We start from the raw sequence: 57,047 nt of genomic DNA, 5'->3' as shown, positions 1-57,047 counted from the left end.
GGGCTGCTAATGAAGGGGCTGTCCACACGGGGACGCTGCCAACCTTCCTGTGCGCGAGGGTTGGACAGCAATTGGCCGAAGAGTTTTATCGCGGGCAAAAAAAAGGTTCTTCACGGAATCCCGGGAAACACAGAAACAAGAACGCCGATTTGATTGATGATGTTCGTGCGAGCAAACACATCTAACAAACCGGCGTTCTTATGCGCGATATTAATACTTTCCTTCCTTTTTGGGAGGGCTTTTCTGTCGTCACGATCAAGCCTGATGGTGACGCCCTCCAGATCGATCTGACACCCCACGCCACCCGATTCCCTTCCTGTGGCGGGTGCCAAAAACCCTGTTCAACCACGCATGAGTATTGCGAGCGAGTCATTCGTGATTTGCCCATTCTCGGTCGTGCGGTGCGCCTGAGCGTTTTGCTCCGACGCGTTGGTTGCCGCGACTGTGGTAAACGCATGGAGGCCGTCAGTTGGCTGGATCGCTATGCCCGCATGACGCGGCGTCTGGCAGAGGCGGTCATTCAAGCCTGTGAGCGCCTTCCCACGCTGCACGTGGCGCAGATGTTTGGGCTGCATTGGGACACCGTTCGGTTGCTGGAGCGTCGTGCCTTGCAAGCGGCATTGAGCGATCTGCCGAAGGCGCAACCACGGCGTCTGGTGATGGACGAGTTCGCCCTGTTCAAGGGCCATCGTTACGCCAGTGTGGTGCTGGATGCGGATACACGACGAGTGCTGTGGATCGGCGAAGGCCGCAGCCGGGCGGCGGTCAGGCCGTTTTTCGAAGAGCTGGGGCCAGAGGGATGCGCCCGAATCGAAGCGGTGGCAATGGACATGAACACCGCTTTTGACCTGGAGGTTCGTCAGCACTGTCCCAACGCGCGAGTGGTCTACGACCTCTTCCATGTGGTGGCCAAGTATGGCCGAGAGGTGATTGATCGGGTTCGTGTCGACGAAGCCAATCGACTGCGTCATGACAAGCCGGCCCGACAGGTCATCAAGCAGGCGCGTTGGCTGCTCCTGCGCAACCCGCAGAACCTGAAAACACCGGAGCAACAGGTCCGCTTGGAGGATCTGCTGGCGGCCAACCACGCGTTGATGAAGGTCTATTTGATGAAGACTGAACTCAAAACGCTTTGGACGCCGAGCACCGCTTGGGGTTGGCGATCGGCCTGGAAGCAATGGCTGCGCCATGCGCATGAAAGCGAAATACCGGCACTGATCCAGTTCGCCAAACGGCTAAAGACTTACTGGCGGGACATCGTCAGCCGGGTTCGCTGGCCGATGCACACCGGTCAGTTGGAAGGAATAAATAATCGAATAAAGGTCATCAAGCGAATGGCGTACGGTTACCGGGATAGCGAGTTCTTTTTCATGAAGATCAAGAGCGTCTTTCCCGGTAATCCGTGAAGAACCAAAAAAAAGCCCGCTGGGGAACGGGCTGACAAGACTTGCTTTTAACGGATGAGCTGAGCCTACGTTTGGGCTTGTGAAAGAAACGTGAAACACCCCAACCACTTCCGGTTACATTGAAACAAAATATGACAAGCCTGCAGCCCCCCCTCCTCCCGCCGAACCGCAGGCACAAAAAACCCCGCACATCGGCGGGGTCTGTCGGGTTGGCGATCACTTGCGCAATGGCACGCTAACCTTGGGCATGAACGGTTTGCTGGAAGTCCTGCTCACCGTGGACACGCGGGCCTGGCCCGGTTTGCTCGGTGCCTGGCCAAACCCCGAGACGTAATCTGTCTGCCCGCAGTGCACACAGTTGTTGATCGGGTACTCAGCGCCATCATCTTCAATGTACGGATTGCTCATCCCTGCGTCCCTCCCTCTAGGTCGGCGCCGGCAAACAAGCGTTCGCCTGAAAAGCACAGACCTTCAAGAGATTCCAGACTAGCCGGTCATCCCCGGACTACCCATTCCAAAAGCCATCCGCCGACGAATGGCCCAACTCGGGTTACTTCAGCTTGACCGCGGTACCGGTCACGAAGACCACCAGCATGCTGCCCTTGCCGGAAGGCATGCTGATTTCAAAGTTGATCCCCACCACCGCATCCGCCTGCAGGCTGCGAGCCCGCTCCTTGAGCTCGTCAGTGGCCTGGGCACGGGCTTCGCGCAGGGCTTTCTCCAGGGTCTGGGAACGCCCGCCGAAAAAATCGCGCATGCCGGCAAACATGTCCCGCACGACGTTGATGCCCTGCACGGACTCCGCGCTGACGATGTCCAGGTACGCCGCAATCTGCCGGCCTTCGATGGAATGGGTAGTGGTGGTGATCATGACAACTTCCTTGATGGACTAATGGCGGCCGCAAGACTGGCCTAAGTCATGGAGACGTACATACTGAGTACTGGCGGCACAGATTCTGCCATCGAGCGTGCGGGAGCGTGTATGACGGTCTTTCTACTGCTTTACCTGTGCACCGACGCCTCGCGCAGCGACTGCCAGGTGATTGCCGTTGAACATTGGGTGCAGCCCGATGCCTATCAACAGTGCGTCGCGGCGGCCAGGCAACTGACCAAGGACCTCACCGCGAAAAACCGCCAGAGCAACTACTTCGTCTGTGAAACCCAAGCCAGCCCATAAGCTACAGGCAATCGCGTACCGCCTTGCGCAAGGCTGCCGACTTGGCCCAGGGTGGCCCCTGATACAGCGAAACCTTGCTGCCGTCCTTGTACTTGACGATATCGACGATTTCATCGGCGGTAATGATGCTGGGCGCGTTGATCCGCCAGCCGTTGGAGATCTGGGTCTGGGTGGCCTTGGGCACCTCGCGCTGCCAGGCGGGCAACACGCAAGCCGCGTACTCCTTGGGCGGCTTGGCGGTCTCCTTGCTCAGGTTCGGCTCCCCCGGCACCAGCGAGGCGGGCAGCGAACACCCCGCCAACACCACGCACCCCAGCACTGCCATCCCTATCCGCATGATTGTTCCTTGCACTCAAAGAGGAAAATGTAGCTTCACATTGAGTGCTCAGCCAGCCCACCCGGCATCAGGCCAGAACCACCACCCGGGTTGGATGGCCTGGGCCGAATGGATTCACAGGTTACGGCAGGCCAATACTCCCCTCAGAAAATCCCGCGATAGATGGCCGCTACATCCTGCTCCGTCATGTCCCGTGGATTGCTGTCGATCAAGCGGCGAATGATCGGCGCCATGACCAGGGCATTGGCCAGCACCTTGGGCAGATTGCGCCACCAGGCTGCGCCGCGGGCGCGCGCTCCTGTCCACCGCGCCCCTTCAGATCTCCAGAATGCCCGAGGCCATGAAACCGCCGTCCACTGGAATCACATGGCCGCTGATGTACGACGAATCATCGGATGCCAGGAAGGCCACCGCCCCCGCCATTTCCGCCGGGGTGCCATAGCGGCGCATCGGTACTGCCCGGGCATAGGAGTCGCGCGTCGCGGCCGAGTGCAGCCTCTGGGTCAGCGGGGTATCCACCGGGCCTGGGGCAATGCCGTTGACGGTAATCCCGTATTCGGCGAGCTCGACGGCCATCTGCCGGGTCAGCCCGATGAGCGCGGCCTTGGACGTGCCATAGGCCGTACGACCCAGGCTGGCGCGCAGACCGCTGATGGAGGCGACGTTGATGATCCGCCCCCAGCCATTGGCCTGCATCAGCCGCGCCGCCTGTTGGCCGCAGAGCAGCGAGCCGGTCAGGTTAATATTCAGCACCCGTTGCCAGTCGCTGAGGTCGCACTCCAGAAACGCCTGGGTCTTGGCCACGCCGGCGTTGTTGACCAGCACATCACAGCGGCCGAAGCGCGCTTGCAGCAAGGCAAATGCCGCGCGGATGGACTCGGCGTCGCCGACGTCGATGACCAGTGCCATGGCCTCGATGCCCTGGGCATGTAGCCCGGCGACCATTTCTTCGGCCGCCGCCAGGTTGATGTCGGCCACCACCACGGTATGCCCGTCGTGCCCCAGGCGTTCGGCGATGGCGGCACCGATCCCCATGGCGGCGCCTGTGACCAGGGCCACGCGTCCCAGTGGCGAGGCGCCTGGCAGAAATTGTTTTGCTGTTTGGCTCATGACAAGTGCTCTCTTAAAGGAAACCGATGGAGATCCATGGGAAACAGGCGACGATAATCAACGCCAGGATCAGGGCCGCGAGGTAGCCCCAGACACGCCGGATGACCAGATCGGAGGACACCTTGCTGATCGCGCAGGCGGCGTAGAAACCAACCCCCAGAGGGGGTGCAAACAGGCCGATGCCCATGGCCAGGATCACCACCATGGCGTAGTGCACCGGGTGGATCGCCAGCATCTCGGCCAGCGGGAACATCAGTGGCCCGAACAGCACGATCGCCGGGATGCCTTCGAGCACGCTGCCCAGGATCACGAAAGTGACGATGGTGACGATCATGAAGCCGATGGCACCGCCCGGAATTTCACTGATCAGGTCCACCAGCGAGGCCGAGAAGCCCGACTGTGTCAGCGCCCAGGCCATGGCCGACGCCATGCCGATGATCAGCAGGATGGCGCCGGACAATGCCGCCGCTTCGAGCATCATCGGGTAGACCTTCTTGAACTCGATGTGGCGCATGAACAGGTGCATCACCAGCCCGACCATCACCACGTAAGCCACTCCGATGGTGGAGACTTCGGTCGCGGTGGCCGCGCCTTCGAGCACTGCCACCCGGATCAGCACCGGCAGGGCCAGCGCCGGCACGGCGATCAAGAACGTGCGCGCGATTACCGACAGCGGCGCACGCTGGACATTGGGCATAGCTTCCTTGCGTGAACGCCACCAGCACACCAGCGCGATCACCACCGTGGCCACCACCGCCGGCATCAGCCCACCGATGAACAGCGCGGTAATCGAGACGCTGCACACCGCGCCGATGGTGATCAACACCAGGCTTGGCGGAATGGTCTCGGTCATCGCCCCGGTCGCCGCCAGCAGCGCCGCCAGTTCTTCGGGCTCGGAACCGCGTTTTTTCATTTCAGGAAACAGCGCCGGAGCAACCGCCGCCATGTCGGCAACCTTGGAACCGGAAATCCCCGAGACCAGGAACATCGCCCCCAGCAAGACATACTGCAGGCCGCCGCGCACATGCCCGAGCAACGAGGCCATGAAGTCGATCAGCGTGCGCGCCATGCCAGACAGTCTGCAGCACCACGCCGAGCATCACGAACAGCGGCACCGCCAGCAGCACCATGTGCGACATGCCTTCGTCCATGCGGCCGACCACAATCGACAACGGAGCATGGGTGGCCAGCGCCAGGTACGCCATGGTCGCGGTGCCGAAGGCGAACGCGATGGGAATCCCGCCAAAGACACAGGCCCCCAGCAGCACCAGGAAAAAGATAATCAGGTTGTAGTTGCCCAGGTCCACCAGCAACGGCTGGCTGATCCACAGCACCGAGGCCACGAGCGCCACCACGGCAATCCCGGCCATGAACTGGCGCACCGTGGAAAACCGCGCCATGCGCGACACGGCGGCCAGCAGCATCAACACCGCACCGACCGGCAAGGCCGCGGCACGCAGGCCATCGGGAATGCCCAGCGCCGGGGTGGTGATCGACATCTGCTCATGGGAGTGCTGCATGGCCGGGCCAATGATCATCACCACGAACAGGCACACCACCAGCGCCGACAGCGTCTCGCAGAACCCGCGCCAGGCGTGGGGCAGCTTGTTCACCAGCGCCGACATGCGCATGTGTTCGCCGCGGTCCAGCGCCAGCACCGCACCAAACATGGCCATCCAGATAAACAGCGAAGACGCCAGCTCATCGGACCAGATCAGCGGGCTGTGCAGCAGGTAGCGGTAAACCACCCCCGCCAGCAGCACGCCGGTTTCGATCACCATCAACGCGACGGTGATCAAGCCGACTGCCCGCATGGTCCATGTGTTCAGACAGACAAGCGCCCGGGCCGGCAGGCGCATGGTAGACGTGGGGGCCACTGCTGCTGGCGCGACCATCATGCCAGTTTCCCGGCATATTTCTCGAGGATGGACCAGGCGGCGTCGCCGAACTTATCGTGCCAGTCGCCATAATAATTGGCGCTTTGCAGGCGCTCGCGGAAGGGTTCCGGTGGCGCCGCCACCAACTCCAGGCCTTGCTGCTTGAGCGTATCGCGGATGGTGCCCTGCAACTTGGCCAGGTCATCGCGCTGGGCGAGCACCGCGGTATTGATGTGTTTGCTGACCACGGCCTGCACGTCCGCAGGCAAGCGCTTGAAGGAGGCGCTGTTGCCCAGCATCCAGAAGCCATCCCAGACATGGTTGGTCAGGGAGCAGTATTTCTGCACTTCGTAGAGTTTCGCCGAGGACACCAGGGTCAGCGGGTTTTCCTGGCCCTCGACGATGCGGGTCTGCAGTGCCGAGTACACTTCGGAAAAGTTGATGCTGGTCGGCGCGGCTTCGAAGGCGCGGAAGATCGACATGATGATGGGGCTCGGTGGCACGCGCAGCTTCATGCCCTTGAGGTCGTCGGGCGTGGCGATCGGACGGGTACTGGTGGTGGTCACCCGAAAACCGTTGTCCCAGATTTTGTCGAACGCAAACAGGGTCTCGGTCTTGGCAATCTCGGCCCGCACATGGGCGCCGAGGTCGCCGTCCATCGCACTCCACACTTGCTCATAATCCTTGAAGGCGAACCCGACGGCGCTGATCTGCACCGAAGGCACCATCGTGCCCAGGATCACCGGTGACAGGGCAAACATGTCGACGGCACCCGAGCGCACTTGGGCCAGGGTATCGGTGTCACTGCCAAGCTGGCTGCTGGGGAAGATCTGGATCTGCACCGCGCCATTGGTTTCTTCACGAATCGCCTTGGCCATTTCCCGCGCCCGCACATTCATGGAGTGGCTGATGGGCATGTTGTTGGCAAACTTCAGCTTGAACTCGGCGGCCTGGCTCTTGCCGCTGTACAGACCGAGCCCGGCGGCGGCAACGGCGGCAGAAGCAAGGGTGGCCGTTTTGAGAAAGTTGCGGCGCGAAAAGTCGCTCATTTGGTTCTCCTGACTTTATTGTTTTTATGGATCAATGGCCGTTATGCCGGCGACTGGCTAAGCAAGCTATAGCAATTGGGGTGCCACGAATGGCGCAGCCCTCCTGGCAGCAACCCAGGCTGCTACTCAACCAGCTGTTTTCACAAGGAAAAACAGCGCCTGCAGGAATGCATTTATTTCTTGCAGGGCATCTGGCGCGACGGTGGATGTAACAGGTGTCTCCGGCAAGTGTCGCTGTACCCGGCATGGCAAGTGACACCTGTCCTGCACATCTGCTGCATAGGTATCTGTGGTGCGACGTTGCACCTGTGGGCCTTCCGGGGTGTTGGATTAGGCCGAGTACATATCCATTCTTGCGGTAACGGCCACCTATGGTTCCGCTCTTACAGCGGCTCACTTTTGGAGCCCAAAAGTAAGCAAAAGGCTCTTGCCCCACCACTCGGCACCTCGCCTGGGCTCGGTGTTCCCTCACTCCGGCTTGAATCCGTGGGCCGCCGCCACGCGCCATCCATGGCGCGGGGCGGCTAACCCGGCGTCCTGCCGGGTTACCCACGGATTCAAGCCTGCGTTCGGCCAGCGTGGTTAACGGGGCGCCCAGGATCAAAAGCCAGAGCCAGATCAAAAGATGGCTGACTTCGTCAGCGTCTTAGGAAGTACAAGCTGCACCGCGCATGCCCTAGCGATCAGGTCGGCTCTAAGGCCGCCTCGCTTTGTTTTTGATCCTGGGCGCCCCGTTAGCCACGCTGGCCGGAGTCCGATATTGATTTGGGGGGTAAACCGGCAGGACGCCGGTTTAGCCGCACTGGGCCAGGGATGGCCCATTGCGGCGGCCCCCCAAATCCATGTCGGAGTACGGGCATGCCGAGCCTAAGCGAGGCACCGAGTGGTGGGGCAAGAGCGTTTTGCTTACTTTTGCGCCTCTCAAAAGTGAGCCGCTGTAAAAGCGGAACCATAAGTGGCCGTTACCGCAAAAATGGATATGCACTCGGTCTAATCCAATATCCTGATCGCACCACAATTGAGTAGATACCTATGGATCTGCAGGATCGCCAACCCTGACGCCAACTGAAAAGGGGCCCTGTTCAAGCGACCCCCTCGGAATCAGAACAACGCCAGGGTGTAGTTGACCGACACGCGGTTCTGGTCCTGGGAATACTCGCTGGGCACGCCGCTGCGCATCGTGCCGTTACGCCAGCTGAACCCGACGCCCTTGAAGGTACCGCTCTGCACCACGTAATCCAGCGCCAGGTCGCGCTCCCACTCTTTCTCGTCGGACCCGCTCGCCATACGGATATGGGTGCCCTTGAGGTAGGTGACCGACGCCACCAGCCCTGGCACGCCCAAGGAGGCGAAGTTGTAGCCGTATTGGCCGAACGCCGTGCGCTCGCCGGCCCGGGTGAAGCTGGTGATCAGACGGTCAGTGAACAGGTAGATACTGCTGCCGGCCGCACCTTCGTTGGTATTGCCCTGGTTGGCCTGGACAAAATTGCCGCTGTCAGAGACGTTCTGGTAACCGAGCAGGAAGGAGTTGCCACCCAGGGCGTAGGTGAACATCGCGCTCCAGGTGTCGTTGTCGATTTTGCCGGGGGTGTCTCCCAGGCCACTGACCCGGTAGCCGGCGGCCCGACCCGAGGCGGAGTCGTTGCGGCCATCGGCGTCGGTCTTGAAGTAACGCAGGTCGGTGGTCAACGACTGGCCTTCGCCCAACGGCAGCACATGCACCAGGCCGCCGAAATGCTGCACGTAGTAGTCTTCCAACTGGGCCGCGTAGTACTGCAGGGTCAGTTGTTTGCTCAGTTTGTAGTCGGCGCCGGCAAACAGGAACTCATTGCTTTGCTGGGTGCCACCGGCCACCGCGAGCCCCGAACTGTTGGTCGAACCACGGCCGGTCGCATGTTCCAGGCGACCACCGAGCAGGGTCAGGTTGTCCACTTCCTTGGAGGTGATCATGCCGCCTTCGAAGGTTTGCGGCAGCACCCGACCATCGTTGGCCACCAGGATCGGCAACTTCGGTTGCAGGGTCCCGTAGCGGGCCTCGGTCTGGGAGAAACGCACCTTGCCGGTCAGGCCCAGTCGGCTCCAATCGTCCACGGCGCTGCCATCGCTCTCATCCGGAATCATCGAGCTGCCACGGTGATTGCCTTTGCCGCCGTCCAGGCGTACCCCCTGCAGACCCAGAGCGTCGACGCCAAAGCCGACAGTGCCATCGGTGAAGCCGGACTTGTAATCGAGAAAGAAGCCCTGCGCCCATTCGGCGGTCTTGCTTTGCCCGGCGGGACCGGCGCGATCGCGGTAGTCGTTGTTGAAGTAGTAGTTGCGAAAACCCAGGGTGGCCTTGCCGTCCTTGATGAAGTCAGCGTGGGCCAGGGGTGTCAGGAGCACCCCGCTGGTGGCGAGCAAAGACAGGCGAACGAAAGGATTTATTGTCATTGTTGTTTCTCCTAATGGATGCGGTCGACAATCCGGGGGCGCGGGGCATCAAAGGGCCCGTTGCACCTGGCTTCGACGTTCTTGTTATGGCGATGGCGGGTGAACGTGTCAGTCGGGCAGCCACTCTTGCAGCGTCAGCTCGACCGTGATGAAGGTGAGGTTTTTGCCGCGTTCCAGGCGGCCGGCGAACAGCTTGCCGTCGGCATCGGCCACCACCGCCTGCAGGCGACTTGCCCCGCTGAGGATTTCGCCGCTGACGCTGAGGATTTCCACCCCCGGGCCAGGCACATGGATCTGGATCAAGCCTTCGCGCCCCAGGTAGCTCAGTTGCCCGTCAATCAGGCTGCCCAAGCCACCGCGAACCACCGCTAAATCAATACCGTGCTCTTTGCACAGGGCCTCGGCGCTGTCGATGAGGTCTTCGTTGGGTTTGAGGCGGGCGATCACCAGGCGGCCCAGGCGGCCGTCCTGGACCAGGGAATCTTCGGTTACGGCAACGCTCATGACAGCTCCTTGAGGACGGGATGCAGCAGGTTGAAATGGGTTTCCGCGTCAGGCTGCACCTGGTAGGCCACCTGGTCGAACAGGCACAGGCGAATCGTCAGCGGCTCGCTGCCGACAATCAGTTTGTCGAGCACCAGATGCCCGCCGTGCTGCTCGCCATTGCGGTCCAGAAACCCGGCATGGCAATGCAACAACGGCGCGCCCCGGGCATCGCGGCCCACGGTGATGGCGCCGCTGATAAAGGTGATGTAGCCGTCCAGGACCACCGGCTGGCCGTAGTCATACGGACGTTCGGGCTGGTTGGTGACAATCATCCGGTGATAGCTCAGGTGCGCGGCGCCGCCACACAGGATGCGGCCCACGGCGCTGCCATAGCGTCGACCTTCGAGCGCCTTGAGTAGCCCTGCCGCGACGTTGCTCGCCAGGGGCAGGACGATGCGCAGCTCTTCGCAGCGCGGCACCTCCAGGTCCAGCAGTCGCGGTGCCAGGGACGGTCCCTCGTGAATGAAGGTGCGCACCCCGGCACGCTCAGCAAAATGCGGCGTCATCAGGCCACCTCCTGGCGTTCTTGGAGCAACGCGCGGATCTGTTTCTTGACGATCTTGCCGTAGCCCGACTTGGGCATTTCGTCCCAGCGCACAAAACGCTTGGGCCATTTGTAGCGGGCGATGCGCGGCTCCAGATGGGCCAGCAGTTGTTCATCGCTGACCTCGCCGGTGGTGACGATCACGGCATAGCCGGACTCGCCCCACTTGATGTCGGGCATGCCCAGTACAGCGGCTTCGGTGACGGCCGGATGGCTGAGCAGGGCCTCTTCGATCTCCCGCGGGTACACGTTGGAGCCGCCGGAAATGTACATATCCGAAGCCCGCCCGGTGATGAACAGATAGCCGTGTTCATCCACATGACCGAGGTCGCCGGTGTGGAACCAGCCGAACTTGAAACAGGCTTCGTTGGCCTGGGGATTGTTGTAGTAGCCGCTGAACACCGCCGGTCCGCGCACGCAGATTTCACCGTCGATACCGGTGTCCAGTTCGTTGCCGGCGTCATCGAGAATCGCCACCTGCATGCCGGTGCGCGGGTAACCGCAGCTACCGACCTTGGCAGTGGGTGAGTCTTCGCTGTCGTGGCAATCGGCGGGCAGCACGGTGATGTTGCCCGTCACTTCACCCAGGCCGTAGTACTGCACCAGGACCTTGCCCAGCTTGCCCAGGGCATGGCGCTGGTCGGCGCGATACATCGGCGCGCCCGCGTAGATCAGGTGGCGCAGGCTGCTGTGGTCATAGCGGTCGACGGCCTCGCTTTCGGTGAGCATCTTGACGATGGTCGGCACGGTGAACAGGTTGTCCACGCGGTATTCCTGCACCAGGCGCCAGGCCTCGTCGCAGTCCAGTTTGTCACTGGCCGGCAGGATGCAGGCAGCGCCCCGGGCGACGTTGACCAACGCATGGATGCCGGCACCGTGGGACAGCGGAGCCAGGACCAGCGAACGCGAATGCTGATTCAGGCCCGGCATCAGGTCGGCGATATGGTTGGTGATGACAAACGCCATCTGGCCGTGGGTCAGCACCCCGGCCTTGGGATGACCCGTGGTACCCGAGGTGTAGAAAAACCACAGCGGGTCGTGGTACGTCACTTCGGCCGGACGGAAGCTGGCCTGCAGCGCGCTGCCCTCCTCCAGCAATTGCTCGTAGCCCAGTTCGCCGGCGCGGGGCTGACCGATGGCGATGACCTGTTGCAGGCTCGGCGATGCCGCACGCACGGCGTCGACATAATGCTCCAGGCCTTCGTCATACAGCATCGCAACCGCGCCACTGGAACTGCCCAGGTAGGCCGCTTCCGCCGGGGTGATCCGCACGTTGGTCGGCACCCACACGACGCCCAGGCGGAACGCGACCCAGGCACTTTCGAACAGCGGCAGATTGTTGCGTGAATGCACCAGCAGCTTGTCGCCTTTACCCAGGCCGCGCGCGCGCAAGGCGGCAGCGACGCTGTCGACCCGCCGGGAGATGTCTTTCCAGGAGTGCTCACGACCGTTGCGAATGAAGCCCGGCGCATCCGGGTAGCGACGGGCGACCTGGTTGAGCATTTCCCCCAGGTTCATGACGTTGTCGATGCCCATCATTGCGCGCGCTCCAGAATGCTCACGTAGTTGGTCACTGCCGCACCGCCCATGTTGAAGACCCCGGCGCGATCGGCCTTGGGCAACTGCATGTCGCCGGCCTGGCCGCAGAGCTGCATGGCGGCCATCACGTGCATCGACACGCCGGTGGCGCCGATGGGATGGCCCTTGGATTTGAGACCGCCGGAGGGGTTGATCGGCAGGCGCCCGTCCTTGCGGCTGATGCCTTCGGCGATGACCCGCGCCCCTTGCCCCCGCTCGGCCAGGCCCATGGCTTCGTACTCCAGCAATTCGGCGATGGTGAAGCAGTCGTGGGTCTCGACCAGGGACAGGTCGGCCAGGCTCAGCTCGGCCCGCTGCAGGGCCTGTTGCCAGGCGCGGGCGGCGCCTTCGAAGTAGGTGGGGTCGCGCCTGGACAGCGGCATGTAGTCGTTGACCTGCACCGCGGCCCGGAAGCGCACGGCGTGGCGGCGCTCGCCTAGCAGATCCTCGCGGCTGATCACCAACGCGGCTGCGCCATCGGTGATCAGCGAGCAGTCGGTGCGTTTCAGTGGCCCGGCCACGAACGGGTTTTTGGCCGATGGCTGACGGCAGAACTCATAACCGAAATCCCGACGCATGTGGGCGTACGGGTTCAACACGCCGTTGGCGTGGTTCTTGGCCGCGATCATCGCCAGCGCATCGGACTGGTCGCCGTAACGGTCGAAGTAGCTTTGTGCAATGTTGCCGAACACCCCGGCAAAACCGCCCTCGATGTCGGCTTCTTCCTTGGCGTAGCAGCACTTGAGCAGGATCTTGCCCACCTCGGCGGTGGGCAGGGTATTCATCTTCTCGAAACCCACCACCAGTGCGTGCTGGCTTTGGCCACTGAGGACGGCTTGCAGCGCCGAATGGATCGCAGCGGAGCCGGTGGCACAGGCATTTTCCAGGCGAACCGAAGGCGTGAAGCGCAGTGCCTCGATGTGGTTGGCCAACAGGGACGAGGGAAAGTCCTGATACACAAAGCCAGCATTGAAATGGCCAATGTGGATGGAGTCGATCTGCTGCGGCGCGATGTCGGCATGCGCCAAAGCGCCAACGGCGGCCTCGGCCATCATCAGCTCGGGATCGAGGTGGTCGAACTTACCGAATGGGGAGTGATACCAGCCTGTGATAACGGGCAATCGCATAAGGGGTTCCTTGCATGAATGGTGTTTGCAAGGGCGATAGCAAGAGCGGTGCCAAGGGCTGAAAAGGTCAGCGCAGGCCTTATGGAACGGGGCTTTGCGCGATAGAGGTCAGGCCCAGGCAGCTGTCGCCCGGGGCTGGGCGGGAGACACTCCGGGAGACAGGTGTCGCGTCAGTTGTATCGTCTGGGCAAGCGGATTGGCCCGCCCGTCATCCCGCTTCAGCCTCGCGCGTCACTTGCAGGCACGCGTGCTGTGCGCTGTCGATGAAGGTGGCGATGCAGGGGTTGTGGTTGTCGGCCTTCCACACCGCCACCACCTCGATGACCGGGGCATCGCGCAACGGTTTGAAGGTGGTGGTGGCCAGGCGCATGTTGCACATCGAGCGCGGCACGATCGCAATCCCCAAGCCTTCGCCCACCAGGTTGACGATGGTTTGCTGCATGTTGATTTCCAGCCCGATGTTCGGGGTGACACCGTGCTGCAGGCAGTAGTTGAAGATCATGTCGTGCAAGGCGGGAGCGATCCGTCGGGGCACGATGATGAAGGTTTCTCCGGCCAGCTCCCGGGGGTCGATCAGCGCCTGTTCAAGGAGCCGATGGCCGGGTGGCAGGACCACGGTCATTTCTTCGCGAAACAGGGTCACGGTTTCCAGGCCGGAGCAATCCTGCGGACGGTACATGATCGCCACGTCCTTGTTGCCGCTGCTGATGTCCTGGGCCAGGTCCAGGGGCAAGGTCTCGGTCAGCTTCAGGCTGACCTGGGGAAACTGCGCAGCGTAGCGCCGGGTAATCGCCGGCGTAACGCTGTAGGCCGTCGACATCATGAACCCCACCGACAGCTCGCCCGCCGCCCCCCGCGCGGCGGCCAAGGCATTGCGCTTGGCCTGCTCGAACGCGGCAAACACCGTGCCGGTGTCCAGGTAAAAACGCTGGCCGGCTTCGGTGAGCTCCACCCGGCGCCGGGACCGATCAAACAGCCTGACCCCCAGTTCATCTTCCAATAGGGCGATCTGCCGCGAGAGCGGCGGCTGCGAGATATGCAGGCGTTCAGCGGCACGGCCGAAATGCAGCGTTTCTGCCAAGGTGCGGAAATATTGCAGATGGCGGAGCTCGATCATGATGCTCTCAAAGGTATCAATAGATGATTTATTATGGATTGGAAAATATAAGTGTGCCTCGTTATTGTCATTCAACGCCATATCGACGGCTGCATCACAAGTGCGGTCAGTCGACATAGTCACGAGCTATACAATAATAAAAGGTGACGCTGATGCCTTCTGTACACGAAAACCCTTCGTTTACCCGAGCCCACACAACCTCCGCCTACCCTGAATGCGATATTGCCCACGACTCTGACCCCTACGTCCGCCAGGCTTTTCGCCGTGCACTGCGGCTCATGGAGCGCGGCATCGCGGTGCTGATCCAGGGTGAGACCGGGACTGGCAAAGAGGTCCTGGCCCGTGCGCTGCACGAGCACAGCCAGCGCCACGCCGCGCAACTGGTCGCCCTCAACTGCGCGTCCATCCCCGAAACCCTGATTGAAAGCGAACTGTTCGGCTATGCCCGCGGTGCGTTTTCCGGCGCCCTGCCCGGTGGCAAGAAAGGCAAAGTGGCCCAGGCCGACGGCGGCACCCTGTTTCTCGATGAAATCGGCGACATGCCCTTCGAGCAGCAAACCCGCCTGCTGCGGGTCATCGCTGAACGCGAGATCACCCCACTGGGGGCCGAACGCAGCGTGCCGGTGAACTTCGCCTTGATCTGCGCCACCCACCAATCCCTGACCCACCTGGTGGAAAACGGCCGCTTTCGCGAAGACCTGTTCTATCGCATTGCCACCGGCGTGGTGCAATTGCCGCCCCTGCGTGAACGCACTGACCGGGCCGAACTGGTGTGCAGCATGGTCGCCCACGAATTGCCCGGGTGCGACCCACGCCAGGTGATCAGTGCCGATGTCTGGCCCCTGCTGCTCGGCCATGCGTGGCCCGGCAACCTGCGGCAGATGCGGGCGGTTATCCGCTACGCCTGCGCGGTAAAGGAAGGCGCGCGCATCCAGCGGTGCGACCTGCCCGGCGATTTCCTCGCCCAAGCCGGCGGTCAGCCTGGGTTGCCGGCCCGCAGCCAGGTGCAGAACGTCACGCCGATTCGCCCGAGCAGGCCCACCGCCGCTCCCGTGGGTGAGCGCGAGGACGTACTCGGCGTGCTCATCGACTGCCGCTGGAACATGACCGCGGCAGCCCGCGCGCTGGGCATCTGCCGGCCTTCGCTGTATCGCGTCCTGCGGCGGCTGGACATCGCGCCGCTGAAGAACCAGTTGGCGCTGGGCAGCTTCGCCCCTTCCTGACGGTTTACCCCCTGCTGTTCATCGAAAAGCCGGCCACTTCCCGTGACTCGGGAAGGCCGACCTGCGCCCAGATCAAGGAATAACAACAATGAATGCCTCAGCCAATTTTGCGCCGATCAGTTTTTCTCTCAAGGGCCGTAACGCACTGGTGACCGGCGCCGCGCGCGGCATCGGCTATGCCATCGCCGTGGCCTTGGGCCAATGCGGCGCCCGGGTCGCCATCTGCGACCTCGACCACGACGCCGCAGAACGGGCCGCCGCCCAGCTGGGTGAGTTGGGCATCGATGCCATCGGCCTGGGCGTGGACGTTGCCGACGAGCAACAAGTGCAGGCCATGGTCAGCCAGGTGGGCCTGGCGTTGGGCAGCATCGATATCCTGGTCAACAACGCCGGCATCGTCTCGACCTTGCCCCTGCTTGAAGTGAGCGCCGCGGAATGGAAGCGCGTCATGGCCATTGACCTCAACAGCGTTTTCTACTGCGCCAAAGCCGTACTGCCCGGCATGATGGCCCGACGCTCTGGACGGATCATCAACATCGCCTCCGTCGCCGGCAAACGCGGCGGCGGCCTGCTGGGCAACAGTTGTTATGCCGCCGCCAAAGGCGGCGTGATCGCCCTGACCAAGGGCCTGGCCCGCGAGGCCGGCCCCTTCAACATCACCGCCAACGCCGTCTCCCCCGCCCTGACCGAAACCGACATGACCAGCACCCTGAGCACCGAAGCACGGGCCAAAGTGCTGGCAGACATGCCACTGGGACGCGCCGGAACCCCCCGCGACATCGCCGCTGCCGTGTGCTTCCTGGCATCGGATGCGGCGGGTTTTGTCACTGGGGAAATTATGGATGTGGATGGGGGGTATATGCGGGATTAGGAGAAGGCCTGCTCGCACTGCCATTGGTGCTGCGCGATCGCCTTTTTCCATACGCCAGAAACCACAAACCCCCGACTTTCTCTAGGAAAATCGGGGGTCTGTGTTTGCAGAATGTGGCGGTGAAGGAGAGATTCGAAAGCGCCCGCGCCCTCGATCGCTCGGCAGAGGTACCGGTTTATAAGGGCTCCAGCGATGCCAGCTCCGGGAAAACGTTCCCATGCCATTCCCACGGACCTCTCGCACATCTCAGTACGCGTGCACATCACACGTATAGGAGCCTGAATTCCAAGATCTAGGGGAGGCCAAAAAAAAGAGTAACATCAGTAACATTGCCCAGTTTTCAGACGCAAGCCTTTGAAATACATAGGTTTTGTTTGATTCGCAAAAGGTAATCTTTAAGTAATATTGAAGTAATCTGATTACTCCCTATAAATGCAATCCAAACAATCAATAAAACCCTTTAAAATCAATGACTTGATCAATAATTACGCTTTCAATTACTTCTCTATTACTCCTATTTGTAATCCCCGACCCAGCGGAATACGTGCCCTTCAGAGCATTTCCTTGGATTGGTTACTGAAATTACTCTTTTCAAACGCCCCCCCAATAGTGATGCCTCTCGCCCCTTAAGCTGAAACGACGTGAGCGCTATTTTCGGCTCCCTCCGGGTATCCTTGTATCCTCATGATCAAGGGAGGTGACTATGGGTACTGTTCAATGGCGGCCATATATGAATTTCACAGCGCAATCCACAGCGCTGCGTGCGTTCTACCTCATGATCAGCCGTTTGGAAAAAGGCGAGCTCTCAGAAGGAGAATATCCATCAGTCATCGTTTTCATGGCTTTTTCGTTGGAGGCTTACCTCAACACGTTGGGTGCCAGGCAAGTCACCTTCTGGAGTGAGATCGAACGGCTACCTTGGCGAACCAAAATCGAAATCCTTCACGAGGTCGCAGGAGCGAAACCCTCCTGGGGGGACGGACCATTACAGTTCGCTGCGAGGATCTTTAAATTCCGTGATCAGTTGGCGCACGGAAAACCAGAGCGGGTATGTGGCGAGTGGGTTCCAGGAGTTCCCGATGGAACACACCGTGAAATGCACAAAGCAATGAAGCCAACCTATATGAAAGACATAACGTCTCAATGGCTCTTGAATTCAGCTGATCAGTTTCGAATTTTGATGACCTATCTTGGCGGTCTATTCGACTATCACGAGAGTGATCACCTCAGGAATGCGGAAGGCGGTTACGACATTGATGACGGCGTAGACTAGTTTTAGAGGCCCTGCGCAGGGATTCGCAGGCTTTTGCTGCCTCACATTCGCATACACAGCCCCCAGCCTGGGAGGGCTTGAGCTACTTGCAGGTATGCAGAAAAAGCGACCTATTTAGCCCGCAGGCGTGGTGGGGGGATGACGGCGCGCGCCAGCTTACGCAGATCTGCCTTTAAGCACAGCGCACCACAACGGTGCGAAACCTCATCCAATTCAGCTCGACGAAACGATTTCCTCTCCTGAGATTGAGAGGAAGGATTTCATTTTTTTGAGTATTTGAAATCTAGCTACCGCCTCGGTATGCTCATTTCAAATTTGAGGGATTCTGAAATGAGCATGATCAAGTCCCCACCTAAACTGGTTCTAAACCCTTTCAAGGTGGTCATCGAGCAACACACGGAGATGGCAGGCACTTATCTAGAGTTGAGTCACGCTCTCGATTCGAAAGGTCGCTACCTGCATTTTGATAAGTTTCGCTTCCGGTTGCCTGCAAACGTAGACCCAGCATTGGCATGGTCTATTGTAAAAGGGGCTCGCGCGAGACAACTTATGCCCGCACTTCCATTGGGGGAACCACCCCTGATGTGTACGTTTCTCTATACGCCAACCATGCATATAGCGGTATCCGCATGCGATCAAAATACGACGACAGCAGCACTTGAATGGATGTGCTCGAAAATTGGTGAAGGGAAGCATTTACAATATCTACTTAATGATCTAATTGAAGATGAAGCCATCAGCAGCAGTCAGTTAGAAGGCGCAGCAACAACAACCCGCGCGGCTAAACAGCTACTAAAAAAGAAGCCCGGCCCTAGAACGCCAGATGAAAAGATGATCATCGGCAACTTCAAAATGATGCAGCACGCGTGGGAATGCAGAGATAAAGAACTCTCATTAGAACTCATCACCGAACTGCATCAAGTCGGTGTAGAAGGAATTGATGATGATAGATACCATCCCGGAGAGTTTAGAAACGACGACAACATCGTCGTCGAAGATGGAAAGGGGGATATCGTCCATCAACCACCACCAGCAGAAACACTGGAGAGTCGGCTAAGAGCAATTGCAGACTGGGTAAACACCAATCACTCAGACGTTAGCAGTCAAAGCTTTATTCACCCACTCGTTAAAGCAATCACCCTACACTTTACGATTGGGTACGAACATCCATTTCATGATGGTAACGGCAGAGTTGCGAGATCACTATTTTACTGGTACATGTTTAAAAAGGGGTTCGGTGCATTTAGATACATAGCAATTAGCACACTACTTAAACTCGCCCCAATACAATACGGGAAAAGCTACCTATACACAGAAACTGACAACATGGACCTAACATATTTTATTGACTACCAATGCAGAGTAATAACCAGAGCAATCGGTCAATTCAAGAAAACATATGACGCAACAGTGAAGGCAATGGATGAGTTCAACACCTTCCTTTACTCATCCGGACTATATGGAAAGCTAAGCGAAAAACAGAGGATCGTATTCAATGTAGCCAAATCCGGTGTAGCCAAGGAGTTCACTGTAACAAACGTAAAAGAAAATCTTGGTTGTGCATACAACACAGCTGCGACGGTTCTAAATGGCTTAGTAGAACTAAAGCTGTTCAGCAAACGAAAAGTTGGGAATGAATGGATTTACTCCATGATCGACAAGACGCAGATACTAAAGGCTTGGAAGCCGTAGACATGATATTGAAAGGAGGCCGTTTTAACGGCCTCATCTATTCCGCGTCTTCATGATTTAGCCTCAATAGATACACACATTGAGCCAGCGTAGAGTGCCCCACCCTTAACTCAAAGCTTTCACAACCAATTACAACAGGAGCTATCTTGAATCGAATTAAGAATTACTCCCCGGAAATCATCGGAATACTTACTGTATTAGCCGCACTAAACCTTTGGTATCTTTCAAGCCTTGCAATTGAAAACACTATATTACCAAAAAGCCTGGACTACTTAATAAATGCCTCCATAAGTGCAGTCGGCGCTTTCATCGGTGCCTATTTCGCGTTCAAGTTAAAAAAGAATGAGGACGACAAAATCGTACTCAACACCAACAAAGACTCGCTCGACATGAGTCTTCTGATCCTAGCTAGACAAATGAACGCATTAAGCAACTTTAAACTTGACTTAGATCGATTTCCAACTCCATTTGAAAGAGCGTTCAACTTACCCGCTCTAAAGCCACCAGCCTATCACGACCTACGTCAAAATATTGCAAGCCTTACTCACTTAATAGAACATGGAGAAGTCCAAATCATCCTAAACATCTCAATTGAACAGGAAAGATTCGAGCAAACCATACACTCCATCAACATTCGCAACGAGTTTTATGTAAATGAAGTTCAAATAGCAATTAGCGAAAAAGGTCTAAATGGAAAAATCATGACCGTAGCCGAGTATAAATCCGAATTAGGAGAGCGTCTTTATGCAGGCGCAATGCTCGGATCCAGCACTATGCATCAACTTGTCACCGAAACCCTCCACTCCTTAAAATCAACATTCAAAGATCTAAGAACCATCGCAAAAAAAATTCATCCTGAAAGAAAATTTATTCACATAGAGGCTCTTGACACCGAAACCCCTCCTACAGCTTAGGACTTCATTCAATCCTTGAGATATTTTACTTTAATCAATGCAAATTAAATCTGAGAGTCGATTATATACGGGCTAAACTTTATAATCTCATCCCCAACCCAATCATTCAGCTGCAGCATCCGCATCTGAATGGGTTCCAGTTCGTTCGCCGCGTAGATCTGCGCCGCCTCCCTGATCGATCCAAAGCCCCCAGCGTTCTGCGGCACAATGCCCATCAGTTGCGGTGGTATCCGCAGACTGGCCAGCACGTCATCCCTGGTCTGATTCTTGATCGAGTTGAATTCATCCTTTGCCGCCACCTCACTTACGGGGATCAGCTGAATCCCGTCCTTTTTGCCGGTCGGCGAGTACACAAACAGATTGCGGAAATTCCCGGGCCCCTTTGAATCCTTGAGCGCCTTGCGCAGTGCGTCGATATCGGTCTGTGCAGCGTCGGTCATGTACAAAATGAAGCCGGCATGACTGCCGTTCTCGTAGTACTTACGCCGGAACAGGGTCGCGGACTCGTTGAGCAAGGCCGATTGCAAGGCGCTGATCCACTCCGGCAGCCCGTAAATTTCCTGGTGCAAATCCGCCTCGCGCAGGTGAAAGACGCTGCCCGGTTCAAACGCATGCTCATTTTTGAAGCCCTGCACCTGGTAAAACATGCCATCCGGTCCGGCTCGCATGTACTTCGCCAGTGGGGGTACAAGCTGCCGAGTGCCGCCCAGCACCGAGCGGCGGCGCTCCAGGTAGCCATTGCCCAGACACAACGAGTCCAGGGCGAACTGCTCAAACGCGGCGCGGGACAACATCGGGTGCGGGATGAAGGTCTTGCTCAGCAAGTTGCGTTTGAACATCAGTCCCGAGTTCAGGTGCACACTTGCCCCAACCGAACGGGCCAGGCCATCGAGGGACAGTTGCTGCTCTTAACAGCGTTAGTCAGCAAAGCGGATTTACTAGTGTTAGGAACAGGCGGTAAATGCTGACAGCTAAACCATAGCTATCTAGCGCACCTGCACTAGCCCGCATTCCCACATTGCCTTTTTCCAGACGCCAGAGACCACAAACCCCCGACTTTCTCTAGGAAAATCGGGGGTTTGTGTTTGCAGAATGTGGCGGTGAAGGAGAGATTCGAACTCTCGATACAGTTTCCTGTATACACACTTTCCAGGCGTGCTCCTTAAGCCACTCGGACACTTCACCGTATCTCTTCAAACAAGTTCTGTCTGTCGAGGCGCGCTAATGTAGTCGAAAGCTTTTCTGATGGCAAACATTTTTTTCAGAATTTTCATGCGCTTAAGACATTTGTTCGGGCACGCGGTTTTGTGGGCAGGGCAAACCGGCCATTCTCCGGCCCGGGCCGTGCCTCTATATAGAGGGGAATGCCGGGTGGCCGTGGCTGGCCATGCCGGGTGCAGCCGGTTTGGCTGACTGGCCGGTCAGTCACGGCGCTTTACCTGGCCGACAGCCATGGGTAACGTCTGCTGCACTTCAATACAAGGAATAGCGTCATGAGTGAGTTGATTTCCTACCACCTCGAAGACGGTATCGCGACCCTGACCTTGAGCAATGGCAAGGTCAATGCCATCTCCCCGGACGTGATCGCCGCGTTTAATACTGCGCTGGATCAGGCCGTGACGGATCGGGCGGTGGTGATCATCACCGGCCAGCCGGGCATTCTCTCCGGTGGTTATGACCTGAAGGTGATGACGGCCGGTCCCAAGGAAGCCGTGAGCCTGGTGACTGCCGGCTCGACCCTCGCCCGCCGTCTGCTGGCCCACCCGTTCCCGGTGATCGTTGCGTGCCCTGGGCATGCGGTGGCCAAGGGTGCGTTCATTCTGTTGTCGGCCGACTACCGGATCGGGGTCGAGGGGCCGTTCAGCATTGGCCTGAATGAAGTGCAGATCGGCATGACCATGCACCACGCCGGCATCGAGCTGGCCCGTGATCGCCTGCGCAAGTCGGCGTTCCACCGTTCGGTGATCAATGGCGAGATGTTCGACCCGCAAGGCGCAGTGGATGCCGGCTTCCTCGACAAGGTGGTCGCGGCCGACGAGCTGCAAGGCGCGGCACTGGCCGCAGCCCGCCAGTTGAAGAAGATCAACATGACCGCCCACAAGAACACCAAGCTCAAAGTTCGCAAGGGCTTGCTGGACGCACTGGACAGCGCCATCGCCCAGGATCAGGCCCACCTGGTTTAACGTCAGGCGCTGCGCTTGCTTGCGATGAACTTAAACACAACGCGTTTATTCAGGTTTCACGCGTCATCGTTTACGTCCATCGCGAGCAAGCCGCAAGCGGGCACCCGCTCCTACAAAGTGCAGCGTTGCCGCCCGGCATCGGGTTTTTTCCTACATTGACCGTTGAAAAGCACTCAAACGCTCTAGTCCGCATCCGTCAGCAGATGTCGGAAACATGCGCTTAAACATCGGCCATCTCCTACCTATATAGCGGCAATTGCCGAAAACAGTGCACATCCGTACACTGCGCCACCTTTTGCTCCGGTGGGCCTGTAGATGCTGTATCTGTTTCGTATGTTGTTGATGGGCCTGCATTTTGTTTTGGCGGGTGTGCTGGGTGTGTTGCTCGGGCTGTGCCGGCCGTTCAATCCGGATAACAGCCGATTGTGCGCCCGCCTCTATGCCTGGCCGGCGATGTGCATCCTGCGCCTGCGGGTCAAGACCGACGTCGACTCGCTGACCCACAAAAAGCAAAGCTGCGTGGTGATTGCCAACCACCAGTCCAACTACGACTTGTTTGTGCTGGGTAACGTGGTGCCCCACCGCACCGTGTGCATCGGCAAGAAGAGCCTGAAATGGGTGCCGCTGTTCGGGCAATTGTTCTGGCTGGCCGGCAATGTGCTGATCGACCGCGGCAACGCCCACAAGGCGCGCCAGTCGATGCTCACCACCACCCACACCTTGAAGCACAAGGACACCTCGATCTGGGTATTCCCCGAGGGCACGCGCAACCTGGGCAAGGAACTGCTGCCGTTCAAGAAGGGCGCGTTCCAGATGGCGATTGCCGCCGGTGTGCCGATCGTGCAGGTGTGCGTCAGCAACTACATCAACCACATGCGCCTCAACCGCTGGAACAGCGGCCAGATCCTGATCCGCTCGCTGCCACCTATTCCTACCGCAGGCCTGACCCTGGACGACATGCCGCAACTGATGGCCCAGTGCCGTGAGCAGATGCGTGAATGCATCGAGGCCATGGACCGCCAACTGCAAGCCGCCTGATTCCCCAGCCCGCGCTGCGGGTTAGCCTCGCTCCGACCTCCCCAAGCAGGCTAAGCTGCACCCTGTTTGTCACTGCCATTGGTCAAGAAGAAGTGAATCGCAATCATGGGTAGAGTCGTTGCGGCCGCGGTCTACAGCGCCGGCAAGAAAGTCACCAATATCACCCTGGATGAAGGCGCGGCCTGGGCGGCAAAGCCCGGGCACTTCGTCTGGATCGGCCTTGAAGAGCCGAGTGCCCTGGAGCTGGCCAACCTGCAACGCCAGTTCAACCTGCACGAACTGGCCATTGAAGACGCCCTGGAAAAACACAGCCGGCCCAAGCTCGAGACCTTCGGTGACGCGCTGTTCATCGTGACCTACTCGCCGGTGCGCCAGAACGGCGTGCTGGAGTTCATCGAGACCCACATCTTCGCCGGCTCGGGCTACATCATCACCTGCCGCAACGGCCACTCGGCCTCTTATGCCCATGTGCGCCAGCGCTGCGAGGCGCGCCCGCTGCTGCTGGAGCATGGCGAAGACTTCGTGCTCTACGCCCTGCTCGACTTCGTGATCGAGAACTACCAGCCGGTGGGTGAAGCGATCCATGGCGAAATCGACGCCTTGGAACACAACGTGCTGAACAGCGCCCTGAACGAGCGGGATATCCAGAACCTGCACGGCCTGCGTCGCGACGTGTTGCGCCTGCGCCGCTACGCCGCGCCCATGGTGGAGATCAGCGAGGAGCTGCAGAAGCTCAAATTCCCGTTTATCGACAAGAACATGCGTCCCTACTTTCGGGACGTGCAGATCCATGTCACGCGGCAGATGGAAGACCTCACCACCCTGCGCGACATTGCCAGCCAGACCATCGAGATCGGGGTGCTGCTGGAGGCGTCACGGCAAAGCGTGGTGCAACGCAAGTTCGCCGCCTGGGCGGCGATCCTGGCGTTTCCGACGGCGGTGGCGGGAATCTACGGGATGAACTTTCAGAACATGCCGGAGCTGAGCTGGCACTACGGCTACTTCGGGGTGCTGGGGTTTATCGGCGTGGGTTGCGCCGCGCTGTGGGGCAGCTTCAAGCGCTCGGGCTGGTTGTAGACGGCAGCGCGCGACACCCGCTCAAGCGGCTTCCCCTTGGCGCATGCGCACGCGGCAATGTTTCTCTCATATAGATTTGAAGCACTGCTTCGATTGCGCCGTAAATAATCCCGACGGGCAGCTGTAACCCTTTGTGTCAGCGCCTAAATTTGCCCGTCAGCCCATCGTATTAAGGACAGTTCCCCGTCACTGCCACCGTTTCTGGCAGGGCCTGGCTGTGGTCGCGCTGTTTGCGCCAGCGGGCACGGGACGATTTCCATTGACCGGAACCCTGCATGAAACACCCGCGAAAGACCCGCCGCGCCCTGCTTGCAGGCCTTTGCCTGATCCCGGTTATGGCCCTGGCTGCCTGGCAGTTCAACGCCCCCGGCCGGGATCAGTTCGCCACGGTGCAGGTCAGCCGCGGCGATATCGAGAGCAGCGTCACCGCCCTCGGCACCTTGCAGCCACGGCGCTATGTCGACGTCGGTGCCCAGGCCTCGGGGCAGATCAAGCAGCTCCACGTCGAGGTCGGGGATGTGGTCAAGGAAGGTCAACTGCTGGTGGAAATCGACCCCGCGACCCAGAACGCCAAGCTCGATGCCGGGCGTTTTTCCATCGACAACCTCAAGGCCCAGTTGCAGGAGCAACGGGCCCTGCACGACCTGGCCCGGCAGAAATACCAGCGCCAGCAGACCCTCGCCGCCGGTGGCGCCACCCGTGAAGAGGACGTACAGACCGCCCACGCCGAACGGCGCGCCACCGAGGCGCGCATCCAGATGTTCCAGGCCCAGATCCGCCAGGCCGAAGCCAGTCTGCGCAGCGATCAGGCGGAGCTGGGCTACACGCGCATCTACGCGCCAATGGCCGGCACCGTGGTGGCGCTGGACGCCCGCACCGGCCAGACCCTCAACGCCCAGCAGCAGACCCCGCTGATCCTGCGCATCGCCAAACTGTCGCCGATGACCGTCTGGGCCGAAGTCTCGGAGGCCGATATCGGCCACGTCAAACCCGGCATGCAGGCTTACTTCACCACCCTGGCCGGCGGTGCGCGGCGCTGGCAGAGCACGGTGCGCCAGATTCTCCCGGTGCCGCCCAAGCCCTTGGACCCGAGTGGCCAGGGCGGCGGTGGCGGGAGCCCTTCCAGCAGCGGTAAAAGCGGCAGCGCCCGGGTGGTGCTGTACACCGTGCTGCTGGATGTCGACAACGCCGACAACGCGTTGATGGCGGAAATGACCACTCAGGTATTTTTTGTCGCCGGGGCGGCGAAAGACGTGCTCACCGCCCCGGTTTCGGCCCTGCAGAACAGCGCCAGGGCCGGCCGCCAGCAGGTGCGGGTGGTCGCCAGAAACGGCAGCATCGAAACCCGTGAAGTCAGCACCGGCCTCAGCGACCGCTTGCAGGTGCAGATCCTCGACGGCGTGAATGAGGGCGATCACCTGCTGATCGGTCCGGTCGACGGCAACGAGGGTTGAATGCAGACGCCGCTGATCGACCTCAAAGACATCCGCAAATCCTACGGCGGCGGTGACGCCCCCCACGTGCATGTGCTGCGCGGCATTGACCTGTCGATCCATGCCGGCGAGTTCGTGGCGATTGTCGGCGCTTCCGGCTCCGGCAAGTCGACACTGATGAACATCCTCGGCTGCCTCGACCGCCCGAGCGCCGGGGAGTATCGGTTTGCCGGGGAAAACGTCGCGCAACTGGACAGCGACGCACTGGCGTGGCTGCGCCGTGAGGCCTTCGGTTTTGTGTTCCAGGGTTACCACCTGATTGCTTCGGGCTCGGCCCAGGAAAACGTCGAGATGCCGGCGATCTACGCCGGCATCCCGGCCGCCGAACGGCATGCCCGCGCGGCCGCCCTGCTCGCCCGGCTGGGGCTGGCGGAGCGCACCGGCAACCGTCCCCATCAGCTCTCCGGCGGCCAGCAACAACGGGTGTCGATTGCCCGCGCACTGATGAACGGTGGCCATATCATCCTCGCCGACGAACCCACCGGCGCCCTCGACAGCCAGAGTGGCGCCGAGGTCATGACCCTGCTCGATGAACTGGCGAGCCAGGGTCACGTGGTGATCCTGATCACCCACGACCGCGAAGTCGCGGCCCGGGCCAAGCGCGTCATTGAAATCCGCGACGGGCTGATTATCAGCGACAGTGCCGCCGACAACCCGCAGGTCCAGCGGTCGGCCAACCCCGGCGCCCTGCAGGCTGTCGACCTGCGCCAACGCCTGAGCCAGGGCAGCGCAGCCAGCGGCGCCTGGAAAGGCGAACTGCTGGATGCCGTACAGGCGGCCTGGCGGGTGATGTGGATCAACCGCTTTCGCACCGCCCTGACCCTGCTCGGGATCATCATCGGCGTGGCCTCGGTGGTGGTGATGCTGGCGGTGGGCGAAGGCAGCAAGCGCCAGGTGATGGCGCAGATGGGCGCCTTTGGCTCGAACATCATTTACCTCAGCGGCTCGGCGCCAAACCCGCGCACGCCACCCGGCGTAGTCACCCTCAGCGACGTCGCGGCCCTGGCCCGCCTGCCGCAGGTCAAGCGCATCATGCCGGTCAACGGCGCGGAGGCCGGGGTGCGTTTTGGCAACGCCGACCACCTGAGCTACGTCGGCGGCAACGACACCAACTTCCCGGCGATCTTCAACTGGCCGGTGGTCGAGGGCAGCTACTTCACCGAGGCTGACGAGCGCAATGCCGCGGCGGTGGCGGTGATCGGCAAGAAGGTCCGCGACAAGCTGCTCAAGGACGTCGCCGACCCCATCGGCCAGTACATCCTGATCGAAAACGTGCCCTTCCAGGTGGTCGGCGTGCTGGCGGAAAAAGGCGCCAGCTCGGGCGATCAGGACAGCGACGACCGCATCGCCATCCCCTACTCGGCCGCCAGCGTGCGCCTGTTCGGCACGTATGAGCCGGAATACATCGCCATTGCCGCCGCCGATGCGCGCAAGGTCAAGGAAGCCGAACAGGCCATCGACCAGTTGATGCTCAAGTTGCACAACGGCAAGAAGGACTACGAGCTGACCAACAACGCCGCGATGATCCAGGCCGAGGCGCGCACGCAAAATACCCTGTCGCTGATGCTCGGTTCGATTGCCGCGATTTCCCTACTGGTGGGCGGCATCGGGGTGATGAACATCATGCTCATGACCGTGCGCGAACGCACCCGCGAGATCGGCATCCGCATGGCCACTGGCGCCCGGCAACGGGACATCCTGCGCCAGTTCCTGACGGAAGCGGTGATGCTCTCGGTGGTCGGCGGCATAACCGGGATCGCCCTGGCCCTGCTGGTGGGCGGCGCGCTGATCCTCAGTGAAGTGGCCGTGGCGTTTTCCCTGTTCGCGGTCCTCGGCGCCTTCGGCTGCGCCCTGGTCACCGGCGTTATCTTCGGCTTCATGCCGGCCCGTCAAGCTGCCCGGCTCGACCCGGTCACGGCCCTTACCAGTGAATGATCGAACGATGAAGTCGCCTTTGAGCCTGCTCTGCGCGTGCCTGCTGCTCGGCGCCTGCGCAACCCCCGCCGAGCACCCGGACAGCGGCATCAGCGCGCCGCCCGCCTGGCAATCGCCCGTCAGCGCCAGCACCGACGAAAAGCGCCAGCAATGGTGGGCCACGTTCGGCAGCCCGGAGCTGGAGGGCCTGATCGCCCAGGCGCAGCTCGGCAGCCATGACCTGGCGGCCGCCGTGGCACGGGTACGCCAGGCCCAGGCCACGGCGGTGATCGCCGCTGGCCCGTTGCTGCCGCAGGTCCAGGGCGGATTGAATGCCAACCGCCAGAAGTTGCTGCGCGGCAATGGCTACAGCCAACTGGATGCCGACAGCAGCAACCAGGCCGTGGACTACTTTGACGCCAGCCTCAGCGCCAGTTACGAAATCGACTTCTGGGGCGCCCGGCACGCGGCCCGCGACAGCGCGCTGCAAGGGGTGCGCGCCAGCGAGTTCGACCAGGCGACAGTGGAACTGACCCTGCTCAGCAGCGTGGCCAACCGTTACAGCCAGAGCCTGTCGCTGGCCGAGCAAAGCCGCATCGCCGAGCTGAACCTGGGCAACGCGCAAAGCGTGCTGAAACTGGTGCAGACCCGCTACGATTCGGGGTCGGCCACGGCCCTGGAACTGGCCCAGCAAAAGAGCCTGGTGGCGGCCCAGCAGCGGCAATTACCGCTGGTGCAACAGCAGGCCGCAGAAGCATGGATCAGCCTCGCGGCCCTGCTCGGTCGTCCGGTGCAAGCGCTGCCACGCAGCCACCTGACGTTCGCCCACATGAGCTGGCCGAGTATCGCCAGCGGGGTGCCCAGCGACCTGCTCAGCCGCCGCCCGGACATCGCCCGCGCCGAAGCGCAACTGGCGGCCGCCCAGGCCGACGTTACCGTGGCCCGTGCGGCGATGCTGCCCAGCGTCACCCTGAGTGCCAACATTGGCTCGGGGGCCGACACCGTCGGCGACCTGTTGCGCAGTCCGTTCTACAACCTCACGGCCGGGCTGGTGGCGCCGATCTTCAACAACGGCCGCCTGAGCGCCGAACGCGACCGCGCCACCGCGCGCCAGCAAGAGCTGCTGGAGCATTATCGCGGGGCAATCATCAATGGCTTCGCCGACGTCGAAAAAGCCCTCACCAGCATTCGCGGCCTCGACCAGCAGCGCCAATGGCAAACCGAGGAACTGGCCCAGGCCCAGACCGCCTTCGACATCGCCCAGAGCCGCTACCAGGCCGGCGCCGAGGATCTGCTCAGCGTGCTGGAAACCCAACGCACCCTGTTTGCCGCCCAGGACTTGAACGTGCAACTGCGCCTGGCGCGGTTGCAGGCCAGCATTGGCTTATACAAAGCGTTGGGGGGCAATTGGTGAGCTGACGATGCAGGGCACTGGCACGCCCCACGGTCGCTACCGGCCAGCGTCAGAAGCTGAACTCGAGTCCCACCTCTTAACGTCTAAACATACAAGCGAGCCGGGCGGCGCCGCGTGTGCTCGCGATAAGGCCAACAGCCGGAGTGCTACCGCGAGCAAGCCGCTGCCACAGGCAATGTGACGGCCCGTACATTTTGCGTATGGCCAGCATGGCGAGGCTTGCCTGGGATGGCGGTGGGTCAGGGGCCATAATTGCTGGCTGTGCCGGCCCTATCGCGAGCAAGCTCGCTCCCACAAAGGCATCCCACAGAAATAACCCACCCAGAAAAAGCAGGCCGGCCGGTAGCAGCAACGCCCTGGACTGCTGCTACCTCGAAGGTCGCACCGTCACGGCGAACATGACCTACAACTTCTAAACCCCCACCGTCAAACGCCGCGGCCTCAGGAATGGGGCCGCGGCGTTTTGTCAGAGGAGCCAGGCAGTCTCGATCAGGCCGGCAAGCGACGATAGCTCTGTACCGCCGCCACCAGCACCACCGCCCCCCCGCCAATCGCCAACCAGAACCCACTGCGCGCGCCAAAGGCGTCCACCAGCCAGCCGGAGCCGGCGGCGCCAATGGCCACGCCGATGCTCAGGCCGGTCACGAGCCAAGTCAGGCCTTCGGTGAGCTTGGCCGGCGGCACGATGCGTTCGACCAGGGCCATGGCGACAATCAGGGTCGGGGCAAAAAACAACCCGGCGATGAACACCGTCAGCGCCAGCCCGACAATATTGCTCGCCAGCAGCAACGGCAGCGTGGTCAGCGCCGTCGCGACCCCGCCATAGAGAAACAGGCGCGGCAGCGGTACCTCGGTTTTCAGCGCACCAAACGCCAGGCCTGCCAGGCAGGAACCAATGGCATACACCGAGAGCACGATGCTCGCCGCCGCCGGCTGCCCTTGCTGTTGGGCGAAGGCCACGCTGACCACGTCCACCACGCCGACAATGGTGCCCAGGGCGACCATCAGCAGGATCAACCAGCGCACGTGAACCGAGGCGATGGCCGAACCGGGTTGCGCATGGTCATGGGGGTGCACGCCAGGCTCGGTGCTGCGCTGCATGACAAACGCGCTGACCCCAATGGCCAGCGCCAGCAGCGCCGCCAGCGGCCCGGCTTCGGGAAAGACCACCACGCACAGCCCTACCGAGAGTGGCGGGCCGACAATAAAACAGACCTCGTCCAGCACCGACTCCAGGGCGTAGGCGGTTTGCAATTGTGGCTGACCGCGATAGATCTCGGTCCAGCGCGCCCGCACCATCGCCGACATGCTCGGCATGCAACCGGCCAACGCGGCGAACACAAACAGTGTCCAGTGCGGTGCCTGCAAGCGCGTACAGAGCAACAGCAGCAACAGCGCACCACCGCCCACCAGAGCCGCGATGGGCAGCACCCGGCCCTGGCCGTAGCGGTCGACCAGGCGCGACACCTGGGGTGCACACACCGCCGTGGCCAAGGCGAAGGTCGCGGCCACGGCTCCGGCCAATGCATACCCGCCGTGGAGCTGCGAAAGCATGGTGATCAGGCCGATGCCGGTCATGGATATCGGCATGCGCGCAATCATCCCGGCCAGCACAAAGGCCCGGCTGCCGGGTGCCTTGAACAAGGCCGAATAGGGGTTTGCCATCAGGTTCCATCCTCTTATGGGGCATGTAACTTGCCATAAAGCGTCAGCGTGGTAAAAATACATACGCTGCGTATGTACAAAATCATGCAAACATACGCGTCGTATGTCAAACCGAAAAACCGTGAGGGACACCATGGGCCAGCGACCACGCGCCGAAATGATCGAGCAGACCCGCGCCAAACTGATCAGCAGCGCCCGCCACGCCTTCGCCACCCAAGGCTATGGCCACACCTCGATGGACGACTTGACCGCTCACGTCGGCTTGACGCGTGGCGCGTTGTATCACCATTTCGGTGACAAGAAAGGCCTGCTGGCGGCGGTGGTCGCCCAGATCGACGGCGAAATGGACGCCCGGCTCGACGCGATCTCAGCCAATGCCAGCGACCCCTGGAGCGGCTTCTGCCAACGCTGCACCGCGTACCTGCAGATGGCCCAGGAAACCGAGATCCAGCGCATCATGCTGCTGGACGCCCCGGCCGTACTCGGCGACCTGACACTGTCGCTGCAAATGGACTGCATCGCCACCCTGACCCGTCTGCTCGAACAGTTGATGGACCGGCAGACCATTGCCGTCGCCCCACCCCAAGCCCTGGCACGCTTGATCAACGGCAGCCTGGTGCACGCCGCGCTGTGGATCGCCCGCGATCCAGCACCCGCCGAACGCCTGGAGGAAGCGTTGGCGGGCCTGGCGCTGATGTTGCGCGGCTTGCGCATCGACGGCGCAAGTCAACCGACCTGAACCTGAACTCCCCGGCCGGCGCGCCAGTCTGCCATCGAGAGGAGGTGCAGCGAAGCAAACCGGAGACGATGCCCCGGATGGATACCGTAGCGAAGGAACCATTAGCCGCCATCACCCCAGCAACGGATAAACCCACAAAACCCAAGATCAAGAACACCACAGCCTCACCGCAAATCCTCCCGCGAAAACCGCTCGCGATAAACCTGCGGCACCACCCCCATGGCCCGCAAAAAACTCCGACGCAAGGTCTCCTCACTGCCAAACCCACACTGCACCGCGATGCGCTTGATCGGCAGACCGGTATCGCTCAACAGACGGCGCGCAGTTTCCACGCGGATCCGCTCGATGGCGCGTGCCGGGGTCTGGCCGGTGTCGGCGCGGTAGTGGCGGATGAAGCTGCGTTCGCTCATGCCCGCTTGCAGCGCCAACGCCGGGATACCGAGGTCCAGGCTGAGGTTGTCGGCGATCCAGGCGTGCAGGTCGTCGAAGCGCTTGCCCTGCTGCTGCAGGTCCAGGGTCACGCTGAACTGTGCCTGACCACCTGGGCGCTTGAGGAACACCACCAGTTGCCGGGCGACTTCCAGGGCCATCGCACGCCCCAGGTCGGTCTCCACCAACGCCAATGACAGGTCGATGCCCGCCGTGACCCCGGCCGAGGTCCAGACCGGGCCGTCGTTGATGAAGATGGGGTCGGGTTCGACCTGCAGGCGCGGGTGTTGCCGGGCCAGTTGCTCGCAACGGGTCCAGTGGGTCGCCACTCGCCGCCCATCGAGCCAGCCGCTGGCCGCCAGCAGGAAAGCCCCGGTGCAGACCGAAGCCACCCGTCGCGAAACCGTCGCCTGCTGGCGCACCCAATCCACCAGCGCCGGGTCTTGGGCCGCCGCATACACCCCCCAGCCACCGGCGATGATCAGGGTGTCGGAGGCCGTCTCCGGCAAGGGTTCGGCGAGCAGGGCCAGGCCAGCAGAAGACAGCACCGCGCCACCACCCGGGCTGATCACCTGGGGCGCATAGGGCGTCGGCATCCCGCGCTGGGCGGCAACATCATTGGCCGAGGCAAATACCTGCAGCGGCCCGGTGACGTCCAGCAACTGCACCTTGGCGAAGGCGAGCACATGAATGGGTTTCGGCGGGGTCGTAGACATTGGCGTAATTCGAGGGTTGATTGGCATGTACGCCAAAGACTAGAAGCCTAGAGTCAAGTCGTCCACCCCCTGGCGGGGGTGAATTTACCCACCCAGGAGAGAGCGTCATGCCATTGCAGATTGGTTTTCTGTTGTTCCCACAGGTGCAGCAATTGGACCTGACCGGGCCCTACGATGTGCTGGCGTCGCTGCCGGACGTGCAAGTACACCTGATCTGGAAAGACCTGGCGCCGGTGACGGCCAGCACCGGCCTGGTGCTGCAGCCAACCTGCCGTTTCGCCGACTGCCCTGACCTGGATGTGTTGTGCATCCCCGGTGGCAGCGGTGTCGGGCCGTTGATGGAAGATGCGCAGGTGCTGGCGTTTATCCAGGCCCAGGCGACCAAGGTGCGGTACCTGACCTCAGTGTGCACCGGCGCCCTGGTACTGGGTGCCGCCGGCCTGCTCAAGGGCAAGCGTGCGACGACCCACTGGGCCTATCACTCATTGCTGGGCCTGCAGGGGGCGATCCCGGTGCAGGAGCGGGTGGTGCGCGACGGAAACCTGTTGACCGGTGGCGGGATCACGGCCGGGATCGACTTTGCCCTGACCCTGGCGGCGGAACTGTATGGCGATGACGTCGCCCAACTGGTGCAACTGCAACTCGAGTACGCGCCCGCCCCGCCCTTTGCCTCGGGTGAGCCGCAAACCGCGCCCGAGGCCGTGCTGCAACGGGCCAGGCAACTGGCCGCCGACTCGCTCACCCAGCGCAGGCTGATCACCCAACGGGCCGCCGCCAGGCTGCAGGACCCGCTCGGCTAATGGGGACCGGCCTGGCGGTCATTCACCACGAATGAACTGACGCCGCCGTCGCCATAGGCTCGCTCGACCTTGGCGATCACCACCTGGTAACCGGCGTACCACTTGCGGTACTGCCGTTTGGCTTCCAGGTGACGCGGGTGCGTGGCGAAGGCGCGAATCGAGGCTTGGTCCTGCCAGTAATAACTGGCGTTGACGAGCTCGCCATCGGCCGAACGCCAGGATTGGCTGCCGACAAATCCTGGCAGGCTACTGGCGACTTCGTCGATCAAGGCACTCAAGCGCTGGAATTCCTGGTCCTGCTGTCCCGGCTTGTAGATGAATGCGGCAATGTACATGACAACTCCTTGTGGTCTCAGGGGGTGCGCGTCAGCAGTGCCAGCCGGACGGCCAACAGTATCAGCACCGCGGCCAGGCCCAGGGCTTGCAGACGAGCATAGGGGGAACGGCTTGCCAGGCGCCGGCGCAGGACACCGCCAAAGACCCCCAGCAGGATATGGAACACCACGCTGACCGAGGTCAGTACCAGGCCCAGCACCACCAGTTGCAGGGCAATCGGCCCTTGCTCCGGGTGCACGAATTGCGGCAGGAACACCATGAAAAACAGCAGCGCCTTGGGGTTGAGCAGGCTGTTGAGCATGGCCCGCAGTAGCAGGGTTGGCAGTGCTTCCAGCGGGGCCGATGCCGCTCTGGTGGCCGAGCTTTGTAGCAGGGTCTTGAATGCCAGCCACAGCAGGTACAACACACCGGCATAACGAATCAGCTCGAAAGACGGCGGCCAACTGGCGACGAGGGTGGTGATCCCGGTGGCGGTCAGCGCCGTCAGCAGCAGGTCCGCCAGGCCGATACCCAGCCCCGCGGCCACCCCGCCGCGCCACCCATAGCTGACGCCATGGCTGATCACAAACGCCATGTTCGGGCCCGGAGACAGCAGCAACAACACTACCGCGCCGACAAATATCCATAAGCTCGTCAGATCAATCATGGCGCCCGCGCTCGGTCAGCAAAGGCTGTAGAGTAGAGCTAACATCTGATACAAACAAAAAATTGATCTAGATACACGGCAGCGAAAAATCATGTCCCGGATTCGCTACAAACGCCTCGTCGATGAGTTCGCCCAACAGATCCGCAGCGGTGCATTGTCACCCGGCACCCAACTGCCCACCCTTCGCGCGCTGATGACCAGCCAGCGTATCGCCCTGGCCACCGCGTTGCGGGTCTACAACGAGCTGGAGGCCAGTGGACTGGTGGTTGGCGAAACCGGACGCGGCACCTTCGTGCGAGATGCATCAGTGCCGCGCGGCCTGGGCCTGGAACAACAGCCCCTGAGTGCGGGCAGCGTGGACCTGACATTCAATTACCCTGCGGTGCCTGGCCAGGCGGAACTGCTGCGCGAAGGCCTGCGGGCACTGGCCGCCTCGGGCGATCTCGATGCCCTGCTGCATTCGCCCCCCCAAGGTGGCCGCCCCCATGAGCGGCAGACCGCCGCCCGGCATTTGCGCAATCGAGAGATTCGGGTGGCCGGGGATCAGGTACTGATCGTCAACGGTGCCCAGCAAGGCCTGGCCGTAACGCTGATGGCCTTGCTCAAGCCCGGGGATGTGCTGGCTCTGGACGCACTGACCTACCCCGGACTGAAAACCCTGGCCCAGGCGCATCGCCTGGACCTGGAGGCGCTGCCGCAAATCGCCGGGCACACCGACCTTGATGCGCTGGAGGCCCTGTGCCAGCGACGTCCGGTGCGCGCCTTGTATTGCATGCCGACCCTGCATAATCCGCTGGGAACGGTGATGTCCGCCCCCGACCGGCTGCGCCTGGCACAACTGGCCGAGCGTTATGGATTTGTGCTGATCGAGGACGGGGCCTATGCCTTTCTTGCGGAGCCATCGCCCAAACCGCTGTTTACCCTGGCACCCGAGCGCACCGTGTACATCGGTGGCTTGTCGAAAAGTGTCGCTTCCGGCCTGAGGGTAGGATTTGTGGTCGCACCCAAGGCGATCATTCCAGCGTTGGAGCATGCCATCCGCATTTCCACCTGGAGCACACCGTCGCTCAACGTCGCCCTGGCCTGTCGCTGGATCGACAGCGGCGTGGTCGATGACCTCGAGGAACAAAAGCGCCAGGATGCGCACTGCCGACAAACGCTGGCCCGCCAGGTCCTGCGCCACAGCACCTTGATCGGTCATCCGTCGTCCTACTATTTCTGGCTACCATTGCCGGAGGGCCTGCGCGCCGACCGGGTGGTGGCAGACCTGGCACGCCAAGGGGTCATGGTGACCAGCGCCGAACCTTTTGCCACCACCGCCCATGTGCCCCATGCCTTGCGAGTAGCCATGGGTTCAGTGGCCATGGACCGCCTCAAGCAGGCACTGGAGCGCGTGCGTGAAGCCGTCGCAGGGTGAACCGGCACTTTATCGCGCCCATAAAAAAACCCGCCGAAGCGGGTTTTCAAGACCATGACGACATCCTGTCGCTGCGTTCCTTGCATATGGCCGATCATCCATGATCCTGAGTACATCCTGTGCTCAGTTGATGGGTGAAGATTACGCTTCGGATCCAATGCGCAATAGACGACATAGCAAGTAACTCATGTAAGACATTCGCTATAAGCGTGCAGGTCAAGCACCCTCGGGGTGTCCGACTTCCAGGGCCAACAGCGCGAGATTGGCCACCTGCAGTTGCTTGTCGGCCGCAGGCGCGTCGTCATCTTCCAGGAACCAGGCGGCGGACAGGCCGGCAAACGCCAGGACCCATTGCAGTAACCGCCGCGGCTCCAGCCCTGCCTGCGCCGCGACCAGCGCCACTTGCCGGTTGAACCGTGCCGGGTCGGTGGCGCTGGGCAGGTCCGGGTTGCAGATCAGGTTGGCGTAGTCGTAGGTCCGTTCGCCGGTCACCCGCTTCGGGTCGATCGCCAACCAGCCCCGCGGGCCGAAATCGAGGAGGTTGTTGTGGTGCACATCGCCATGCAGCACAACAACCTCCTGGGGGGTGGCCAGCAGGTACTCGGCACTGGCCAGGCATTGTCGCAACCGCCCGCCATGGCGGCGTGCCGCCGGTGCCAGAGATCGAAACCAGTGCGCCATGTCGACCAAGGGCGGCAGCGGTGCCGAGCGCGGGGCATGCAGGCGCGCCACGGCGTCACAGATGATCCGGCTGGCCAGGTCGTCCGCCCCGTGCATGGCCATGTGCAGCAGTGAGCGCCGGCCTTCGGCGCGCTCCAGCAAAAGCGCCGCACCATCATGGGCGTAGACCCGCGCGGCGCCCTCTCCCGCCCACCAGGTCATCAGCAGGTTGCCGAACTTTTCTTCGTCATCGAGGGCGATTTTCAACATCGCCGGCAACCCCTGGTAACGCACCGGGAGCAGGCGGCTGCCCAGGGTAATGATCGGCTCCCCTTCGGGGTGCAACTGCCATTGGGTGAGGTAGGGTTCAAACATGCGGGGGCGATTCAAGGCTCAGTGGGAATTTCAAGGGATGGCGAGGTAGGTCTCGATGTTGTTCATCTGCGCGTCCCAGCCGCGACTGTTCATGCGAAAGGCCTTGAGACGACGCTCTGCCGGGATCCTGTCAAACCCCGACTCGACCACGTGCAGCAAGGTGCCCCCGTCCATGTCCTCGAGCTCGAACTGTACCAAGGTCGTGGGTTCGCCAGAATAGTCGACGCCAGGGTCTACGGCATAGGGGTGCCAGCGGAAAGCGAACACCCGCTCCGGTTCGACCCGCATGACTTCGACATCCCAGACCATGTGCTCATAACCCGGGTAGGTGATCTGCCCCTGGGTCCGCGCACCGGCGACGAAACGCTTGCCCTCCAGGGCCACGCCAAACCACTGGCCAAAGGCTTCGGCATTGGCGACCACCCGCCATACCGTCGAGCGCGGCGCCTTGAGCAGGATCTTTCTTTCGATGCGATCTGATGTGTGCATTGGGCACCTCCTGTGATGAACACTAGGCGCGGACGACCGAACGAGCAATCTTGCCGTTGCATTCAACCGATACGACTCGCGGCAACGCCCATCGTTCCGAGCCCCGACAGGCCCCGGCCAACAGTGCTAATGTCGGCTTTTTACCACTCGTCAGTCCCGGGAAGGAATACCCATGCCCACACTACACGGCAGTTGCCTGTGCCAGGCCATCGCCTATGAAGTCGACAGCCTCGATATGCCGATCAGCCATTGTCATTGCCATACCTGCCGCAAGGCCCATGCGGCGCCATTCGCCTCGACGGCCGGGGTCAATCGTGAGCATTTTCGCTGGATCCGGGGCCTTGAGCTGCTGTCCAGTTTCGAGTCCTCGCCCGGCAAGCTGCGGCATTTCTGCTCGCGCTGTGGCAGCCACCTGGTGGCTGAGCGCCCGGCCCAGCCCCATGTGATCGTGCGGGTCGCGACCCTTGATGACGATCCGGGCCACAGACCCCAGGCCCATATCTGGACCTCCCACGATGTGCCGTGGGTGGCCCACCAGGGACTGGTCGAATGCGCACAATGGCAGCCACCGGCTGACACCGAGCGCTGAAGAGTTTGCCGCTGCTCTACACTCACTCAACTTTTTAGCGCCAGCGAGTTTTCCCATGCGTATCGTTTTTCTACTAAGCCTCCTGCCTTTGCTGGCCGCCACTGGCGTCCAGGCCGATGACTGCGCCAAAGCCAGCAACCAAGGTACGCTGAATGCGTGCGCGGCCACGCAATACAAACAGGCCGACGCCCAACTCAACACGCTGTACCAACAGATCAATGGTCAGTTGAAGGACAATCCCCAAGGCAAAAAACGCCTGCTGAGCGCGCAACGCGCCTGGCTGGCGTTTCGTGATGCCGAGTGCACCTTTGCGGCGTCCGGGGTCGAAGGTGGCAGCGTGTACCCGATGATCCACAACCAGTGCCTGGCGGACCTGACGCAAAAACGGGTCGAGACCTTCAAAAGCTACCTCGACTGCCAGGAAGGCGACCTGAGTTGCCCGGTGCGTTCCTGATCGCAGGATTGGCCGACGTCACCAGGCCCCTGCGCCGGCATGCCGGTGCTTAAAGGGCCATGGTGTTTTCACGTCAGGGGTTTGCCGCCCATTACCGGGTAAAGACCTGCGCCGTGGTGATCGCCATGTCGCCACCCGGCAGCTTGATGCTGCCGATCTGCTGCATGGTCTCGGGGTCGAAGATCGCCACGTCGTTGAAGGTCCCGGCCAGGTAGATCTTGCTGCCGGCCTTGTTGAAGGAAATGCAGTAGTAGGAATGGTCCAGGGTCGCCGCCTGAATCAGCTTCTTCTGCTTGATGTCGTACTTGGCCAGGCGATTGAGCACGCCGAACATCAGGTTGGGGTCCTTGGGCGAGCGCATGCCACTGAAGTAGATTTCGGTCAGCGGGCCGAAGTCGGTGGTCTCGGTCTTGCCGGTTTTCAGGTCGACGCTGAACAGGCCATACAGGTACTCGGCGGTGGCAGGGTCCTGTTTCTTATCCTTGAATTTCGCCGCGGTGTAGAGCAGCGAGAAGTCATGGCGATAGGTCTGCTGGTTCCACACGTAAAGCACGTCCGGCGCACTGTAGTTGGGGCGTTTCCAGTGTCGACTGGGGATCAGCACGTCGAACTTGCCGGTCTTGACGTTGACCTTGTAGACATCCGCACCGGCCACGTACAGGGTGCCGTCGTCGCCACTCTGCATGATGGTCAGCTGGCGTGGCGCCGGGAAGCTGCGCACCGGCTTGGCGCTGGCACCGGCGTCGGTGGCGTAGACATCCAGGCGGGGCGCCTGCACCTCGTAACGGTCGTTGAGCATCCGGGTCGGGTTGGCGATGGTGTAGAGCTCCTTGCCGTCATGGCTGACGGTAAAGGCAAACATCGAACGGGCCTTCTCCCCCGGTTGCTGGGTGATGCTGGCGTGGAACACTTGCTTGCAGCTGTCCAGCTCGATGCCATACACATCCGCGTAGTGGTTGTTGAGCACGTAGGCCGTCTTGCGATCCGGCGACAGCTGAATGGTGCCGGGCCCAAAGGCATCGGGCAGCTCGCAGGACTTGTACAGGGTGTCGGTCTGCAGGTCGATGACGTGCAGGTTGTTGGGGTAGTTGGTGGTCACCATGTATTCGTGACCGGCGTTGAGCGCCAGGTTTTCATCGGCCAGAACACTGAGCGAAACACTGCCCAGGAAGGCGAAAGCGGCCAGGCCGCAGGCTTTGGTACGAAGCATGCTGGAATCCTTCTTCTTGTCCGATTACTTGTCTTTGGGGAAGACAGTGCCGAGGTTGCGCCAGTTGTCGTTGGAGGCCTGGGCATCCTTGTTCCAGTCCGGGTAGGTGCTCATCATGTCCGGCACCTGGGCCGGCCACCAGCACGGGTCCGAGCAGCCATAGAGGTCGGCCTCCATGGGTTGGCACAACGACGACACGCCGCCAAAGGCATCGATTTCCCAACCCGGGTCGGTGGTCGAGGCACACCCGGCGACAGAACTCATGGCCACCACTTCTTCGATGCGGTTCTCGTCCGCGGCCTGATCCAGCTTCAACGCTTTGTTATTGATGGGCTTGAGATGTTTCATATCAGTGAGCCTTGCGCGGAGTGATGTAACTGCTGATGAACGCAGGGTTATGAGCCATGATCCGGGTGTAGACCTCGATGCCGAAGTCGACCCAGTCACGCATCAGTTCGCAGTAGTGATAGGTCGGGTGCGTCGGATCGCCGTATCGGGCGTAGCTTTCGTGGTAGCAGCCGCCGGAGCACAGGTTGCGGATCTGGCAGTCTTCGCAACCGGTGTTGCTGCGGTCCAGGCGCTGGGACAGGAAGTCGTTCAACTCCACCTGCTTGACCCCGCTGTGGACGTTGCCAAACGTCGGCAATGACGAACCGGTGAAGCGGTGGCACAGGTTGAGTTCGCCCTTGTGGTCGACCGCCAGCATCTTCAGCCCGGCGCCGCACGGCAGGGCTTTCTTGTGGCCCTCGTGGATGTCGGTGATCAATTGGTGCAGGTTGGAGAAGCCGATGTTGCGGTGTTCCAGCGCGGCCTCCAGGTAGCGCCGGCCGAGCCGCTTCATGCTGGCGAAGACTTCGATCAACTCCTCGCTGGACAGATTGAAGGTGCTGATGTCACCGGAGGTCACCGGGGCAAAGCCGACTTCGGCAAAACCCAGTTCGTTGAACAGGTGGTCCCAGATGGTTTCGACGTCGGTGACGCCGGTGGTCAGGGTGACGCGGGCGCCGACCGGACGGCTGTTGTAGCGCGACAGCAGCATTTCGGCCTTGCGCCGCACCACGTCATAGGTGCCCTGCCCGCCCACGGTGATGCGGTTGCGGTCGTGCACGGTCTTCGGTCCGTCGATGCTCACCGACAAGCCAAAGCGGTGGGCGTTGAGGTAGTCCACCGTCTCCTCGGTGAGCAGCGTGGCGTTGGTGGTCATGACAAATTCGACGAACTTGCCCGCCTCGGCAAAGCGTTTTTCACAATAGTCGACCATGTACTCGATCAGCTTGCGGTTGCTCAGTGGCTCGCCGCCGAAGAACACCACGGTAAACCGCTCTTCATCGGGGGATTCGCGCAGGAGCATTTCCACCGAGGCGATGGCGGTCTCGACCTCCATTTTCTTGCCGGCCGAGGGCTTGTCGAGGTCTTCCTTGTAGCAGTAGGTGCAGCTCAGGTTGCAGCCGGTGTTGACGTTGAGCACCACGGTGTTGATGGCGGTGCGCTCGACCCGTTTGGCGGCGATGTCCGGGGTCAGCGGCGAGCCGTCGCTGACCACTTCCAGGGCCATCAGCTCGCGCAGGGTTTCGTGGATTTCCTCGCCTGCGAACTGGCTGGCCAGGCGCTGGATCAACTCAGCGCTGGAGCAGCCGTGACCGCGCAGGGCATCGATGATGCTGCCGGTCAGGGCATCGCTGGCGAACAGCGAACTGCTGGGAATGTGAAACAACATGCGGTCGGCATCCACCTGCACTTCGTGCAGGTTGCGTTCGACCAGATTCAAGATAGCGCCCATGGCAAACCTCCTGTGCAAGCCCCTTTGGCGGGGCCTGCGTTCACTCCGAAAAAGTCTCTGAAAACTGCCGGTTCAGCGGCCTCACGGAATGGGTGGGTTGTTCCAGCGTTGCACGGTGACGATCAGGTGGCCTTCACCGGTCAGGGATTTTCCGGCGTCGTCGACGGCGGCGATCACCTTGAGGTTGCCGGCATTGTTGGTGGACATCTTGCGTGCCGGGTTCGGCCCGGCATCGCCCGGGGTGAATACGCCACTGTCCGCCTGCATGGTGCCGGCAAACTTGACGTCTTCGTCTTCCCTGGCGCGGTCGTCGAAGGCCTCGACCTTCCACTGCGCCGGAAACACGCCAATGCGATAGGGCTTGCCGTCCGCGCCTTTACCCCAAGCTTCGGCGTCGAAACGCCCCTGGACCTTGGGCGTCGAACCCCCGCCATCACCGATGCGCGCCACCGAGAATTCAGGCACCACCTTGACCTCGGCAATCTGCTGGTAGACCGACAGGCTCGGGCCTTTCAGGCTGCCAAGGGTCACGGCACGCACGCCCGGCTGGGCATCGGCCGCGGCCTTGAGGCGGACTTTGATCTGCTCCGGGCTCTGGCTGATGACTTCCAGCACTTGCACGCCTTTGCCGAAGTCCGGCTGGCCTTGCAGGCCGCTGCCGATCAGGGTCACTTCGGTTTCGCTGCCGGCCTTGAGGTAGCCCGGCTGCACTGCCAGCAAACGGCTGCTGCCCTGTTTGGCGGCAAGGAAGTCGAGGCCACGCTCATCATGCTCGGCTTCGAACATCCGGCCTTGCAGCTCGCTGCCTTTGGCGGCGAACACCTGGCGCATCACGACCCCGTCGACGGTCACGTTGCCGCGCCATTCATAGCCGCTGTAGAGGATCGCGCTGCCATCGCCGTTGAACGCTGTGCCGTCGGCGTATTGGCCCGTGACGCTGACCTTGAAGGTATCGTCGCCGTCGGCGCTGACGCTCATGATCCCGGCCAGCTCACCCTTGCCCGGCAGGTGACCGCTGAAGCTCCAGTCGCCCACCAGGGTCTGGGCCTTGGGCGCGGTTTGCTGCCAGGTTTTCCAGGCCGGGTTGTCCAGCGGATAGCGCTTGGCCAACAGTGGCACCATCTCTTTGCGGGCCAGGTCGAACCAGTCGCGGTCGCGAGACAGCGCCTGGTATTCCAGCGACGGCCATTGACCGAGGTGGAAGTTCACCAGGCGCTCCCACTCCTGGGCCGGGCGACGCTGCAGGGCCACCCGCGCACCGGAGTGGCAGCGGCCGCACATCTGGCTGGTCTGCTCGTCGAACTGCTCGACGGTGTTGAGCCGCCGTTCCAGGGCGTAGCGCACGCCATCGGTTTCGCTGGGCGCCAGGCCCTGGGTGTCGGCCAGGTATTTGACCAGCGTGCGGCGGTCGTCATCGCTGATCTGCAGGCCATGCATGACCTGCATCCGCGCGATGCTCATCAGCCAGCCCTCCGGGGTCTTGCGCTGGTGACTGATACGGCTCAAGGCGTTATCGGCTTCAGGGGTGTGACAGCCCTGGCAGGTTTCCTTGAGGATGGTCTGGGCGTCACGCGCGGCCATGCTTTGCGGAGCATGCAGGGCGGCACATGCGGCAAGCGCCAGCAGACTGGCGCTCATGCCTGATCGGAGTTTTCTCTTCATCAACGTCGAACCTCGCACGGTGCTTTCTTATTTTTTTGAACAGTCGTTTTTATGGTTTCTACCGCCAGCGGACACGCCGCTGACGAAGGCAAGAGAAACGTCTGCCAAGGACCAATACACGGAGCGTGCCAGCTTATGAATTGCTCAATGAATCAATGGTTTGCTGGTAAACACTTGGGGAATTCCAGTCACCACCGCGGTACCTGGCGTTTAATTTCGCGACAACTGTTGCAGGCTGAGACGAGCATAGGCGAGTGTTCCTCGTATAGGATGACCCGCTATCCGCTTAACCGCTTCAGCTACGGGAATTGCGCCATGCTCAACGCTTTGCTCTTCGACCTCGACGGCACCCTCACCGACACCGACGCGCTGCACGTGCAGGCGATGCAACAGTTGTTGCTGGAGGAAGACAACCGGGTGTTTACCAAGGCTGAATTCGAGGCCCATGTCAGCGGCCAGGCCAATGCCGCCATGTGTCGCTACCTGTTCCCGGAACGCTCGGTGGCCGAGCATGAAGCCTTTGCCGATCGCAAGGAGCAGCGTTTTCGCCAGTTGTCAGTGCACCTTACGCCGATTGCCGGGCTGGGGCGGTTGCTGGATTTTGCCCAGGCTCAGGAGATCGGCGTGGCGGTGGTGACCAATGCCCCCCGGGCCAATGCCGAGCACATGTTGCAGGCATTGGGCCTGAGCGAGCGCTTTGAGCACGTCGTGGTCGCCGAAGAACTGCCCCGCGCCAAGCCCGATCCCCTGCCCTATCTCACCGGCCTGGAGCGCTTGCAGGCCAGCGCCGAGGTGAGCCTGGCGTTCGAGGATTCGATCCCCGGCCTGACGGCAGCGGTGAAGGCCGGGATCTTTACCGTGGGCCTGGTGACCAGCCAGCGCCGTGAAACGCTGCTGGCTGCAGGGGCGCACTTGGTGATCGACGACTTCAATGATCCGCAGTTGTGGGCAGTGATTGATCGGATGGCGGGGCGATAAAACGGACTACCGGTGTAGGAGCAAGACTTGCCCGCGATGAACCTGGGACGATGAGTTGAGTCAGGCAGAGCGCCGCACGACTCGAGGTCGCCGTGCTTGGGCTTTTGATCTTGATCCACCTGCGCCGTCGGCACATTGAGCAAAGGGCGGCGAGGACTGCGTCCTCGAGCGCGGCCTCGCGGGCTCGACAGCTGCTACGGGGGATTGGGGTGTTGCCGGTAACGGGTGGTGTGGCGGGTATCGCCATCGCGGGCGAGCCCGCTCCCACAAGGGAAATTCGTACACCAGGGAAACGCAGGCCGGACGGTAGACCGAGCCTTAGGCAGCCCCCACAGATCCTCATCGACCGGAAGGCCTCAAGCAGAATTACTGTTATCGGAAGCTGCACGTTTCTTGGCATCGCAGTGGCTGAAGTAGCCCAGGATCACCCATACCGAGGCGGTGCTGCTGACGACTGCGGCATGCTCGGCGCCGGTCAACAGCATCACGCCCCACACACCGAACAACACGGCCCCGGCCAGCATCAAGTGCTTGCCCTTGATCCTTGAGCGCCATTTCATGATCTCTTCCTTGAAATTTGTAAGCTCGCAAGTCTAACGAATAGCTCATCGCCACTCGATAACCCGTCTCAGAGGTGCGTCTCAAAAATTGTCGCAATCTGCGACATCTGCACGCGCGAAAGCCCAGCCCTTTCGCCGTAAGGGCCTCTGGATACGGGCCCCGGGCAAACTGGCACAAGGGTTGCGATCAGCCTCGGCACACGAACCAGACGAGGCACCATCATGTCGCTCCCCACTCCGCTTCCCGCCGTTTCGGCGTTCATCCAGCGCGCCCCGCGCATGTTGATCGGCGCCGAATGGGTCGAGGCCGCCGACGGCCAGACCATGCCCCTGCACAACCCGGCCACGGGCGAGGTGCTGTGCGTCGTGCCCAGGGCCACCCCGGACGATGTCGACCGGGCGGTACTCGCCGCCCGCCAGGCGTTTGATGATTCGGCCTGGACCCGCACCCGCCCGCGCGAACGGCAGAACCTGCTGTGGAAGCTCGCCGAGCTGATGGAGCGCGACGCCCAGGTGCTGGCGCAACTGGAATGCCTGAACAACGGCAAGAGTGCCGCGGTGGCCCAGGTCATGGACGTGCAGTTGTCCATCGACTTCCTGCGCTACATGGCCGGCTGGGCGACCAAGATCGAGGGTTCCAGCGTGGAAGTCTCGCTGCCCTTGATGCCCGAAGATCAGTTCCACAGTTTCATCCGGCGTGAAGCGGTGGGTGTGGTGGGCGCCATCGTCGCCTGGAACTTCCCGCTGCTGCTGGCCTGCTGGAAACTCGGCCCGGCCCTGGCCACCGGCTGCACCGTGGTGCTGAAACCCGCCGACGAAACCCCGCTGAGCGCACTCAAACTCGCCGAACTGGTACTCGAAGCCGGTTACCCCAGCGGGGTGTTCAACGTGGTCACCGGCACCGGCATCACCGCCGGCTCCGCCCTGACCCACAACCCACGGGTGGATAAGCTGACCTTCACCGGCTCCACCGCGGTGGGCAAGCAGATCGGCAAGATCGCCATGGATTCCATGACCCGGGTGACCCTGGAGCTGGGCGGCAAATCACCGACCATTGTCATGGCCGACGCCGATCTGTCGAGTGCCGCTGCGGGCGCCGCCAGTGCGATTTTCTTCAACCAGGGCCAGGTCTGCTGCGCCGGTTCCAGGCTCTATGTACAGCGCAAGCATTTCGACAATGTGGTGGCCGACATCGCCGGGATTGCCAATGCGATGAAGCTGGGCAATGGCCTGGACCCGAGTGTCGAGATGGGCCCGCTGATTTCCGCGCGGCAACAGCAGCGCGTCAGCAACTACATCGAGATGGGCCGGGAAAGCGGAGCGACCATTGCCTGTGGCGGCGAGCAGTTCGGACCCGGTTTTTTCGTCAAGCCGACGGTGATTGTCGACGTCGACCAGCAACACTCGCTGGTCCAGGAGGAGATCTTCGGGCCGGTGCTGGTGGCCATTCCGTTCGATGACGAAGCCGAGGTGTTGCGCATGGCCAATGACAGTCCTTATGGCCTGGGGGCGAGCATCTGGTCCAACGACCTGGCGGCGGTGCATCGGATGATTCCGCGGATCAAGTCCGGCTCGGTCTGGGTCAATTGCCACAGCGCCCTCGACCCGGCGCTGCCTTTTGGTGGCTACAAGATGTCCGGTGTGGGTCGGGAGATGGGGTATGCGGCGATCGAGCATTACACCGAGTTGAAGTCGGTGTTGATCAAGCTGTAGCGCTATCGCGAGCAAGCTCCCACAGGGGATGTGTGATCGATCCCCCTTGTGGGTGCCTGCCTGCTGGCGAAAAGGCTCGTCCAGTCAGCACCAATCTCAGGGCTGGTAGCCTTGCGCCAATAACCAGCGCCTGACCATCGTCCCCTGCTCTGCCGTCAGCTCCGCCAACGCCTGTGCCGCCGGCTGACTCGCCAATCGCCGCAGCAACGGCGCCAGTTCCACGCCGTGCACGTGCCAGATCCCCAATGGCTGGTCCGCTGTGATCACCACTTCGGCCTCATCGACAAAACCGTCCTTGAGCACCGGTGCCCGTTCAATCCGCAGCGCGGAAAAATCTGCTTCGGCGTGTGCCACGAAGGTGTCCGGCCACTGCCGGCGAGCCTGCCAGAATGGCTGCTGGGGCCAGCGCTGTTCGTCGGCATAAAAGTCCCGGCCGATGCGTGCAAACCTGAGGAACAATTGTTCCACCCGCCTCTGGTGAAAACCCTGGGCCAGGGCCGCCCGCTCGGGTTTGCGCAGCAGGGTGTTGATCACTACCGGGGCCTGCAGGGCCGATGACAGGGACTGGAAAATACCGTTACCGGACAACGGGTCGACGGCCATCGCCGCATCACCGACCCGGATCCAGTTGTCGCCACACACCTGCGAGGACAATATCGCGGTGCTGCTGCGAGCATGCAGTTGCAGGTCGAGTTGCACTGTGTCGGCAAAAAACGCCCGGGCCAGGGCCGAAGCCGCGCGCTGCTGGCGACAGTAGTCGAGCAACAGGGCCTTGGCCGGCAAGGTGGCACTGGCCACGTCCACGGTCCATTGCCAGTAACACTGACCGTCGGCCCGCCGGGCCATCCATGCCCAGCCTTGCTCCAGGCTTTCCACCGCGCTGGCGGTGCTGCCCGGGGCCCCCTGCCAGCGATTGAGGAGGCTGACCGTCGCTGGTCCGCGCAAGCCTTTACCGAGAGCCGGGGCCTGGCGCCCGCGAGCCTCGATGAGGAAATCCGCCTGTAGCGGTTCGCGCCCCTGGATCTCGATCCTATGTCCCGTTGCGCTCGACTGAACGTTCAGCACCCGGCCTTCGATCACCTCGACGCCCGCCCGGCGCAAGTCCTCGCGCAAGCCGCGGTCAAAGCTCGGGCGATCCAGCAGGTACTCGATGTTCTGCGCATGCTGCTGACCGTTCCAGGACACCTGTCGCTGGGACGCCAAGGCCCCCTGCGCCAGCGCCTGTTCCAGCCCGGCGCCACGCAAGGCTTCCAGCACCCGCAGGGAAACGCCTTCCAGTGCTGAAAATCGCCGCCACTCGCTGACCAGCGTCACCGGATAACCCAGCCGGCGCAGGCCCAGCGCAGTGGCCGCGCCGGCCGGTCCGGCCCCGAGGATCACGAGTGTTTTCATGGGCCGCTACGCCGTTCAGGGCCACGGTAGTGGGCGTTGTCCCGCAACCACTGGATGACCTGCCCATTGCTGGCCTGGGGGTGGGCCAGCAGGAACGCGGTTATGTGCCCGCTCAACGCCGCACAGCCGAGGCTGGCGCCGGACTGGCCCGGGGAGGTGCCCTGCACGCAGGCGGCGAAATCCGCCTGGGCACTGTTGAGCCACGACCACTGTGGTTCGGCGCAACGGGCATCGCCGGTCACCCGCAGCACCTGTGGATAATTGGCTGGAAACACCCCCGCGCCCTGCGCCGGACTGGAAGCACACAGCAATACGCCGCGGGCCACCGCCGCCGCGCAGGCTTGGCGCAGCAGGCTGCGGTCCTGGCGCAGGCCAAGGCTCAGGTTGATCAGGCGAACGTCCTGCGCCACCAGCCAGTCGATCGCGGTGGCGATCTGCAAGGCGCTGGTGACCCCGCGCCGATCAAACACCTGGGCCACGCAAAAGCGCGCGGTGGGCGCGCGCCGGCTGATGGCCTCGAGCACCGCGCTGCCATGGCCCAGCGGATCGTCGCACAGCGCGCCTTCGGCCAGCCCATCGTCCAGCAGGGAGAAGCGTCGCCCCACGACCACTTGCTGGCGTTGCGCCGTCGAGTGGCCGCTGTCGACCACGCCGATCAGTAGCTCAGGCTTCATGCAGCACCGTTTTTGCAATGAGCAGGCCGTCGAGCAGTTCAAAGCGCAAATCGGCATCGGCCAGGGTCGAGGGACGGTGGCTGATCAGGATCCGCGTGCGCCCGGCAAACAGTCGGTCGATGGCTTCGATGACGTCGCGCTCGGTGGTTTCATCCACCGCCGAGGTGGCTTCGTCCAGCACCAGGATCAAGGGGTCCTGTAACAACGCCCGCGCTATGGCGATCCGCTGTTTCTGCCCCCCCGAGAGCTGCTGGCCGCGCTCGCCCAGAGGGCTGTCGAGGCCTTCGGGCAACGACTCGATCAGGCTTTCGAGTTGCGCCAGGCGCGCCACTTCGGCAATCGCCTCGCGGCTGGCGTCTGGCATCGCGTAGGCCAGGTTGTCAGCCAGGCTGCCGCGAAACAGCACGATGTCCTGGCTGACCACGGCAATCCGCCGGCGCAATTGGAACAAGTCCAGCTCCCGCAGATCGACCTCCCCCAGCAATACTCGACCGGACTGCGGATCGTGATGGCGTTGCAGCAGGTCGATCAGGGTCGACTTGCCGACACCGGAGCCGCCGCTCAAGGCGACCTTCAGGCCGTAGGGAATGCGCGCCTCGATGCCGCGCAAGGTGCTCGGGCGTCCGGGGTGGCTGAAGTGCACGTTGTCGAAACGCAGCTCACCGCAGGTGGGCATCGGTTGTGGTGTGAGCGGGGTCAGCACGCTCGGTGTTTCGCCCCGCAGCTCCATCACCCGGCCGAGGCTGACGGTCATGCGCTGGATCGCCACGTACAGGCCCAGCAGGCTTTGGACTGGTCCCACGGCCATGCCCAGGTAGGTGGAAAAGGCGATGAGTGCACCCAACTGCCAAGTGCCCTGCACCACCCAGTAGCCACCGATCAGGAACGCACAGGCCCGCGACAGAGAGGTCAAGGTGCCTGGTACCGCCTGGGTGAAGAACTCGGTGACCTGCAGGCGCAGCAACTGGCTCATGTAGCCCTGGCCCAGGGATTCCAGGCGTCGCGCTTCGCGTTGTTGCTGGCCGGCGGACTGGATGAATTTCATCACCGGCAGGGTCTCGACCATGAACGAGGACATGTCCGCCGAGCGCTCGCGCAACTGCCGCACATCCCGTTCAACCTTGCGCCGCATCCAGCGCAACCAGAGCACATCGAGGGGAATCAGGATCAACGCGAGCAACGACAGTTTCCACGACAGGGTCAGCAGCATGGCCACCGCGCAGACCAGGCCGATCACGCTGGATACCGCCGAGAACAGCGAGTCCACGGCAAAGCGCTGGATCTCCGCCACGTCGCCATCCAGGCGCGACATCAGGTCGCCGATCCGCCGTTGTCCGTAGAATCCCGGCGACAGGGTTTGCAGGTGGCGGTACAGGTCGTCACGCAGGGCGAACAGGATCCGCCCCGAGAGCCGGGTGTGCAGGTAACGGTTGATCCCCGACAGCGCCGTGCCAAGCAACCCCGCGCCAATCATCAGCACGGCGATCAATACCAGCATGGAGAAGTCGCGGGCCAGCAAGCCGTCGTCGATCAGCAGCTTGGTCAGCCACGGCTGCACCAGGACCAACAGCGAGGCGCACACTGACAAGCCCAGCAACCCAGCGATCGCCAACCGGTGCGGACGCACGAAGCTGTACAGCCAGGCCAGCGCGGCCTCCAGCGCCTGGGGGTTGGGGCTGTCGACCAGCCTGACCATCAAGCGCCGCATCAACTGCGCAACTGTTTGAGCTTGCGGTACAGGGTCGCGCGACTGATGCCCAGGGCGTCGGCGGCAGCCGAGACGTTGCCTTGGTGGCTGTCCAGGGACTGGCGAATCAGCTCCAGTTCGTTCTCGCGGATGCTGCCGGCCTGCGGGCGTTCGCAGGCGTTCAATTCGTCGAGCATGCTGTCGGGCAGGTGATCCAGGGTCAGTACGTTGTCCCCCGACTCGCGCATGGCCAACGCGGTGCGCAGGACCATTTCCAGTTGGCGGATGTTGCCCGGCCAGTGGTAACCACCGAGCAGGCGGTTCAAGTCGTCATGCAGGACTACGGCCGGGGCGTCCAGCTTGACCAGCAGACGCGCGACCAGAGCGCTGAAATCCTCGCGCTCACGCAAGGCCGGAAGCATCACGCTGATGCCGTTGACCCGGTAAAACAGGTCTTCGCGAAACAGTTTGTCTTCCACCAGGCGCTTGAGGTCGCGGTGGGTGGCGCAGATCAGCGCGACGTCGATGTCCTGTTCTTCACCGGCCCCCAGCGGCGCCACCTTGCGATCCTGCAGCACTCGCAACAGGCGGGCCTGCAGGGCCAGGGGCATGTCGCCGATTTCATCGAGAAACAGGGTGCCGCCATGGGCCTGCTGCAGGCGCCCGATCATGCCGCCGCGCCGCGAGCCGGTGAACGCGCCTTCGCGGTAGCCGAACAGTTCCGACTCGATCAGGCCTTCGGGGATCGCGGCGCAGTTCACTGCTACGAACGGTTTGTCACAACGGGCGCCGGCCAGGTGCAGGGCACGGGCGATGACTTCTTTGCCGGTGCCGGTTTCCCCCAGCAGCAACACCGGCAGTTCATTGGCCAGGCCCTGACGGGCCATGCGCAAAGCGCGGGCATAACGCGCATTGTTGCCGGCCAGGGCTTCGAGGTCCACGGGCGCCTTGAGCGGTTTTGCGCTGCTGCGCGGCGGTGTGCTGAGGTTGATGGAGCGCTGGGGCGCGCGCAGGGTTTTGTAGAAGAACTCGCCCTTGGCCGTTTGCAGGCTGCCGACCCCGCCTTGCTGCAGACGCGCCAGCAGTTGCAGGCCGTCGACTCCGAGAAACTCTTCGCAGCGGCGTCCGACCAGGGCCGAACGCTCAGCGTGCAGCAACTGGCAGGCCTGGCCGCTGACCGCGAGGATCTGCCCGCCCAGACTCACGGCCAGCAGGCCTTGCCAGGGGGATTCGAGGTATTGCCGGCGATTGTGGAACGCCAGGACGATTTCATCCGGATAACTGGCGTTGAACACCCGGCTTTCGATCTGGCTGACGGCCATGGCCAGTAACGCGCTGCTGTCGTGGGCGCGGCCCAGCGGGCCTTCGCGGGTGAGGTCGAGCACCCCGAGGATGTCGCCGTGGGGGCATCGGATGGGGACGGAGGTGCAAGAGAAATCGCTCAGGCGATCGAGGTAGTGTTCGCCGCAATCGATCAGCGTCGGTCGCGCTTCCACCAGGGCGGTGCCCAGCGCGTTGGTGCCGCGAACGGCTTCGCTCCAGCAGGCGCCGAGGGTGATGTCCTGCAGTCCGCTGCCTTTGAGGCGATCGGCACGGCCTTCGACCGCCAGGATGGTGGCGTCGGAGTTGGCGAGGATGATCAGCCCTTCCTTGCCCTGGCGTTCGGCCAGGTAGTCGATGGCGGGCAGGGCGGCGTCGATCAGCAGTCGATTGCTGGCCAACAGCACGTCCAGGCTCGCGCTCGATTCCAGCGCCAGTTCATGCTTGCCGTTGAAGTGCACGCCGTGGCTGAGGCTGCGTCGCCATGAAGCATCGATTTCCGCGCGCAACACGCCGTCGGGGACTTCGCCTTCAAGGTGCAGTTTTTCCCGGGCGAGCCGGGCTTCGTGTGGCAGCTTTGGGGTTGTTGTTTTTATAAGGCTCATCAAGCGCTCCGGATCGGTCCGCCCAGTACCTCGCCGGGCCATGTCCATACTCGCGACGAAGCACGCGAGTCATGGCCAAATGTCTACACCCGGTTCAGATGGCAGTAAAGGGAAGTTTGCCCGATGACTCGGACAGCACTTTCCTCAAGCAAAACCTGCGCCATGGACAATCGGCGTCGCCTTCTATGTTTACGTTAACGTCAAGCACCTGGCAAGCCCCAAGCAGGCGAACTTCATACCTGAGGATCGCCGTGAGCCTTGCTCGGGCTGGCGTACTGTGGCTTCAGGTGGCCGTCGTTGTCCAGCAGCCAGGCATCCATGATCTGCCGCACCACGGGACCGGCGACACGACCGCCGGCCTCGCCGTTTTCGATCATCACCGAGATCACGATTTTCGGGTGTTCGGCTGGGGCAAAACCGACGAACAAGGCGTTGTCGCGGTTACGCTCCAGGGTTTTCGCCCGGTTGTAACGTTCGCCTTGCTTGATCGCCACCACTTGGGCGGTACCACTCTTGCCGGCGATGCGGTACTGGGCACCCGCCGCTGCAGCGCGGGCAATGCCGCGCGCATCGTGCATGACCATCTGCATGCCGTGGTTGACCTGCTCCCAGTCGCGTGGGTCTTTCAACAGGATGTTGGGCATTGGGTGCTCATCCACTGGCGCGATGCCGTCGACGCTCCTGGCCAGATGCGGACGGTTCCACACGCCCTTGTTGGCAATCAGTGCCGTGGCCTGGGCGAGCTGCAAGGGGGTGACTTGCATGTATCCCTGGCCGATGCCGAGGATCACGGTCTCTCCCGGGAACCAGGCCTGGCGGCGCGTGGCGCGTTTCCAAGCGGGCGATGGCATCAGGCCGGCGGACTCTTCGAACATGTCCAATGAGACTTTTTCGCCGAGGCCGAACATGGCCATGTAGTCGTGCAGGCGGTCGATGCCCAGCTTGTGCGCCAGGTCGTAGAAGTAGGTGTCGTTGGAGCGCATGATCGCCGCGTCCATGTCGACCCAGCCGTCACCACTGTGGTACCAGTTGCGGTACTTGTGGTCGAAGTCGGGCAATTGGTAGTAACCCGGATCGAAGACCCGGGTCTGTGGCGTCACGACCCCGGTGTCCAGGCCGGCGATCGCCACCTCTGGCTTGATGGTCGAGCCCGGCGCATACAGGCCGCGCAGCACGCGGTTGAACAGCGGGCGGTCGATGGAATCGTGCAGTGCGGCGTATTGTTTGAAGCTGATGCCGGTGACAAACAGGTTGGGGTCGAAACTCGGTTTGCTGACCATGGCCAGCACCTCGCCGCTGGCCGGGTCGAGGGCGACCACCGAACCGCGCCGATCCCCCAGTGCGGCTTCGGCCGCCTCTTGCAGTTTGACGTCGAGGCTGAGGATGATGTTTTTCCCGGGAATCGGGTCGGTGTGCTTGAGCACCCGTAGCACACGACCCTGGGCGTTGGTCTCGACCTCTTCGTAACCGACGTGACCGTGCAACTCGGACTCGTAGAATTTCTCGATGCCGGTCTTGCCGACCGACTGGGTGCCGCGATACTCCACCGAGTCCAGGGTCTTGGATTCTTTCTCGTTGATCCGCCCGACATAACCGATGGAGTGGGCAAAGTGCGCGCCCAGCGGATAGTTGCGCACGAACTGCGGCTCGACATCGATGCCAGGCAAACGGAACTCATTGACGGCGAGGATTGCGATTTGCTCTTCGCTCAACTCGTAGAACAATGTCACGGGGACAAAAGGATGGCGTATCTGTTTCAGTGCCTTGTCAAACAGCGCGCGGTCCTCACCAGGCAGGTGCAGCAGGCTGATGAGGGTATCCAACTCGCCCTTCACATCGGTGGCGCGCTCACGGGTAAGCGTGAGGTTGTAGCTGGGGCGGTTATCGGCCAGCAGCACGCCGTTGCGGTCGTAGATCAGGCCACGCGTCGGGGTGATGGGGAGCACGTGCACCCGGTTGTTTTCGGAGATGGTCGAGTGGTAGTCAAATTCGACGACTTGCAGGATGTACAAGCGCACCACCAAGGCACAGGTGATGGCCGCCACGAGCAGCGCGCAGGCCATTAGTCGCTTGTTGACCAGGCGATTTTCTTTCTCGTGGTCCTTGATGGGGATGGGCTCAGGCATTTCTACGGCAACTCTTTGACTGGATTAACCGCCGGTCCCTGGGCGTGTCCTCAGTCCCTTGAAAAATGAGCTGCACCTTACCAAAACCCTGGGTCCCCTTCAGGGTTAATCCACACAATGGCGGCCCTGGAGCATGAAAGTTATGTCAGGTTGGCGCCGGACTTTCTCGCGCGCAAAAACAAAACCCCAACTGCTTTCGCAATTGGGGTTTTGGAATTTAATCTTGACGATGACCTACTCTCACATGGGGAAACCCCACACTACCATCGGCGATGCATCGTTTCACTGCTGAGTTCGGGATGGGATCAGGTGGTTCCAATGCTCTATGGTCGTCAAGAAATTCGGGTACTGAGTCGTGGCCAGCTGGCCTCGCTTCAGCAAATTGGGTATGTGATAGCTTTCGGTGTTTTGTGAGTTTCTCGAACTTTCGGTTCGTTTCGTCTTCACACACCGCAATCAGATGCCTCTTTCGAAGTCACAAGATTGCTTGGGTGTTATATGGTCAAGCCTCACGGGCAATTAGTATTGGTTAGCTCAACGCCTCACAGCGCTTACACACCCAACCTATCAACGTCGTAGTCTTCGACGGCCCTTCAGGGAACTCAAGGTTCCAGTGAGATCTCATCTTGAGGCTAGTTTCCCGCTTAGATGCTTTCAGCGGTTATCTATTCCGAACATAGCTACCCGGCAATGCCACTGGCGTGACAACCGGAACACCAGAGGTTCGTCCACTCCGGTCCTCTCGTACTAGGAGCAGCCCCTCTCAAATCTCAAACGTCCACGGCAGATAGGGACCGAACTGTCTCACGACGTTCTAAACCCAGCTCGCGTACCACTTTAAATGGCGAACAGCCATACCCTTGGGACCGGCTTCAGCCCCAGGATGTGATGAGCCGACATCGAGGTGCCAAACACCGCCGTCGATATGAACTCTTGGGCGGTATCAGCCTGTTATCCCCGGAGTACCTTTTATCCGTTGAGCGATGGCCCTTCCATACAGAACCACCGGATCACTAAGACCTACTTTCGTACCTGCTCGACGTGTCTGTCTCGCAGTCAAGCGCGCTTTTGCCTTTATACTCTACGACCGATTTCCGACCGGTCTGAGCGCACCTTCGTACTCCTCCGTTACTCTTTAGGAGGAGACCGCCCCAGTCAAACTACCCACCATACACTGTCCTCGATCCGGATAACGGACCTGAGTTAGAACCTCAAAGTTGCCAGGGTGGTATTTCAAGGTTGGCTCCACGCAGACTGGCGTCCACGCTTCAAAGCCTCCCACCTATCCTACACAAGCAAATTCAAAGTCCAGTGCAAAGCTATAGTAAAGGTTCACGGGGTCTTTCCGTCTAGCCGCGGATACACTGCATCTTCACAGCGATTTCAATTTCACTGAGTCTCGGGTGGAGACAGCGCCGCCATCGTTACGCCATTCGTGCAGGTCGGAACTTACCCGACAAGGAATTTCGCTACCTTAGGACCGTTATAGTTACGGCCGCCGTTTACCGGGGCTTCGATCAAGAGCTTCGCGTTAGCTAACCCCATCAATTAACCTTCCGGCACCGGGCAGGCGTCACACCCTATACGTCCACTTTCGTGTTTGCAGAGTGCTGTGTTTTTAATAAACAGTCGCAGCGGCCTGGTATCTTCGACCGGCGTGGGCTTACGGAGCAAGTCCTTCACCCTCACCGGCGCACCTTCTCCCGAAGTTACGGTGCCATTTTGCCTAGTTCCTTCACCCGAGTTCTCTCAAGCGCCTTGGTATTCTCTACCCAACCACCTGTGTCGGTTTGGGGTACGGTTCCTGGTTACCTGAAGCTTAGAAGCTTTTCTTGGAAGCATGGCATCAACCACTTCGTGTTCTAAAAGAACACTCGTCATCAGCTGCTCGGCCTTAAGATCCCGGATTTACCTAAGATCTCAGCCTACCACCTTAAACTTGGACAACCAACGCCAAGCTGGCCTAGCCTTCTCCGTCCCTCCATCGCAATAACCAGAAGTACAGGAATATTAACCTGTTTTCCATCGACTACGCTTTTCAGCCTCGCCTTAGGGACCGACTAACCCTGCGTCGATTAACGTTGCGCAGGAAACCTTGGTCTTTCGGCGTGGGTGTTTTTCACACCCATTGTCGTTACTCATGTCAGCATTCGCACTTCTGATACCTCCAGCAAGCTTCTCAACTCACCTTCACAGGCTTACAGAACGCTCCTCTACCGCATCATCCTAAGATGATACCCGTAGCTTCGGTGTATGGTTTGAGCCCCGTTACATCTTCCGCGCAGGCCGACTCGACTAGTGAGCTATTACGCTTTCTTTAAAGGGTGGCTGCTTCTAAGCCAACCTCCTAGCTGTCTAAGCCTTCCCACATCGTTTCCCACTTAACCATAACTTTGGGACCTTAGCTGACGGTCTGGGTTGTTTCCCTTTTCACGACGGACGTTAGCACCCGCCGTGTGTCTCCCATGCTCGGCACTTGTAGGTATTCGGAGTTTGCATCGGTTTGGTAAGTCGGGATGACCCCCTAGCCGAAACAGTGCTCTACCCCCTACAGTGATACATGAGGCGCTACCTAAATAGCTTTCGAGGAGAACCAGCTATCTCCGAGCTTGATTAGCCTTTCACTCCGATCCAC

At 61.4% G+C, this 57,047-nt stretch carries 50 protein-coding genes, 1 tRNA gene, 2 rRNA genes and 1 pseudogene (1 of these 54 cut by a window edge); 20 read left to right on the top strand and 34 right to left on the bottom strand.

Going from position 1 to position 57,047, the window contains the following annotated elements; all coding sequences use genetic code 11:
* Positions 1–110: 110 nt before the first annotated feature.
* The gene (locus tag Q1W70_RS18965; RefSeq protein WP_256669976.1) at positions 111–332 is read right to left on the bottom strand and encodes a hypothetical protein; all 222 of its coding nucleotides are present in this window, start codon (positions 330–332) and stop codon (positions 111–113) included.
* Between Q1W70_RS18965 and Q1W70_RS18960 the strand changes: the two genes are divergently transcribed.
* Positions 255–1,406, top strand: coding sequence for an ISL3 family transposase (locus Q1W70_RS18960; RefSeq protein WP_302098903.1), 1,152 nt, complete (start codon positions 255–257; stop codon positions 1,404–1,406). The genes Q1W70_RS18965 and Q1W70_RS18960 overlap by 78 nt on opposite strands.
* Before the next feature lie 216 nt (positions 1,407–1,622).
* Here the strand turns inward: Q1W70_RS18960 and Q1W70_RS18955 are convergent, their stop codons facing one another.
* Entirely contained in the window at positions 1,623–1,814 is a 192-nt protein-coding gene (locus Q1W70_RS18955) for a hypothetical protein (RefSeq protein WP_166590057.1), read from the bottom strand.
* A 142-nt stretch (positions 1,815–1,956) separates the two neighbouring features.
* Complete coding sequence (locus tag Q1W70_RS18950) at positions 1,957–2,277, bottom strand: YbjQ family protein (protein WP_166590056.1); 321 nt, start codon at positions 2,275–2,277, stop codon at positions 1,957–1,959.
* 111 nt (positions 2,278–2,388) lie between these two features.
* Between Q1W70_RS18950 and Q1W70_RS18945 the strand changes: the two genes are divergently transcribed.
* Positions 2,389–2,583: a hypothetical protein gene (locus Q1W70_RS18945; protein WP_095165532.1), complete on the top strand. Its 195-nt coding sequence runs from the start codon at positions 2,389–2,391 to the stop codon at positions 2,581–2,583.
* Position 2,584: 1 nt separating this feature from the next.
* On the opposite strand, the gene Q1W70_RS18940 is transcribed toward Q1W70_RS18945, so the two are convergent.
* The 11 genes from Q1W70_RS18940 to Q1W70_RS18890 all read right to left on the bottom strand — a co-directional run bounded on the left by Q1W70_RS18940 (position 2,585) and on the right by Q1W70_RS18890 (position 14,298).
* Entirely contained in the window at positions 2,585–2,920 is a 336-nt protein-coding gene (locus tag Q1W70_RS18940) for a hypothetical protein (protein ID WP_166590055.1), read from the bottom strand.
* 315 nt (positions 2,921–3,235) lie between these two features.
* Complete coding sequence (locus tag Q1W70_RS18935; protein WP_302097749.1) at positions 3,236–4,030, bottom strand: SDR family NAD(P)-dependent oxidoreductase; 795 nt, start codon at positions 4,028–4,030, stop codon at positions 3,236–3,238.
* Between the two features lie 13 nt (positions 4,031–4,043).
* Positions 4,044–5,054 (bottom strand): TRAP transporter large permease, encoded by a 1,011-nt coding sequence (locus Q1W70_RS18930; protein ID WP_302098902.1) that lies wholly within the window; start codon positions 5,052–5,054, stop codon positions 4,044–4,046.
* Positions 4,945–5,844, bottom strand: a complete 900-nt coding sequence (locus tag Q1W70_RS18925) for a TRAP transporter small permease (RefSeq protein ID WP_302097748.1) — start codon at positions 5,842–5,844, stop codon at positions 4,945–4,947. Before Q1W70_RS18925 ends, Q1W70_RS18930 begins: the two co-directional genes overlap by 110 nt.
* A gap of 80 nt (positions 5,845–5,924) precedes the next feature.
* Complete coding sequence (locus Q1W70_RS18920) at positions 5,925–6,956, bottom strand: TRAP transporter substrate-binding protein (RefSeq protein ID WP_166590052.1); 1,032 nt, start codon at positions 6,954–6,956, stop codon at positions 5,925–5,927.
* A 1,101-nt stretch (positions 6,957–8,057) separates the two neighbouring features.
* Positions 8,058–9,386, bottom strand: coding sequence for an OprD family porin (locus Q1W70_RS18915; RefSeq protein WP_166593140.1), 1,329 nt, complete (start codon positions 9,384–9,386; stop codon positions 8,058–8,060).
* 108 nt (positions 9,387–9,494) lie between these two features.
* Complete coding sequence (locus tag Q1W70_RS18910; RefSeq protein ID WP_166593139.1) at positions 9,495–9,890, bottom strand: PPC domain-containing DNA-binding protein; 396 nt, start codon at positions 9,888–9,890, stop codon at positions 9,495–9,497.
* Positions 9,887–10,438 (bottom strand): PPC domain-containing DNA-binding protein, encoded by a 552-nt coding sequence (locus tag Q1W70_RS18905; protein WP_166593138.1) that lies wholly within the window; start codon positions 10,436–10,438, stop codon positions 9,887–9,889. Before Q1W70_RS18905 ends, Q1W70_RS18910 begins: the two co-directional genes overlap by 4 nt.
* Positions 10,438–12,015 (bottom strand): acyl-CoA synthetase, encoded by a 1,578-nt coding sequence (locus tag Q1W70_RS18900; RefSeq protein WP_302097747.1) that lies wholly within the window; start codon positions 12,013–12,015, stop codon positions 10,438–10,440. Before Q1W70_RS18900 ends, Q1W70_RS18905 begins: the two co-directional genes overlap by 1 nt.
* Positions 12,012–13,181: an acetyl-CoA acetyltransferase gene (locus Q1W70_RS18895; RefSeq protein ID WP_166593136.1), complete on the bottom strand. Its 1,170-nt coding sequence runs from the start codon at positions 13,179–13,181 to the stop codon at positions 12,012–12,014. Before Q1W70_RS18895 ends, Q1W70_RS18900 begins: the two co-directional genes overlap by 4 nt.
* A gap of 208 nt (positions 13,182–13,389) precedes the next feature.
* On the bottom strand, positions 13,390–14,298 hold the full coding sequence (locus tag Q1W70_RS18890; RefSeq protein ID WP_166593135.1) for a LysR family transcriptional regulator: 909 nt from the start codon (positions 14,296–14,298) through the stop codon (positions 13,390–13,392).
* A gap of 152 nt (positions 14,299–14,450) precedes the next feature.
* Between Q1W70_RS18890 and Q1W70_RS18885 the strand changes: the two genes are divergently transcribed.
* The 5 genes from Q1W70_RS18885 to Q1W70_RS18865 all read left to right on the top strand — a co-directional run bounded on the left by Q1W70_RS18885 (position 14,451) and on the right by Q1W70_RS18865 (position 20,271).
* Positions 14,451–15,521, top strand: a complete 1,071-nt coding sequence (locus Q1W70_RS18885) for a sigma-54-dependent Fis family transcriptional regulator (protein ID WP_166593134.1) — start codon at positions 14,451–14,453, stop codon at positions 15,519–15,521.
* A gap of 88 nt (positions 15,522–15,609) precedes the next feature.
* A complete protein-coding gene (locus Q1W70_RS18880) occupies positions 15,610–16,392 on the top strand; it encodes an SDR family NAD(P)-dependent oxidoreductase (RefSeq protein ID WP_185819015.1) in 783 nt (260 codons plus the stop codon).
* Positions 16,393–17,095: 703 nt separating this feature from the next.
* Positions 17,096–17,665, top strand: a complete 570-nt coding sequence (locus Q1W70_RS18875) for a hypothetical protein (protein ID WP_166592488.1) — start codon at positions 17,096–17,098, stop codon at positions 17,663–17,665.
* A gap of 336 nt (positions 17,666–18,001) precedes the next feature.
* Positions 18,002–19,357 (top strand): Fic family protein, encoded by a 1,356-nt coding sequence (locus Q1W70_RS18870; RefSeq protein WP_166592517.1) that lies wholly within the window; start codon positions 18,002–18,004, stop codon positions 19,355–19,357.
* A gap of 146 nt (positions 19,358–19,503) precedes the next feature.
* Positions 19,504–20,271 carry a hypothetical protein gene (locus Q1W70_RS18865; protein ID WP_166592489.1) on the top strand — a complete coding sequence of 256 codons (768 nt, stop codon included), beginning with the start codon at positions 19,504–19,506 and terminating at the stop codon, positions 20,269–20,271.
* Positions 20,272–20,315: 44 nt separating this feature from the next.
* Here Q1W70_RS18865 and Q1W70_RS18860 read toward each other — a convergent pair.
* Together Q1W70_RS18860 and Q1W70_RS18855 are read right to left on the bottom strand one after the other, a co-directional pair.
* Positions 20,316–21,179: pseudogene (locus Q1W70_RS18860) on the bottom strand (phage portal protein); the annotation flags it as partial.
* A 187-nt stretch (positions 21,180–21,366) separates the two neighbouring features.
* Positions 21,367–21,456: transfer RNA gene (locus Q1W70_RS18855), tRNA-Ser, on the bottom strand.
* Between the two features lie 308 nt (positions 21,457–21,764).
* Between Q1W70_RS18855 and Q1W70_RS18850 the strand changes: the two genes are divergently transcribed.
* The 6 genes from Q1W70_RS18850 to Q1W70_RS18825 all read left to right on the top strand — a co-directional run bounded on the left by Q1W70_RS18850 (position 21,765) and on the right by Q1W70_RS18825 (position 29,390).
* Positions 21,765–22,454, top strand: coding sequence for a crotonase/enoyl-CoA hydratase family protein (locus Q1W70_RS18850; protein ID WP_166592490.1), 690 nt, complete (start codon positions 21,765–21,767; stop codon positions 22,452–22,454).
* Positions 22,455–22,769: 315 nt separating this feature from the next.
* Complete coding sequence (locus tag Q1W70_RS18845) at positions 22,770–23,492, top strand: 1-acylglycerol-3-phosphate O-acyltransferase (protein ID WP_166592491.1); 723 nt, start codon at positions 22,770–22,772, stop codon at positions 23,490–23,492.
* A 105-nt stretch (positions 23,493–23,597) separates the two neighbouring features.
* Positions 23,598–24,569 (top strand): magnesium and cobalt transport protein CorA, encoded by a 972-nt coding sequence (locus tag Q1W70_RS18840; RefSeq protein ID WP_166592492.1) that lies wholly within the window; start codon positions 23,598–23,600, stop codon positions 24,567–24,569.
* Positions 24,570–24,844: 275 nt separating this feature from the next.
* On the top strand, positions 24,845–26,023 hold the full coding sequence (locus Q1W70_RS18835; protein WP_166592493.1) for an efflux RND transporter periplasmic adaptor subunit: 1,179 nt from the start codon (positions 24,845–24,847) through the stop codon (positions 26,021–26,023).
* Complete coding sequence (locus tag Q1W70_RS18830) at positions 26,024–27,997, top strand: MacB family efflux pump subunit (RefSeq protein ID WP_166592494.1); 1,974 nt, start codon at positions 26,024–26,026, stop codon at positions 27,995–27,997.
* 7 nt (positions 27,998–28,004) lie between these two features.
* Positions 28,005–29,390: an efflux transporter outer membrane subunit gene (locus Q1W70_RS18825; RefSeq protein ID WP_166592495.1), complete on the top strand. Its 1,386-nt coding sequence runs from the start codon at positions 28,005–28,007 to the stop codon at positions 29,388–29,390.
* A gap of 489 nt (positions 29,391–29,879) precedes the next feature.
* Here the strand turns inward: Q1W70_RS18825 and Q1W70_RS18820 are convergent, their stop codons facing one another.
* Entirely contained in the window at positions 29,880–31,055 is a 1,176-nt protein-coding gene (locus Q1W70_RS18820) for an MFS transporter (RefSeq protein WP_166592496.1), read from the bottom strand.
* A 133-nt stretch (positions 31,056–31,188) separates the two neighbouring features.
* On the opposite strand from Q1W70_RS18820, the gene Q1W70_RS18815 reads away from it, so the two are divergent.
* The gene (locus Q1W70_RS18815; protein WP_166592497.1) at positions 31,189–31,794 is read left to right on the top strand and encodes a TetR/AcrR family transcriptional regulator; all 606 of its coding nucleotides are present in this window, start codon (positions 31,189–31,191) and stop codon (positions 31,792–31,794) included.
* Positions 31,795–31,958: 164 nt separating this feature from the next.
* Here Q1W70_RS18815 and Q1W70_RS18810 read toward each other — a convergent pair whose 3' ends face one another.
* Positions 31,959–32,939: a GlxA family transcriptional regulator gene (locus Q1W70_RS18810; RefSeq protein WP_166592498.1), complete on the bottom strand. Its 981-nt coding sequence runs from the start codon at positions 32,937–32,939 to the stop codon at positions 31,959–31,961.
* Positions 32,940–33,046: 107 nt separating this feature from the next.
* Here Q1W70_RS18810 and inhA point away from each other — a divergent pair, with 107 nt between their 5' ends.
* Entirely contained in the window at positions 33,047–33,739 is a 693-nt protein-coding gene (gene inhA, locus Q1W70_RS18805; RefSeq protein ID WP_166592499.1) for an isonitrile hydratase, read from the top strand.
* Here the strand turns inward: inhA and Q1W70_RS18800 are convergent.
* Positions 33,736–34,074: an antibiotic biosynthesis monooxygenase family protein gene (locus Q1W70_RS18800; protein ID WP_166592500.1), complete on the bottom strand. Its 339-nt coding sequence runs from the start codon at positions 34,072–34,074 to the stop codon at positions 33,736–33,738. The two genes, inhA and Q1W70_RS18800, sit on opposite strands and share 4 nt — an antisense overlap.
* A 17-nt stretch (positions 34,075–34,091) precedes the next feature.
* Complete coding sequence (locus Q1W70_RS18795) at positions 34,092–34,721, bottom strand: LysE family translocator (RefSeq protein ID WP_166592501.1); 630 nt, start codon at positions 34,719–34,721, stop codon at positions 34,092–34,094.
* A 91-nt stretch (positions 34,722–34,812) separates the two neighbouring features.
* Here Q1W70_RS18795 and Q1W70_RS18790 point away from each other — a divergent pair, with 91 nt between their 5' ends.
* Complete coding sequence (locus Q1W70_RS18790; protein ID WP_182341481.1) at positions 34,813–36,138, top strand: aminotransferase-like domain-containing protein; 1,326 nt, start codon at positions 34,813–34,815, stop codon at positions 36,136–36,138.
* 216 nt (positions 36,139–36,354) lie between these two features.
* Here the strand turns inward: Q1W70_RS18790 and Q1W70_RS18785 are convergent, their stop codons facing one another.
* Both Q1W70_RS18785 and Q1W70_RS18780 read right to left on the bottom strand, forming a co-directional pair.
* Positions 36,355–37,173: an aminoglycoside phosphotransferase family protein gene (locus Q1W70_RS18785; protein ID WP_302097744.1), complete on the bottom strand. Its 819-nt coding sequence runs from the start codon at positions 37,171–37,173 to the stop codon at positions 36,355–36,357.
* A gap of 30 nt (positions 37,174–37,203) precedes the next feature.
* The gene (locus Q1W70_RS18780; protein ID WP_302097743.1) at positions 37,204–37,662 is read right to left on the bottom strand and encodes an SRPBCC family protein; all 459 of its coding nucleotides are present in this window, start codon (positions 37,660–37,662) and stop codon (positions 37,204–37,206) included.
* Positions 37,663–37,834: 172 nt separating this feature from the next.
* Between Q1W70_RS18780 and Q1W70_RS18775 the strand changes: the two genes are divergently transcribed.
* Both Q1W70_RS18775 and Q1W70_RS18770 read left to right on the top strand, forming a co-directional pair.
* Complete coding sequence (locus tag Q1W70_RS18775) at positions 37,835–38,251, top strand: GFA family protein (protein ID WP_166592505.1); 417 nt, start codon at positions 37,835–37,837, stop codon at positions 38,249–38,251.
* Between the two features lie 55 nt (positions 38,252–38,306).
* Entirely contained in the window at positions 38,307–38,705 is a 399-nt protein-coding gene (locus Q1W70_RS18770; RefSeq protein ID WP_302097742.1) for a lysozyme inhibitor LprI family protein, read from the top strand.
* A 91-nt stretch (positions 38,706–38,796) separates the two neighbouring features.
* Here Q1W70_RS18770 and peaD read toward each other — a convergent pair whose 3' ends face one another.
* From peaD to peaA, 4 genes are all read right to left on the bottom strand, one after another.
* Positions 38,797–39,915 (bottom strand): quinohemoprotein amine dehydrogenase subunit beta, encoded by a 1,119-nt coding sequence (peaD, locus tag Q1W70_RS18765; protein ID WP_166592507.1) that lies wholly within the window; start codon positions 39,913–39,915, stop codon positions 38,797–38,799.
* Positions 39,916–39,939: 24 nt separating this feature from the next.
* Positions 39,940–40,263 carry a quinohemoprotein amine dehydrogenase subunit gamma gene (gene qhpC, locus Q1W70_RS18760; RefSeq protein WP_095165620.1) on the bottom strand — a complete coding sequence of 108 codons (324 nt, stop codon included), beginning with the start codon at positions 40,261–40,263 and terminating at the stop codon, positions 39,940–39,942.
* 1 nt (position 40,264) lies between these two features.
* Entirely contained in the window at positions 40,265–41,695 is a 1,431-nt protein-coding gene (peaB, locus tag Q1W70_RS18755) for a quinohemoprotein amine dehydrogenase maturation protein (RefSeq protein WP_166592508.1), read from the bottom strand.
* A gap of 81 nt (positions 41,696–41,776) precedes the next feature.
* Complete coding sequence (peaA, locus tag Q1W70_RS18750; protein WP_302097739.1) at positions 41,777–43,357, bottom strand: quinohemoprotein amine dehydrogenase subunit alpha; 1,581 nt, start codon at positions 43,355–43,357, stop codon at positions 41,777–41,779.
* Between the two features lie 315 nt (positions 43,358–43,672).
* Between peaA and Q1W70_RS18745 the strand changes: the two genes are divergently transcribed.
* The gene (locus Q1W70_RS18745; RefSeq protein WP_182341487.1) at positions 43,673–44,335 is read left to right on the top strand and encodes an HAD family hydrolase; all 663 of its coding nucleotides are present in this window, start codon (positions 43,673–43,675) and stop codon (positions 44,333–44,335) included.
* A 356-nt stretch (positions 44,336–44,691) separates the two neighbouring features.
* Here Q1W70_RS18745 and Q1W70_RS18740 read toward each other — a convergent pair whose 3' ends face one another.
* Positions 44,692–44,895 carry a hypothetical protein gene (locus Q1W70_RS18740; RefSeq protein ID WP_166592510.1) on the bottom strand — a complete coding sequence of 68 codons (204 nt, stop codon included), beginning with the start codon at positions 44,893–44,895 and terminating at the stop codon, positions 44,692–44,694.
* 222 nt (positions 44,896–45,117) lie between these two features.
* Here Q1W70_RS18740 and Q1W70_RS18735 point away from each other — a divergent pair, with 222 nt between their 5' ends.
* Positions 45,118–46,608: an aldehyde dehydrogenase family protein gene (locus Q1W70_RS18735; protein WP_302097736.1), complete on the top strand. Its 1,491-nt coding sequence runs from the start codon at positions 45,118–45,120 to the stop codon at positions 46,606–46,608.
* Between the two features lie 96 nt (positions 46,609–46,704).
* Here the strand turns inward: Q1W70_RS18735 and qhpG are convergent, their stop codons facing one another.
* The 7 genes from qhpG to Q1W70_RS18700 all read right to left on the bottom strand — a co-directional run.
* Positions 46,705–48,000 carry a flavin-dependent monooxygenase QhpG gene (gene qhpG / locus Q1W70_RS18730; RefSeq protein WP_302097734.1) on the bottom strand — a complete coding sequence of 432 codons (1,296 nt, stop codon included), beginning with the start codon at positions 47,998–48,000 and terminating at the stop codon, positions 46,705–46,707.
* Positions 47,997–48,674, bottom strand: a complete 678-nt coding sequence (gene qhpE / locus Q1W70_RS18725) for a subtilisin-like serine protease QhpE (protein WP_185818995.1) — start codon at positions 48,672–48,674, stop codon at positions 47,997–47,999. The genes qhpG and qhpE overlap by 4 nt, the downstream gene beginning before the upstream one ends.
* Positions 48,664–50,382: an ABC transporter ATP-binding protein gene (locus Q1W70_RS18720; protein WP_185818994.1), complete on the bottom strand. Its 1,719-nt coding sequence runs from the start codon at positions 50,380–50,382 to the stop codon at positions 48,664–48,666. The genes qhpE and Q1W70_RS18720 overlap by 11 nt, the downstream gene beginning before the upstream one ends.
* A complete protein-coding gene (locus Q1W70_RS18715; RefSeq protein ID WP_265538100.1) occupies positions 50,382–52,286 on the bottom strand; it encodes a sigma-54-dependent Fis family transcriptional regulator in 1,905 nt (634 codons plus the stop codon). Before Q1W70_RS18715 ends, Q1W70_RS18720 begins: the two co-directional genes overlap by 1 nt.
* Before the next feature lie 233 nt (positions 52,287–52,519).
* A complete protein-coding gene (mrdA, locus tag Q1W70_RS18710; protein WP_302097730.1) occupies positions 52,520–54,412 on the bottom strand; it encodes a penicillin-binding protein 2 in 1,893 nt (630 codons plus the stop codon).
* Between the two features lie 221 nt (positions 54,413–54,633).
* Positions 54,634–54,749, bottom strand: a 5S ribosomal RNA gene (rrf, locus tag Q1W70_RS18705).
* 161 nt (positions 54,750–54,910) lie between these two features.
* Positions 54,911–57,047, bottom strand: a 23S ribosomal RNA gene (locus Q1W70_RS18700); it runs 758 nt beyond the window's last position.

It is taken from the genome of Pseudomonas kielensis, from assembly GCF_030505375.1.
Taxonomy (GTDB): Bacteria; Pseudomonadota; Gammaproteobacteria; order Pseudomonadales; family Pseudomonadaceae; genus Aquipseudomonas; species Aquipseudomonas kielensis.
This window is presented reverse-complemented; position numbering and strand designations above follow the sequence as displayed.

Coding starts and splice junctions, on each gene's coding strand:
- Q1W70_RS18955 (WP_166590057.1), bottom strand. CDS start 1,814: ATGAGCAATCCGTACATTGAAGATGATGGCGCTGAGTACCCGATCAAC.
- Q1W70_RS18950 (WP_166590056.1), bottom strand. CDS start 2,277: ATGATCACCACCACTACCCATTCCATCGAAGGCCGGCAGATTGCGGCG.
- Q1W70_RS18945 (WP_095165532.1), top strand. CDS start 2,389: ATGACGGTCTTTCTACTGCTTTACCTGTGCACCGACGCCTCGCGCAGC.
- Q1W70_RS18940 (WP_166590055.1), bottom strand. CDS start 2,920: ATGCGGATAGGGATGGCAGTGCTGGGGTGCGTGGTGTTGGCGGGGTGT.
- Q1W70_RS18935 (WP_302097749.1), bottom strand. CDS start 4,030: ATGAGCCAAACAGCAAAACAATTTCTGCCAGGCGCCTCGCCACTGGGA.
- Q1W70_RS18925 (WP_302097748.1), bottom strand. CDS start 5,844: ATGCGGGCAGTCGGCTTGATCACCGTCGCGTTGATGGTGATCGAAACC.
- Q1W70_RS18920 (WP_166590052.1), bottom strand. CDS start 6,956: ATGAGCGACTTTTCGCGCCGCAACTTTCTCAAAACGGCCACCCTTGCT.
- Q1W70_RS18915 (WP_166593140.1), bottom strand. CDS start 9,386: ATGACAATAAATCCTTTCGTTCGCCTGTCTTTGCTCGCCACCAGCGGG.
- Q1W70_RS18910 (WP_166593139.1), bottom strand. CDS start 9,890: ATGAGCGTTGCCGTAACCGAAGATTCCCTGGTCCAGGACGGCCGCCTG.
- Q1W70_RS18905 (WP_166593138.1), bottom strand. CDS start 10,438: ATGACGCCGCATTTTGCTGAGCGTGCCGGGGTGCGCACCTTCATTCAC.
- Q1W70_RS18900 (WP_302097747.1), bottom strand. CDS start 12,015: ATGATGGGCATCGACAACGTCATGAACCTGGGGGAAATGCTCAACCAG.
- Q1W70_RS18895 (WP_166593136.1), bottom strand. CDS start 13,181: ATGCGATTGCCCGTTATCACAGGCTGGTATCACTCCCCATTCGGTAAG.
- Q1W70_RS18890 (WP_166593135.1), bottom strand. CDS start 14,298: ATGATCGAGCTCCGCCATCTGCAATATTTCCGCACCTTGGCAGAAACG.
- Q1W70_RS18885 (WP_166593134.1), top strand. CDS start 14,451: ATGCCTTCTGTACACGAAAACCCTTCGTTTACCCGAGCCCACACAACC.
- Q1W70_RS18880 (WP_185819015.1), top strand. CDS start 15,610: ATGAATGCCTCAGCCAATTTTGCGCCGATCAGTTTTTCTCTCAAGGGC.
- Q1W70_RS18875 (WP_166592488.1), top strand. CDS start 17,096: ATGGGTACTGTTCAATGGCGGCCATATATGAATTTCACAGCGCAATCC.
- Q1W70_RS18870 (WP_166592517.1), top strand. CDS start 18,002: ATGATCAAGTCCCCACCTAAACTGGTTCTAAACCCTTTCAAGGTGGTC.
- Q1W70_RS18850 (WP_166592490.1), top strand. CDS start 21,765: ATGAGTGAGTTGATTTCCTACCACCTCGAAGACGGTATCGCGACCCTG.
- Q1W70_RS18845 (WP_166592491.1), top strand. CDS start 22,770: ATGCTGTATCTGTTTCGTATGTTGTTGATGGGCCTGCATTTTGTTTTG.
- Q1W70_RS18840 (WP_166592492.1), top strand. CDS start 23,598: ATGGGTAGAGTCGTTGCGGCCGCGGTCTACAGCGCCGGCAAGAAAGTC.
- Q1W70_RS18835 (WP_166592493.1), top strand. CDS start 24,845: ATGAAACACCCGCGAAAGACCCGCCGCGCCCTGCTTGCAGGCCTTTGC.
- Q1W70_RS18830 (WP_166592494.1), top strand. CDS start 26,024: ATGCAGACGCCGCTGATCGACCTCAAAGACATCCGCAAATCCTACGGC.
- Q1W70_RS18825 (WP_166592495.1), top strand. CDS start 28,005: ATGAAGTCGCCTTTGAGCCTGCTCTGCGCGTGCCTGCTGCTCGGCGCC.
- Q1W70_RS18820 (WP_166592496.1), bottom strand. CDS start 31,055: ATGGCAAACCCCTATTCGGCCTTGTTCAAGGCACCCGGCAGCCGGGCC.
- Q1W70_RS18815 (WP_166592497.1), top strand. CDS start 31,189: ATGGGCCAGCGACCACGCGCCGAAATGATCGAGCAGACCCGCGCCAAA.
- Q1W70_RS18810 (WP_166592498.1), bottom strand. CDS start 32,939: ATGTCTACGACCCCGCCGAAACCCATTCATGTGCTCGCCTTCGCCAAG.
- inhA (WP_166592499.1), top strand. CDS start 33,047: ATGCCATTGCAGATTGGTTTTCTGTTGTTCCCACAGGTGCAGCAATTG.
- Q1W70_RS18800 (WP_166592500.1), bottom strand. CDS start 34,074: ATGTACATTGCCGCATTCATCTACAAGCCGGGACAGCAGGACCAGGAA.
- Q1W70_RS18795 (WP_166592501.1), bottom strand. CDS start 34,721: ATGATTGATCTGACGAGCTTATGGATATTTGTCGGCGCGGTAGTGTTG.
- Q1W70_RS18790 (WP_182341481.1), top strand. CDS start 34,813: ATGTCCCGGATTCGCTACAAACGCCTCGTCGATGAGTTCGCCCAACAG.
- Q1W70_RS18785 (WP_302097744.1), bottom strand. CDS start 37,173: ATGTTTGAACCCTACCTCACCCAATGGCAGTTGCACCCCGAAGGGGAG.
- Q1W70_RS18780 (WP_302097743.1), bottom strand. CDS start 37,662: ATGCACACATCAGATCGCATCGAAAGAAAGATCCTGCTCAAGGCGCCG.
- Q1W70_RS18775 (WP_166592505.1), top strand. CDS start 37,835: ATGCCCACACTACACGGCAGTTGCCTGTGCCAGGCCATCGCCTATGAA.
- Q1W70_RS18770 (WP_302097742.1), top strand. CDS start 38,307: ATGCGTATCGTTTTTCTACTAAGCCTCCTGCCTTTGCTGGCCGCCACT.
- peaD (WP_166592507.1), bottom strand. CDS start 39,915: ATGCTTCGTACCAAAGCCTGCGGCCTGGCCGCTTTCGCCTTCCTGGGC.
- qhpC (WP_095165620.1), bottom strand. CDS start 40,263: ATGAAACATCTCAAGCCCATCAATAACAAAGCGTTGAAGCTGGATCAG.
- peaB (WP_166592508.1), bottom strand. CDS start 41,695: ATGGGCGCTATCTTGAATCTGGTCGAACGCAACCTGCACGAAGTGCAG.
- peaA (WP_302097739.1), bottom strand. CDS start 43,357: ATGAAGAGAAAACTCCGATCAGGCATGAGCGCCAGTCTGCTGGCGCTT.
- Q1W70_RS18745 (WP_182341487.1), top strand. CDS start 43,673: ATGCTCAACGCTTTGCTCTTCGACCTCGACGGCACCCTCACCGACACC.
- Q1W70_RS18740 (WP_166592510.1), bottom strand. CDS start 44,895: ATGAAATGGCGCTCAAGGATCAAGGGCAAGCACTTGATGCTGGCCGGG.
- Q1W70_RS18735 (WP_302097736.1), top strand. CDS start 45,118: ATGTCGCTCCCCACTCCGCTTCCCGCCGTTTCGGCGTTCATCCAGCGC.
- qhpG (WP_302097734.1), bottom strand. CDS start 48,000: ATGAAAACACTCGTGATCCTCGGGGCCGGACCGGCCGGCGCGGCCACT.
- qhpE (WP_185818995.1), bottom strand. CDS start 48,674: ATGAAGCCTGAGCTACTGATCGGCGTGGTCGACAGCGGCCACTCGACG.
- Q1W70_RS18720 (WP_185818994.1), bottom strand. CDS start 50,382: ATGCGGCGCTTGATGGTCAGGCTGGTCGACAGCCCCAACCCCCAGGCG.
- Q1W70_RS18715 (WP_265538100.1), bottom strand. CDS start 52,286: ATGAGCCTTATAAAAACAACAACCCCAAAGCTGCCACACGAAGCCCGG.
- mrdA (WP_302097730.1), bottom strand. CDS start 54,412: ATGCCTGAGCCCATCCCCATCAAGGACCACGAGAAAGAAAATCGCCTG.